This window comes from Streptomyces sp. VRA16 Mangrove soil, assembly GCF_017377775.1.
Lineage (GTDB): Bacteria > Actinomycetota > Actinomycetes > Streptomycetales > Streptomycetaceae > Streptomyces.
Window position 1 is genome coordinate 1 of record NZ_JAFVLN010000014.1, and the last position, 57671, is coordinate 57671.

General features: G+C 73.1%; 46 protein-coding genes and 1 pseudogene (1 of these 47 running past the window's edge). 22 read left to right on the forward strand and 25 right to left on the reverse strand.

Going from position 1 to position 57671, the window contains the following annotated elements:
- Positions 1–362: 362 nt before the first annotated feature.
- From J3486_RS30960 to kdpF, 6 genes are all read right to left on the reverse strand, one after another.
- Positions 363–2891 carry a sensor histidine kinase KdpD gene (locus J3486_RS30960; protein ID WP_207826309.1) on the reverse strand — a complete coding sequence of 843 codons (2529 nt, stop codon included), beginning with the start codon at positions 2889–2891 and terminating at the stop codon, positions 363–365.
- A gap of 7 nt (positions 2892–2898) precedes the next feature.
- Positions 2899–3591 (reverse strand): response regulator, encoded by a 693-nt coding sequence (locus J3486_RS30965; RefSeq protein WP_207826310.1) that lies wholly within the window; start codon positions 3589–3591, stop codon positions 2899–2901.
- Between the two features lie 64 nt (positions 3592–3655).
- Positions 3656–4309 (reverse strand): potassium-transporting ATPase subunit C, encoded by a 654-nt coding sequence (locus J3486_RS30970; protein WP_207826311.1) that lies wholly within the window; start codon positions 4307–4309, stop codon positions 3656–3658.
- A 5-nt stretch (positions 4310–4314) separates the two neighbouring features.
- Positions 4315–6414, reverse strand: a complete 2100-nt coding sequence (kdpB, locus tag J3486_RS30975) for a potassium-transporting ATPase subunit KdpB (protein ID WP_207826312.1) — start codon at positions 6412–6414, stop codon at positions 4315–4317.
- Positions 6415–6464: 50 nt separating this feature from the next.
- Complete coding sequence (kdpA, locus tag J3486_RS30980; protein WP_207826313.1) at positions 6465–8126, reverse strand: potassium-transporting ATPase subunit KdpA; 1662 nt, start codon at positions 8124–8126, stop codon at positions 6465–6467.
- A gap of 8 nt (positions 8127–8134) precedes the next feature.
- On the reverse strand, positions 8135–8224 hold the full coding sequence (gene kdpF / locus J3486_RS30985) for a K(+)-transporting ATPase subunit F (RefSeq protein ID WP_018533641.1): 90 nt from the start codon (positions 8222–8224) through the stop codon (positions 8135–8137).
- 353 nt (positions 8225–8577) lie between these two features.
- Between kdpF and J3486_RS30990 the strand changes: the two genes are divergently transcribed.
- Positions 8578–8763, forward strand: a complete 186-nt coding sequence (locus J3486_RS30990; protein WP_207826315.1) for a DUF5999 family protein — start codon at positions 8578–8580, stop codon at positions 8761–8763.
- Positions 8764–8790: 27 nt separating this feature from the next.
- Here J3486_RS30990 and J3486_RS30995 read toward each other — a convergent pair whose 3' ends face one another.
- The gene (locus tag J3486_RS30995; RefSeq protein ID WP_207826316.1) at positions 8791–10650 is read right to left on the reverse strand and encodes an APC family permease; all 1860 of its coding nucleotides are present in this window, start codon (positions 10648–10650) and stop codon (positions 8791–8793) included.
- Between the two features lie 255 nt (positions 10651–10905).
- Here J3486_RS30995 and J3486_RS31000 point away from each other — a divergent pair, with 255 nt between their 5' ends.
- Both J3486_RS31000 and J3486_RS31005 read left to right on the forward strand, forming a co-directional pair.
- The gene (locus tag J3486_RS31000; protein ID WP_229378898.1) at positions 10906–11415 is read left to right on the forward strand and encodes a hypothetical protein; all 510 of its coding nucleotides are present in this window, start codon (positions 10906–10908) and stop codon (positions 11413–11415) included.
- A 125-nt stretch (positions 11416–11540) separates the two neighbouring features.
- Positions 11541–13553, forward strand: coding sequence for an APC family permease (locus tag J3486_RS31005; protein ID WP_207826318.1), 2013 nt, complete (start codon positions 11541–11543; stop codon positions 13551–13553).
- Between the two features lie 6 nt (positions 13554–13559).
- Here the strand turns inward: J3486_RS31005 and J3486_RS31010 are convergent, their stop codons facing one another.
- Complete coding sequence (locus J3486_RS31010) at positions 13560–16061, reverse strand: ATP-binding protein (protein ID WP_207826320.1); 2502 nt, start codon at positions 16059–16061, stop codon at positions 13560–13562.
- 197 nt (positions 16062–16258) lie between these two features.
- Between J3486_RS31010 and J3486_RS31015 the strand changes: the two genes are divergently transcribed.
- Positions 16259–17836, forward strand: a complete 1578-nt coding sequence (locus J3486_RS31015) for a Na+/H+ antiporter (protein ID WP_207826322.1) — start codon at positions 16259–16261, stop codon at positions 17834–17836.
- Here the strand turns inward: J3486_RS31015 and J3486_RS31020 are convergent.
- Complete coding sequence (locus J3486_RS31020; RefSeq protein WP_207826324.1) at positions 17823–18731, reverse strand: alpha/beta fold hydrolase; 909 nt, start codon at positions 18729–18731, stop codon at positions 17823–17825. The genes J3486_RS31015 and J3486_RS31020 overlap by 14 nt on opposite strands.
- Before the next feature lie 88 nt (positions 18732–18819).
- Here J3486_RS31020 and J3486_RS31025 point away from each other — a divergent pair, with 88 nt between their 5' ends.
- Positions 18820–19368 carry a helix-turn-helix domain-containing protein gene (locus tag J3486_RS31025; protein ID WP_207826325.1) on the forward strand — a complete coding sequence of 183 codons (549 nt, stop codon included), beginning with the start codon at positions 18820–18822 and terminating at the stop codon, positions 19366–19368.
- A gap of 121 nt (positions 19369–19489) precedes the next feature.
- On the opposite strand, the gene J3486_RS31030 is transcribed toward J3486_RS31025, so the two are convergent.
- A complete protein-coding gene (locus J3486_RS31030) occupies positions 19490–19879 on the reverse strand; it encodes a hypothetical protein (RefSeq protein ID WP_207826327.1) in 390 nt (129 codons plus the stop codon).
- A gap of 96 nt (positions 19880–19975) precedes the next feature.
- Entirely contained in the window at positions 19976–20551 is a 576-nt protein-coding gene (locus J3486_RS31035; RefSeq protein WP_207826329.1) for a universal stress protein, read from the reverse strand.
- 382 nt (positions 20552–20933) lie between these two features.
- Here J3486_RS31035 and J3486_RS31040 point away from each other — a divergent pair, with 382 nt between their 5' ends.
- The 9 genes from J3486_RS31040 to J3486_RS31080 all read left to right on the forward strand — a co-directional run bounded on the left by J3486_RS31040 (position 20934) and on the right by J3486_RS31080 (position 37782).
- Complete coding sequence (locus tag J3486_RS31040; RefSeq protein ID WP_207826331.1) at positions 20934–21281, forward strand: SAV_915 family protein; 348 nt, start codon at positions 20934–20936, stop codon at positions 21279–21281.
- Positions 21282–21293: 12 nt separating this feature from the next.
- Positions 21294–22631, forward strand: a complete 1338-nt coding sequence (gene lysA, locus J3486_RS31045) for a diaminopimelate decarboxylase (protein WP_207826333.1) — start codon at positions 21294–21296, stop codon at positions 22629–22631.
- Positions 22632–22784: 153 nt separating this feature from the next.
- Positions 22785–24089, forward strand: a complete 1305-nt coding sequence (locus J3486_RS31050; RefSeq protein ID WP_207826334.1) for an MFS transporter — start codon at positions 22785–22787, stop codon at positions 24087–24089.
- Entirely contained in the window at positions 24034–27192 is a 3159-nt protein-coding gene (locus J3486_RS31055) for a type I polyketide synthase (protein ID WP_207826632.1), read from the forward strand. Before J3486_RS31050 ends, J3486_RS31055 begins: the two co-directional genes overlap by 56 nt.
- Positions 27189–32798, forward strand: coding sequence for a MupA/Atu3671 family FMN-dependent luciferase-like monooxygenase (locus tag J3486_RS31060; protein ID WP_207826335.1), 5610 nt, complete (start codon positions 27189–27191; stop codon positions 32796–32798). The genes J3486_RS31055 and J3486_RS31060 overlap by 4 nt, the downstream gene beginning before the upstream one ends.
- Positions 32795–34081, forward strand: coding sequence for a M18 family aminopeptidase (locus J3486_RS31065; RefSeq protein ID WP_207826336.1), 1287 nt, complete (start codon positions 32795–32797; stop codon positions 34079–34081). Before J3486_RS31060 ends, J3486_RS31065 begins: the two co-directional genes overlap by 4 nt.
- A gap of 7 nt (positions 34082–34088) precedes the next feature.
- Positions 34089–34856: a thioesterase II family protein gene (locus J3486_RS31070; protein ID WP_207826337.1), complete on the forward strand. Its 768-nt coding sequence runs from the start codon at positions 34089–34091 to the stop codon at positions 34854–34856.
- Positions 34856–36610 (forward strand): amino acid adenylation domain-containing protein, encoded by a 1755-nt coding sequence (locus J3486_RS31075; RefSeq protein WP_207826338.1) that lies wholly within the window; start codon positions 34856–34858, stop codon positions 36608–36610. The genes J3486_RS31070 and J3486_RS31075 overlap by 1 nt, the downstream gene beginning before the upstream one ends.
- Entirely contained in the window at positions 36607–37782 is a 1176-nt protein-coding gene (locus J3486_RS31080) for an argininosuccinate synthase-related protein (RefSeq protein ID WP_207826339.1), read from the forward strand. The genes J3486_RS31075 and J3486_RS31080 overlap by 4 nt, the downstream gene beginning before the upstream one ends.
- 10 nt (positions 37783–37792) lie before the next feature.
- Here J3486_RS31080 and J3486_RS44435 read toward each other — a convergent pair whose 3' ends face one another.
- Complete coding sequence (locus J3486_RS44435) at positions 37793–38212, reverse strand: hypothetical protein (RefSeq protein WP_229378953.1); 420 nt, start codon at positions 38210–38212, stop codon at positions 37793–37795.
- Between J3486_RS44435 and J3486_RS44440 the strand changes: the two are divergent.
- Positions 38211–38498 (forward strand): annotated as a pseudogene (locus tag J3486_RS44440) (IclR family transcriptional regulator C-terminal domain-containing protein); the annotation flags it as partial. The gene J3486_RS44435 and the pseudogene J3486_RS44440 sit on opposite strands and share 2 nt — an antisense overlap.
- Before the next feature lie 97 nt (positions 38499–38595).
- Here J3486_RS44440 and J3486_RS31090 read toward each other — a convergent pair.
- The 9 genes from J3486_RS31090 to J3486_RS31130 all read right to left on the reverse strand — a co-directional run bounded on the left by J3486_RS31090 (position 38596) and on the right by J3486_RS31130 (position 47619).
- The gene (locus J3486_RS31090; protein WP_207826634.1) at positions 38596–38859 is read right to left on the reverse strand and encodes a GlsB/YeaQ/YmgE family stress response membrane protein; all 264 of its coding nucleotides are present in this window, start codon (positions 38857–38859) and stop codon (positions 38596–38598) included.
- A 136-nt stretch (positions 38860–38995) separates the two neighbouring features.
- Positions 38996–40249, reverse strand: coding sequence for an MFS transporter (locus J3486_RS31095; protein ID WP_207826340.1), 1254 nt, complete (start codon positions 40247–40249; stop codon positions 38996–38998).
- Complete coding sequence (locus tag J3486_RS31100) at positions 40246–41352, reverse strand: PLP-dependent cysteine synthase family protein (protein ID WP_207826343.1); 1107 nt, start codon at positions 41350–41352, stop codon at positions 40246–40248. The genes J3486_RS31095 and J3486_RS31100 overlap by 4 nt, the downstream gene beginning before the upstream one ends.
- Positions 41353–41447: 95 nt before the next feature.
- Positions 41448–41888: a hypothetical protein gene (locus J3486_RS31105; protein WP_207826345.1), complete on the reverse strand. Its 441-nt coding sequence runs from the start codon at positions 41886–41888 to the stop codon at positions 41448–41450.
- Between the two features lie 72 nt (positions 41889–41960).
- Positions 41961–43532: an alpha-L-arabinofuranosidase B gene (locus J3486_RS31110; RefSeq protein WP_207826347.1), complete on the reverse strand. Its 1572-nt coding sequence runs from the start codon at positions 43530–43532 to the stop codon at positions 41961–41963.
- Between the two features lie 411 nt (positions 43533–43943).
- Complete coding sequence (locus J3486_RS31115) at positions 43944–44372, reverse strand: glutaredoxin domain-containing protein (RefSeq protein WP_207826348.1); 429 nt, start codon at positions 44370–44372, stop codon at positions 43944–43946.
- Positions 44373–44407: 35 nt separating this feature from the next.
- Positions 44408–45427 carry a hemolysin family protein gene (locus tag J3486_RS31120; RefSeq protein WP_207826350.1) on the reverse strand — a complete coding sequence of 340 codons (1020 nt, stop codon included), beginning with the start codon at positions 45425–45427 and terminating at the stop codon, positions 44408–44410.
- Complete coding sequence (locus J3486_RS31125) at positions 45424–46782, reverse strand: hemolysin family protein (RefSeq protein ID WP_207826352.1); 1359 nt, start codon at positions 46780–46782, stop codon at positions 45424–45426. Before J3486_RS31125 ends, J3486_RS31120 begins: the two co-directional genes overlap by 4 nt.
- 261 nt (positions 46783–47043) lie before the next feature.
- Entirely contained in the window at positions 47044–47619 is a 576-nt protein-coding gene (locus J3486_RS31130) for a TerD family protein (RefSeq protein ID WP_207826353.1), read from the reverse strand.
- A gap of 238 nt (positions 47620–47857) precedes the next feature.
- On the opposite strand from J3486_RS31130, the gene J3486_RS31135 reads away from it, so the two are divergent.
- Positions 47858–48247, forward strand: coding sequence for a BlaI/MecI/CopY family transcriptional regulator (locus J3486_RS31135; RefSeq protein WP_207826355.1), 390 nt, complete (start codon positions 47858–47860; stop codon positions 48245–48247).
- Between the two features lie 4 nt (positions 48248–48251).
- Complete coding sequence (locus J3486_RS31140; RefSeq protein ID WP_207826358.1) at positions 48252–49184, forward strand: M56 family metallopeptidase; 933 nt, start codon at positions 48252–48254, stop codon at positions 49182–49184.
- Positions 49185–49203: 19 nt separating this feature from the next.
- Here the strand turns inward: J3486_RS31140 and J3486_RS31145 are convergent, their stop codons facing one another.
- Together J3486_RS31145 and J3486_RS31150 are read right to left on the reverse strand one after the other, a co-directional pair.
- Positions 49204–50238, reverse strand: a complete 1035-nt coding sequence (locus J3486_RS31145; RefSeq protein ID WP_207826359.1) for a hemolysin family protein — start codon at positions 50236–50238, stop codon at positions 49204–49206.
- Positions 50235–51569, reverse strand: coding sequence for a hemolysin family protein (locus J3486_RS31150; protein WP_207826361.1), 1335 nt, complete (start codon positions 51567–51569; stop codon positions 50235–50237). Before J3486_RS31150 ends, J3486_RS31145 begins: the two co-directional genes overlap by 4 nt.
- Positions 51570–51940: 371 nt before the next feature.
- Between J3486_RS31150 and J3486_RS31155 the strand changes: the two genes are divergently transcribed.
- Together J3486_RS31155 and J3486_RS31160 are read left to right on the forward strand one after the other, a co-directional pair.
- The gene (locus tag J3486_RS31155; protein ID WP_207826363.1) at positions 51941–52909 is read left to right on the forward strand and encodes a sporulation protein; all 969 of its coding nucleotides are present in this window, start codon (positions 51941–51943) and stop codon (positions 52907–52909) included.
- Between the two features lie 2 nt (positions 52910–52911).
- Positions 52912–53121 carry a twin-arginine translocase TatA/TatE family subunit gene (locus tag J3486_RS31160; protein ID WP_207826365.1) on the forward strand — a complete coding sequence of 70 codons (210 nt, stop codon included), beginning with the start codon at positions 52912–52914 and terminating at the stop codon, positions 53119–53121.
- A gap of 208 nt (positions 53122–53329) precedes the next feature.
- On the opposite strand, the gene J3486_RS31165 is transcribed toward J3486_RS31160, so the two are convergent.
- A complete protein-coding gene (locus J3486_RS31165) occupies positions 53330–53890 on the reverse strand; it encodes a hemerythrin domain-containing protein (protein ID WP_207826367.1) in 561 nt (186 codons plus the stop codon).
- A gap of 307 nt (positions 53891–54197) precedes the next feature.
- Between J3486_RS31165 and J3486_RS31170 the strand changes: the two genes are divergently transcribed.
- The gene (locus J3486_RS31170; RefSeq protein WP_207826368.1) at positions 54198–54638 is read left to right on the forward strand and encodes a CBS domain-containing protein; all 441 of its coding nucleotides are present in this window, start codon (positions 54198–54200) and stop codon (positions 54636–54638) included.
- 249 nt (positions 54639–54887) lie between these two features.
- Positions 54888–55553: an HAD family hydrolase gene (locus tag J3486_RS31175; protein ID WP_207826369.1), complete on the forward strand. Its 666-nt coding sequence runs from the start codon at positions 54888–54890 to the stop codon at positions 55551–55553.
- A gap of 188 nt (positions 55554–55741) precedes the next feature.
- On the opposite strand, the gene J3486_RS31180 is transcribed toward J3486_RS31175, so the two are convergent.
- Positions 55742–56383 carry a chemotaxis protein CheB gene (locus tag J3486_RS31180; protein WP_307805004.1) on the reverse strand — a complete coding sequence of 214 codons (642 nt, stop codon included), beginning with the start codon at positions 56381–56383 and terminating at the stop codon, positions 55742–55744.
- 383 nt (positions 56384–56766) lie between these two features.
- On the opposite strand from J3486_RS31180, the gene J3486_RS31185 reads away from it, so the two are divergent.
- On the forward strand, positions 56767–57671 hold the 5' end (the start) of the coding sequence (locus J3486_RS31185) for an FAD-binding and (Fe-S)-binding domain-containing protein (protein ID WP_207826370.1). Its footprint extends 2137 nt past the window's final position; 905 of the gene's 3042 nt are visible here — the first part of the coding sequence; its start codon is at positions 56767–56769; its stop codon lies beyond the right edge, outside the window.

Below are 57671 nucleotides of genomic sequence, written 5' to 3' on the forward strand. Positions count from 1 at the left end.
GGGGGGGGGGGGTGGGGGGGGGGGGCGGGTTTGGGGGGGGGGGTCGGAGGGTGTGACGGGGGGGGGGGCCGTGGGCGGGGGCCTGCGGGGGCGCCTGCCCGGCGCTGGGGTGCCGCCTTGCCCACCCTGCCGCCCATGGCGGCAGATTGCCCAAGGCGGGCCGTGGCGGGGCGGCGGATTACCCAAGGCGGGCCGTGGCGGGGCGGCGGATTGCCCAAGGCGCCGTGACGGGCGGCGGCCGTGGCAAGGCGGGTGGGAGCGGGCGGCGGCGGGTTGCCCGAGCCTTTGGGGCTCGGGGCGGGTTGCCTCAGGTGGGGGGCGGGGCGGGTTGCCCGAGCCTTCGGGGGGTGGGGTGGGTTGAGTCAGGTGGGGGTTGTTTGGGGTTGTGCGGGGGTGCGGAGGGTCAGGACCATGGTGAGGCCGCCGCCGGGGGTGTCCTCTGCCGTGAGGGTGCCGCCCATCGCCTCCGCGAAGCCGCGGGCCACCGCGAGGCCGAGGCCGACCCCGGCGCCGCGCGGGGCGTCGCCGTAGCGCTGGAACGGGGCGAAGATGCGGTCCTTCGCCTCGTCGGGGACGCCGGGGCCGCGGTCCACGACGCGCAGTTCGACCCGGTCGCCATGGGCGCTCGCCGCGACCAGGACCGGGACACCGGGCGGGGTGTACTTCACGGCGTTCTCGACGACGTTGGCGACGGAGCGTTCGAGCAGTCCGGCGTCGGCGACGACCATCGGCAGTGTCTCGGGGATGTCGAGGTCGACGCTGAGTTCCGGGTCGGGGACGCCGACGAGCGCCATCGGGACCACCTCGTCGAGGTCGGTCTCCCTGATCAGGGGGGTGACCGTGCCGGTCTGGAGGCGCGACATGTCGAGCAGGTTGCCCACCAGGTGGTCGAGGCGGTCGGCGCCCTCCTCGATGGCCTCCAGGAGTTCGGCCCGGTCCTGAGGCGACCATTCCACGTCGTCCGCGCGCAGCGAGGACACCGATGCCTTGATGCCGGCGAGCGGGGTGCGCAGATCGTGCGAGACGGCGGCCAGCAGGGCGGTGCGCATCCGGTTGCCCTCGGCGAGTGAACGGGCCTGGTCCGCCTCGGACTTGAGGCGTTCGCGGTCGACGACGACCACGGCCTGGGCGGCGAAGGCGGCGAGTACGCGCCGGTCCTCCGCGGGCAGCACGCGGCCGGACAGGGCGAGCGCCATGTGGTCGCCGACCGGCATGTCGACGTCGGCGTCCTCGGGCCGTGCCACGACCGCCCGCGGTCCGACACTGCCCGCACACGTCCACGGCTCGGTGTCGCCCTCCCGCTCCAGGAGGGCGACGGACTCCATGGCGAACGTCTCCCGTACGCGCTCCAGGAGCGCCTCCAGACTGGTCTCGCCGCGCAGCACGCTGCCCGCGAGGAACGAGAGGATCTCCGACTCGGCGCGCAGCCGTGCGGCCTGGTGCGTGCGGCGTGCCGCCAGGTCCACCACGGAGGCGACCGATGCCGCGACGCCCAGGAAGATGGCGAGGGCGAGGATGTTCTCCGGGTCGGCGATGGTGAGTTCGTGAACCGGCGGGGTGAAGTACCAGTTGAGCAGGAGCGAGCCGAACGCGGCCGAGGCGAGCGCCGGGAGGAGGCCGCCGAGCAGGGCCGCGGCGACGGTCACCGACAGGAACAGCAGCATGTCGTTGGCGAGGCCGAGGTGCGGGGCGAGGCCGCTGAGCAGGAACGTGAGCAGGGCGGGCCCCGCGATGCCGGCGGCCCAGCCCCAGACCTTGCGGTCGCGGCCGAGGCCCTTGCCCGACGCGGTCACGAGACCGCGTCCGGTGCCCACCTCGTCGTGCGTGACGAGGTGGACGTCGAGGTCGGGCCCCGACTCGCGGGCCACCGTCGCGCCGACGCCGGGCCCGAACGCGGACTGCCAGGACTTGCGGCGCGAGACGCCGAGGACGATCTGGGTGGCGTTGACCCCGCGCGAGAAGTCGAGCAGCGCCGAGGGGACGTCGTCGCCGACGACGTGGTGGAAGGTGCCGCCCAGGTCCTCCGCGAGGGTGCGCTGGACGGCGAGTTCCTTGGGGGACGCGGCGGTGAGTCCGTCGCTGCGCGCGATGTACACGGCCAGTACTTCACCGCCGGCGCCCTTCTCGGCGAGCCGCGCGGCACGTCTGATCAACGTACGGCCTTCAGGGCCCCCGGTGAGTCCGACGACGATGCGTTCGCGTGAGCCCCAGATCTTCGAGACGCGGTGTTCGCTGCGGTACTCCTGGAGGTGTTCGTCGACCCGGTCGGCCAGCCAGAGCAGGGCCAACTCCCGTAGTGCGGTGAGGTTTCCGGGGCGGAAGTAGTTGGAAAGGGCCGCGTCGACCTTGTCCGGCTTGTAGATGTTGCCGTGCGCCATGCGGCGGCGCAGCGCCTGCGGGGACATGTCGACCAGCTCGATCTGGTCGGCGCGGCGGACGAACTCGTCGGGGACGGTCTCCTGCTGCCGGACGCCGGTGATCGACTCGACGACGTCGCCCAGGGACTCCAGGTGTTGGATGTTGACAGTCGACACGACGTCGATGCCCGCGGCGAGCAACTCCTCGACGTCCTGCCAGCGCTTGTGGTTGCGGGCGCCCGGGACGTTGGTGTGCGGGAGTTCGTCGACCATGGCGACGGCGGGGCGGCGGGCGACGACCGCGGCCACGTCCATCTCGGTGAACCGTGTTCCCCGGTAGTCGAGTTGCTGCCGTACGACCTGTTCGAGGCCGTGCAGCATCACCTCGGTGCGCGGCCTGTCGTGGTGCTCCACGAACGCGACCACGCAGTCGGTGCCGCGCTCGACGCGGCGGTGCGCCTCGGAGAGCATGGCGTAGGTCTTGCCGACGCCGGGTGCGCTGCCGAGATAGATCCTGAGTCTGCCGCGCGCCATCGCCTCTTCAGTTTCCCGGGTTCTCGAATCGGTAGCCCATGCCGGGCTCGGTGATCAGGTGGCGCGGATGGGAGGGGTCCGCTTCGAGCTTGCGCCGCAACTGGGCCATGTAGACCCGCAGATAGTTCGTCTTGCCGCTCTGCGAGGCCCCCCAGACCTCCTGGAGCAACTGCTTCTGGCTGACGAGCCGGCCCGGGTTGCAGACCAGGATCTCCAGCAGATGCCATTCGGTGGGGGTGAGCCGGATGTCGCGCCCGTCGCGCGTCGCCTTCTTCGCGACGAGGTCGAGGGTGAAGTCCCCGGTCTCCACCGTCAGTACGTCCGGGACGAGCGGTGCCGCATCGGTGCGGCGCACCGCCGCCCGCAGCCGGGCGAGCAGTTCGTCCATGCTGAACGGCTTGGTGACGTAGTCGTCGGCGCCCGCGTCGAGGGCGGCGACCTTCTCCTCGGAGGCGCTGCGGGCCGAGAGCACCATGATGGGAACCCGGCTCCAGCCGCGCAGCGCCTTGATGACGTCGACGCCGTCCATGTCGGGCAGGCCCAGATCGAGCACGATCACGTCCGGCCGGCGGGCGACGGCCAGCCGGAGCGCGGTGGCTCCGTCCGGTGCCGCGTCGACGCCGAAGTTGCGGGCCTGCATGGTGATGACCAGGGCACGGACGAGCTGAGGGTCGTCCTCCACCACCAGTACCCGCGTCATCCGCCCGTGCCTTCCCTGTTCCCGATGTCGGTGCGTGTGCCGTGCGCGTGTTGCGGTAACGCCATCAGCTCTTGCTGGTCAACTGCTGGAGCGCGATGTTGAGTTCGAGGACGTTGACCGTCGGCTCCCCCATGAATCCGAGGATCCGGCCCGAGGTGTGCTCGTCGACGAGCTTGCGCACCTGGGCGACGGAGAGGTGGTTCCGCTCAGCGACGCGGTGCACCTGGAGGTCGGCGTACTCCGGGGAGATGGCCGGGTCCAGGCCGGAGCCGGAGGAGGTGACGGCGTCGGCCGGGATCTCGGACGCCTCGACCTTGTACGTCGCCGTGGAGTTGTCCTTGATGACGGCGGCCTTGGCCTGCTTCACCTGCTTCACCAGTTCGGGGTTGTCCCCCGCGAGGTTGGTGGCGCCGGAAAGGATCAGTTTGTACTGCGTGTTGACGCTGTTGGTGCCCAGGCCGTTCTGCGGGCGGCCCTGGAACCACTTCAGGTCCGGCTTGCCGTTCTTGTCGGTGTAGGACTGGCCGATGAGGGACGAGCCGGCGACCTTGCCTGCGGAGTTCTTGATCTCCGAGCCGTTGGCCTTGTCGTGGAAGGCGGCCTGGGCGACGCCGGTCACCGCGAGCGGGTAGAGCACGCCGCAGACGACGGTGAGGAGGATGAGGGCCCGGAAGCCCGCCCAGAGCAACCGGCCGGTGTTTCCTACGGAGTTGTTCATGGCGATCAACCGATTCCGGGGATGAGAGAGATGAGCAGGTCGATGATCTTGATGCCGACGAAGGGGGCGATCAGACCGCCGAGGCCGTAGATCCCGAGGTTGCGGCGGAGCAGCTTGTCGGCGCTCACCGGCCGGTACTGGACGCCCTTCAGGGCGAGTGGGACCAGCGCGATGATGATCAGCGCGTTGAAGATGACCGCGGACAGGATCGCCGAGTTCGGCGACGTCAGGTGCATGACGTTGAGCTTGTTCAGGCCCGGGTAGACGGCCGCGAACAGCGCCGGGATGATCGCGAAGTACTTCGCGACGTCGTTGGCGATCGAGAAGGTGGTCAGCGCGCCACGGGTGATGAGGAGCTGCTTGCCGATCTCGACGATCTCGATGAGCTTGGTCGGGTTCGAGTCGAGGTCGACCATGTTGCCGGCCTCTTTGGCGGCCGACGTGCCCGTGTTCATCGCGACGCCGACGTCCGCCTGGGCCAGGGCCGGGGCGTCGTTGGTGCCGTCACCGGTCATCGCGACGAGCTTGCCTCCGGCCTGCTCCCTCTTGATGAGGGCCATCTTGTCCTCGGGCGTGGCCTCCGCGAGGAAGTCGTCGACGCCCGCCTCCTCGGCGATCGCCTTGGCCGTCAGCGGGTTGTCACCGGTGATCATGACGGTCTTGATGCCCATGCGGCGCAGTTCCTCGAACCGCTCACGCATGCCGTCCTTGACGACGTCCTTGAGGTGGATGACGCCCAGCACGCGGGCACCCTCCGCGTCCTCGACCGCGACGAGCAGCGGCGTGCCGCCCGCCTCGGAGATCCTGTCGGTCAGCTCGCGTGCGTCCTCGGCGACGTGGCCGCCCTGCTGCTCGACCCAGGCGATGACCGATCCGGTCGCGCCCTTGCGGATCTTGCGGCCGTCGACGTCCACGCCGGACATCCGGGTCTGCGCGGTGAACTCGATCCACTCGGCGCCGGTCAGCTCGCCCTGGTGGCGCTCCCGCAGGCCGTACTTCTCCTTGGCGAGGACGACGACCGAACGGCCTTCCGGGGTCTCGTCGGACAGGGACGAGAGCTGGGCGGCGTCGGCGACCTCGGCCTCGGTGGTGCCGCGGACCGGGACGAACTCGGCGGCCTGGCGGTTGCCGAGGGTGATGGTGCCGGTCTTGTCGAGGAGGAGGGTGGACACGTCGCCGGCGGCCTCGACGGCGCGGCCCGACATGGCGAGCACGTTGCGCTGCACCAGGCGGTCCATGCCCGCGATGCCGATGGCGGAGAGCAGGGCGCCGATGGTGGTCGGGATGAGACAGACCAGCAGCGCGACCAGGACGACCATGTTGAGGTGCTTGCCCGCGTAGTCCGCGAACGGCGGCAGCGTGGCGACGGCCAGCAGGAAGACGATGGTGAGGGACGCGAGGAGGATGTTCAGCGCGATCTCGTTGGGCGTCTTCTGCCGGGCGGCGCCCTCGACCAGGTTGATCATGCGGTCGATGAACGTCTCGCCGGGCTTCGTCGTGATCTTGATGACGATGCGGTCGGAGAGCACCTTCGTACCGCCGGTGACGGCCGAGCGGTCACCGCCGGACTCGCGGATGACGGGGGCGGACTCGCCGGTGATCGCGGACTCGTCGACGGAGGCGACGCCCTCGACGACGTCACCGTCGCCGGGGATGATGTCGCCGGCCTCGCAGACCACGAGGTCGCCGACCTTCAGCTCCGTACCGGGGACCTGCTCCTCCGCGGAGCCGGCGAGCCGGCGAGCCACGGTGTCCGTCTTGGCCTTGCGGAGCGTGTCGGCCTGGGCCTTGCCGCGGCCCTCGGCGACGGCCTCCGCCAGGTTCGCGAAGATCACCGTCAGCCAGAGCCAGGCGCTGATGGCCCAGCCGAACCAGTCGGAGGGGTCCTTGAAGGAGAACACCGTCGTCAGGACCGAGCCGACCAGCACCACGAACATCACGGGCGACTTGACCATGATCCGCGGGTCGAGCTTGCGGCAGGCGTCGGGGACCGACTTGATCAGCTGCTTCGGGTCGAAGAGACCCGCGCCGACCTTGCCCTCCTCGGGCCGGTGGCCGGTGGGCACGTCCGCGTGGGGCGCCCGGGTGGGAGTGACTGTGGACATGCTGCCCTCTGGATTCTGCGCCTTCTGCGTCTTCTGGGTTCCGGCGGTCATCACGCGAGCCCTTCGGCGAGCGGGCCGAGCGCGAGCGCCGGGAAGTAGGTGAGGCCGGTGACGATCAGCACCGTGCCGACCAGCAGGCCCGTGAACAGGGGCTTGTTGGTGCGCAGGGTGCCCGCGGTGGCGGGGATCGGCTTCTGCTCGGCCAGCGAACCGGCGAGCGCGAGCACGAACACCATCGGCAGGAAGCGGCCGAGCAGCATCGCGAGTCCGATCGTGGTGTTGAACCACTGGGTGTCGGCACCGAGTCCGGCGAAGGCGGAGCCGTTGTTGTTGGCGCCCGACGTGTACGCGTAGAGGACTTCGGAGAAGCCGTGCGCGCCGGGGTTCAGCATCGAGTGCGGCGGGGTCGGCAGCGCCATCGCGGCGGCCGTGAAGATCAGCACGAGCGCCGGCGTGATGAGGATGTAGCAGGCGGCGAACTTGATCTCGCGGCTGCCGATCTTCTTGCCGAGGTACTCGGGTGTGCGGCCGACCATCAGACCGGCGATGAACACCGCGATGATCGCCATGATCAGCATGCCGTAGAGGCCGGAGCCGACGCCGCCGGGGGCGATCTCGCCGAGCTGCATGCCGAGCATCGTGATGCCGCCGCCGAGCCCGGTGAAGGACGAGTGGAAGGAGTCCACCGCGCCGGTCGAGGTGAGCGTCGTGGAGACCGCGAAGATCGACGAGCCGCCGATGCCGAAGCGGGTCTCCTTGCCCTCCATGGCGCCGCCCGCGGCCTGGAACGCCGGGCCGTGGTGGGCGAACTCGGTCCACATCATCAGGGCGATGAAGCCGACCCAGATCGTCGCCATCGTGGCGAGGATCGCGTACCCCTGCTTGACCGAGCCGACCATCTTGCCGAACGTGCGGGTCAGCGCGAACGGGATGAGCAGGATCAGGAAGATCTCGAAGAGGTTCGTGAACCCGTTGGGGTTCTCGAAGGGGTGGGCCGAGTTGGCGTTGAAGTAGCCGCCGCCGTTGGTGCCCAGCTCCTTGATGGCTTCCTGGGAGGCGACGGCGCCGCCGTTCCACTGCTGCGAGCCGCCCATGAACTGGCCGACGGAGTGGATGCCGGAGAAGTTCTGGATGGCGCCGCAGGCGACCAGGACGATCGCGCCGATCACGGAGATCGGGATCAGGATGCGGACGACACCGCGGACCAGGTCGGCCCAGAAGTTGCCGAGCTCACCGGTGCGCGAGCGGGCGAAGCCGCGGACCAGGGCGACGGCCACGGCGATCCCCACGGCCGCCGAGACGAAGTTCTGCACCGCGAGCCCGGCGGTCTGCACGACGTGGCCCATGGCCTGCTCGCCGTAGTACGACTGCCAGTTGGTGTTGGAGACGAAGGACGCGGCCGTGTTGAACGCCTGGTCCGGGTCGATCGACTTGAAGCCGAGGGAGCCCGGCAGGCTCCCCTGTATGCGCTGCAGCAGGTACAGGAACAGGACGCTGACGGCGGAGAAGGCGAGGACGCCACGCAGGTACGCGGTCCAGCGCATCTCCGCGTTCGGGTTGGCGCCGATGCCCCTGTAGATCCACTTCTCGACCCGCAGGTGCTTCTCGGAGGAGTAGACCCTGGCCATGTGGTCGCCGAGGGGACGGTAGGCGAGGGCCAGCGCCGCGATCAGGGCGAGGAGCTGGAGCACGCCGGCAAGTACGGGGCTCATATCTGTGCTCAGAACCTCTCCGGGTAGATGAGGGCGAGGACGAGATAGCCCAGCAGGGCGACGGCCACGACGAGGCCGACGATGTTCTCGGCGGTCACAGCCTGGTCACCCCCTTGGCGACGAGTGCCACCAGCGCGAAGACCGCGATCGTGGTGACGACGAAGGCCACGTCGGCCATCGTGAGCTCCTGGATGAGTTCGGAAATGGTGCGGACGCTTAGAGGAAACCCCCGGTCATGGCCGGTTTCGGTCCCTGTTGACGGCTCCCTTACGCGGGCGCACGCGCCTTTGACGCGTCCCTTACGCGGGTCTGCGCGGCCGCTGCGGCCGGGCTCTGTCCGGGCTCTGTCCACGCTCTGTCCCGGGGCTGTCACACTCCTCGCCGGGCTCTGGTCGGCGGGGCGCGGCGCGCGCATCGTCGTAGCAGAGGACAGCTCACCCGGAGGTACGCCATGTGTGACCACAGCCCCGTGTGCACGAGCCCCGACCACGTCGTCGCCGCCCACCCCGAGCAGGGCTGGAGCCTGCGCTGCGACGGCACGATCGTCTTCGACGACACCGGCGAGCTGCGGCCCGACGGGCGGGTCGTGGGCCCGCACCCGTCGTACCTGGTGGACCGGCTCGCCGTCGCCGCGTGAACCGTCGTGCGAACAGCGGCCGCGTGATCAGCCGAGCCTGAACCGCAGCCGGCAGATCACCGCGTCGGTGTCCCGGCGCACGGCGTGGGCGACGACGGCGCCCCGCTGGTTCTGCAGGAGCCGTTGCCAGGCACGGCCCGGCTCGGCCTCCGGGATCAGGACCGTGACGCGGGTCCCCGGGTCGGCGGCGGCGGCCGCACGCACGTACGCGGCGACGGGTCTGCCGAGGGTGCGCCGCTCGGACGGGCCCTGAGAGAGGGTGATCAGCTCGACCCCGGGGTTCCACAGGGCCCAGTCGCGGGTCAGGGCCTCGGTCCTGGCCCGGTCCTCCGGGTCGAGGTGGCAGACGGTGACGGCGCGCACCTCGTCGCCCAGCGCGTTGGCGGCGGTCAGCGCCTCGCTGGTGAGGCGGGAGATCCCGGCGACCGGAACGATGACCAACGACCGTGTGCGGCAGGGGACTTCGGGGATGCGGCCGAGTTCCAGGCGGTCGCCGATCCGGGCGTAGGCGCGGTGCACGGCCTCGAAGGCGAGCACGAGCAGCGGCAGCGCGACCACGACGAGCCAGGCGCCGTCGTGGAACTTGGTGGCGGTGACGACGACCGCGCTCACCCCGGTGAGCAGCGCGCCGGAGCCGTTGAGCAGCGCCTTGCCGAAGGAGCGGGGCACGGTGCGCCAGTGCAGCACCATGCCGACCTGGGCGATCGTGAAGCCGACGAAGACACCGACGGCGAAGAGCGGTACGAGCGTGTTGGTGTCGCCGCCGGAGACGATCAGCAGGACCGCGGAGACCGCGGCGAGGGCGAGCACCCCGTGCCGGTGGACCTGGCGGTCGGCCTTCAGGGCGAAGACGTGCGGCAGGTAATTGTCGCGGGCGAGCAGTTCGAGCAGGACGGGCAGGCCGCCGAAGGACGTGTTCGCGGAGAGGGCCAGCAGGACCATCGTGGCGAACTGGACGACGTAGAAGGCCCAGTTGTGGCCGAGCGAGGCGTCCGCGAGCTGGGCGAGGACGGTGACGCCCTCGACCGGCTGCAGGTGGAAGCGGGAGATCAGGACGGAGAGCCCGATCAGCATCACGCCGAGCACGGCGCCGAGGGCGACCTCGGCGTGCTGGGCGCGTCGGGCGCGCGGGGCGCGGAAGGACGGCACCGCGTTGGCGATGGCCTCCACGCCGGTCAGCGCGGAGCAGCCGGAGGCGAAGGCCTTCAGCAGGAGCAGGGCGCCTACGGTGGTCGCGTGGTCGGCGAGTGCGGAGGCGTGACCATGGGCGGCTGCCGTGGAGACGGGCGCCGAGCGGAACAGGCCGACGACGATCAGCACCAGGATCGAGGCGACGAAGACGGCCGTCGGCACGATGAAGGCGCGGGCCGAGTCGACGATGCCGCGCAGGTTCACCGCCGTGATCAGGACGAGCACGGCGAGGCAGATCCACAGCCGGTCGCCGTACAGCTCGGGGAAGGCCGAGGTCAGGGCCGCGACGCCCGCGGTGACGGCGACGGCCACGTTCAGTACGTAGTCCAGGACGAGGGACGCCGCCGCGACCAGGCTCGTCCGGGCGCCGAGGTGCGCCCGCGCCACGGCGTAGGAGCCGCCGCCGTCCGGGAACGCGGCGATGACCTGCCGGTAGGAGGCGACGAGGACGGCGAGCAGGGCCGCGATGGCAAGGGTCACCGGGAGGGTGAGGCCGAGGCCGTGGGCGCCGGCCGCCGCGAGGACCAGGACGATGGCCTCCGGCCCGTAGGCGACGGAGGCCATCGCGTCCAGGGAGAGGGCGGCGAGGCCGGTCACGGCGGTGAGGCGGTGTCTGTCGCTCGCCTCCGCGTGGGGATCCGGGGGTTCCTCGGTGGTGGGGGTGGTCGAGTCGGGGGCCGATAGGTGAGTGGTCATGTGGGGCCTGTTCGCCGTGGGTGGTGTTCTTGTCCGGCGGGTGCCGGTCGGTCGGGTTGGTCGCGTCCGATCAGGTTCTGACCCGATTCCCGGCGCCGGATCGTGTCCTTGCGGGTTCTTCGCACTCGACGGGCGGACCCTGACGCGATGTTGACGGCCGGGTGGATCCCGCCGCGTCAAGAAGACGTAGTGAGTTGCGTTCGGAGGCCGTCAAGGGCGCTGACGGCAGGGTCCGTGGTGCCTACCGTCAACGGCATGTCAGAGACCTTCGGCGCCCGGGACGAGCACTGGTCCGGGGAGGCGCGCAGCGCTGTGGGATACGGGGTCGGTCTGGTCGTGCTGCTGCTCGGCATCGACACGCTCTCCGGTGAACTGGCGCTGTGGCGCTCCGCTTTGTGGCTGCTGCTCGGGGGCGTGTTCGCCCTCGTGCTGCTGCCCGCGCGGGTGAGCGCGACCGCGGACCGGCTCACCACGCAAGGACTGTGGCGCGGGCACACGGTGCGCACGGACCGGCTGGTGTCGGTGCGCTGTCTGGACGGTGTCGCCCACCGTCTCGTGCTCCGTGACGAACTGGGCGGCCGGGTGGAGATCGACCCGCAGGTCCTGGTGGCCAATCCCCCGCTGTGGCGGCTGCTCGACGACGGGGCCCGGGTGTCCGTGGAGCGCGGATTGCTGCTGTGCGGCGGGACCGCGCTACGGCGCCTCGCGCGACAGGTGGACGAGGAGCTGGCGCGGACCGTCTTCCAGGTGTCGGGGCTGCGCTGAGCCTGCCCCCGTCGACGGACTTTTCGCCGCAACTCCCGACAATTTCAAAGACCCTGACGGTTTCTTGACGGCTGTGGCCCGGGCGGCCCGTCGTCGCCGGGGGCTCACCGACCTACGCTCACGCCGTGTTCACCAAGACCGAGTTGCTCAAGCGACTGGTGATCGGCCGGGCGCTGCGCAGCGAGGAGCTGCACGAGACGCTCCTGCCGAAGCGAATCGCCCTGCCGATCTTCGCCTCCGACCCGCTGTCGTCGGTGGCGTACGCGACGCAGGAGATCCTCCTCGTCCTGACCGTGGGCGGCCTCGCCTTCCTGCACTTCACGCCGTGGATCGCGGCCGCCGTGGTGGCCCTGATGACCGTCGTCGTGCTGTCGTACCGGCAGGTCGTGCACGCGTACCCGAGCGGCGGCGGCTCGTACGAGGTGGTGTCGACGAACCTGGGCGCCTCCGCGGGTCTGGTGGTCGCGGCGTCGCTGCTCGTGGACTACGTGATGACCGTGGCGGTCTCCGTGGCCTCGGGTGTCGACAACATCATCTCGGCGCTGCCCGCCCTGAATCCGTACCGGGTGCTGCTCGCGCTCGGCTTCGTGGCGCTGCTCGCCGCGATGAACCTGCGGGGCGTGCGCGAGTCGGGCCGGGCCTTCGCCGCCCCGACCTATCTGTTCGTCGGCGGCGTCCTCATCATGATCGCGACGGGTCTCGTGCGGTACGCGCTCGGGGACGCGCCGGTCGCCGAGAGCGCCAGGTACGGGATCACGCCCGAGCCGGGGCAGTCGCATCTGGCGGGCCTCGCGCTCGTGATGCTGGTCCTGCGCGCCTTCTCACAGGGCTGTACCGCGCTCACCGGGGTGGAGGCGATCTCGAACGGCGTTCCCGCGTTCCGCAAGCCCAAGTCGAAGAACGCGGCGACGACGATGGCCGCGATGGGCATCATCGCGGTCGTCATGTTCGTCGGCGTCACCGCGCTCGCACTGCTGTCGAAGGTCCATGTCACCGACGATTCCTGCCGGTTGACGGGGTTGAGCGGCAGCTGCGCCGACCACACGCAGCGCACCGTGATCGCCCAGGTGGCGGCGGCGGTGTTCGGCGGCGAGCAGAGCTTCGGTTTCTTCTTCATCCAGGCGGCGACGGCGCTCGTGCTGGTCCTGGCGGCCAACACCGCGTTCAACGGGTTCCCGCTCCTGGCGTCGATCCTGTCCCAACACCGGTATCTGCCAAGGCAGTTGCACAACCGCGGGGACCGGCTGGCGTTCTCCAACGGCATCCTGGCGCTGGCGATCGTGGCCGGGTTGCTCCTGTGGGGCTACAAGGCCGATGTCACCAGCCTCATCCACCTCTACATCCTGGGCGTGTTCACCTCGTTCACGCTGTCGCAGCTGGGCATGGTGCGGCACTGGAACCGTGAGCTGCGGGTGGAGCGCGATCCCGCGGTGCGGCGCCGGTACCACTCGGCGCGGACGGTGAACGGGCTCGGCGCCTGCGTCACCGGGCTCGTGCTCGTCATCGTGCTCGCCACCAAGTTCACCCAGGGCGCCTGGCTCGCGGTGCTCGCGGCGACCGTGCTCTGGCTGATGATGCGGGCCATCCGCAGGCACTACGACACCACGGCGGCGGAGCTCGCGGTGTCCGACCCGCGCGAGGAACTCGTCGCCCCTTCACGAGTGTTGGGCATCGTGCTCGTCTCGACGCTGCACAAGCCGACGCTGCGCGCCCTCGCGTACGCGAAGGCCACGCGCCCCGACGAACTGGAGGCGCTGACCGTCTCCGTCGAACGCGGCGAGGCGGTGCGGCTGAGCGAGGAGTGGGAGACGTACGGGATCGAGGTGCCGCTCAAGGTCATCGACTCGCCGTACCGGGAGGTGACCCGGCCGGTCGTGGAGTACGTCCGTTCGGTGCACCGGGACAGTCCGCGCGACATCGTCACCGTGTTCATCCCCGAGTACGTCGTCGGGCACTGGTGGGAGAACCTGCTGCACAACCAGTCGGCGCTGTGGCTGAAGAGCCGGCTGCTGTTCACGCCGGGCGTGATGGTGACGAGCGTGCCCTGGCAGCTGACGTCGGCGGCCCGCGCCGACCGGCCCGCGGTGCGCGCGCCCGGTTCGGTGCGGCGTGGGGAGCCGTCCCAGCCCCGCAGGTAACGGCGGTCAGGCGGGGCCGGCCGTCTGCCGGTGCGCCGGGGCGAAGGGCAGCGACAGCACCATGGTCAGGCCGCCGCCCGGGGTGTCCTCCGGGGTGAGCGTCCCTGCCATCGCCTCGGTCAGGCCGCGGGAGAGGGCGAGGCCCAGGCCGAGCCCGGTGGTGTTGTCGGTGTCGCCGAGGCGCTGGAACGGTTCGAAGAGACGGTCGCGGGCGTCGGGCGCGATGCCGGGGCCGCGGTCGACGACCCGGATCTCGACCCGGCCCGCGAGGGCGCTGGCGGTGACGGCGACCTTGCGCCCCTGCGGGGTGTGCCGGGCGGCGTTGCCCATCAGGTTGGCGAGGACGCGTTCCAGCAGGGGCGGGTCGGCGAGGACGGGCGGCACCTGCTGGAGGTCGCCGGTCTCGACGGCGGGCCCGCCGGGCGGCAGCGAGTCGAGCGCGGCGGGCAGCACCTCCTCCAGCGCGGTGGCCCGCAGGGCGAGGCTGACGGCGCCGGCCTCCAGGCGGGCCATGTCGAGGAGGTTCTCCACGAGCCGGTTCAGCTTGGCCATGGACTCGTCGGCGGTGGCGAGGAGTTCGGCCCGGTCGCCGTCGGAGAACTCCACGTCGGCGCTGCGCAGCGAGGTGACGGCGGCCCAGCCGGCGGCGAGCGGCGTCCGCAGATCGTGGCCGACGGCGCGCAGCAGCGCGGTCCGCATCCGGTCGGCGGCCCTGACCGGCTCCACCTCGGCGGCGGCCTCGGCGAGCCGGGCCCGCTCCACGGCGGCACCGACGTGCGCGGCGAACGCGGCGAGGACGCGCCGCTCGGAGGCGGGCAATTCCCGCCCATGAAGGATCAGCTGGCGCCCGGGACCGGCGTCCACGGCGGTCAGGAAGGAGCCGGTGGCCGCGGGCCCCGTCTCCACCAGCTCCGCCGCCTCCGCCCCGAACGCCTCCCGGGTCCGTTCCAGGAGGGCCGGGATCGTCGCGCCGCCCCGCACGATCGTTCCTGCCAGGGACGACATCGTTTCGGCCTCCGCGGTGGCGCGGGCGGCGCGGCGGGAGAGGCGCAGGGAGCGGTCGACGACGGCCGCGACGGTGGCGGCGACGACCGCGAAGACGGCGACCGCTATCACCGCGTTGGGGTCGGTCAGTGTGAAGTGGCCGATGGGCGGGATGAACCAGTAGTTGAGGAGCAGCGACGCGGTGACCGACGCGACGACCGCGCAGGCGACTCCCCCGATGCAGGCCACGCCCACCACGGCGAGCAGGAAGAGCAGCGCCGTGCTGGTGAGGTCGAGGTGGGCGCGGGCTCCGTCCAGGTCGAGGAGGAGGGTCAGCGCGACGGGCAGCAGCAGCCCGGCGACCGGGCCCGCGACCCGGCGCGGCCTCGACAACGTACGCCTGCGCGACGGCAGCAGCGTGCCGCGGCCCGCCCGTTCGTGGGTCACCGTGTGGACGTCGATGTCTCCGGAGAGTGCGACGACGGTCTCGCCGGTGCCGCGCCCGGTGAGGAACCGCTCCAGCCTGCGGCGGCGGCTGGTGCCGAGGACGAGCTGCGTGGCGTTCTCGGCCCGCGCGAACTCCACCAGGGCGCTCGCCACATGGTCGCCGACGACGGAGTGGTAGCTGCCGCCGAGGTCTTCGACGAGACGGCGCTGCCGGGCGAGCGAGGCGTGCGAGGTGCCGGCGGCGAGTCCGTCGCTGCGGGCGATGTGCACGGCGAGCAGGTCGCCGCCCGCGGCCCGGTCGGCGATGCGGGCCGCACGCCGGATCAGGGTGTCGCCCTCGGGCCCGCCGGTCAGCGCGACGACCACCCGCTCGCGGGTCTCCCAGACCCCGCCGATGCGGTGCTCCGAGCGGTACGCGACCAGCGCCTCGTCGACCCGGTCGGCGACCCAGAGCAGCGCCAACTGCCGCAGGGCGGTGAGGTTTCCGGGACGGAAGTAGTTGGCGAGGGCGGCGTCGACCTTCTCGGGGGCGTAGACATTGCCGTGGGCCATGCGGCGGCGCAGCCCCTCGGGCGGCAGGTCGACGAGCTCGATCTGGTCGGCGCGGCGCACGACCTCGTCGGGGACGGTCTCGGCCTGCGGCACCTCGGTGATCTTCTCGACGACGTCGTTGAGGGAGGCGAGGTGCTGGATGTTGACGGCGGTCACGACGTCGATCCCGGCGGCCAGCAGCTCCTCGACGTCCTGCCAGCGCTTGCGGTGGCGGCCGTCTCCGGGCACGTTCGTGTGCGCGAGTTCGTCGACGACGGCGACGTCGGGGCGCCGGGCGAGCAGCGCGGTGACGTCGAACTCGGTGAAGTGCCCGCCCCGGTACGTGCACGGGGTGCGCGGCAGTTGTTCGAGACCGTCGAGCATGGCTTCGGTGTGCGGCCGCCCGTGGCACTCGGCGACCCCGACGACGACATCGACACCGCGCCGGGCCCTGCGCCGCGCCTCGTCCAGCATCCGGTACGTCTTGCCGACGCCCGGGGCGGCCCCCAGGTAGACCTTCAGGCGGCCTCGCCGCACCTCGCTCATGTCTCCAAAGAAAGCAACGCGGGACCGGATCGGTCCCGTGTCCTGTCGCATCCTTGGCGGCTCCTTGGCGGGCACCGCGGGCCGATTGACACTGCCTTGACGGGCGGTCGCCCGATAGGGTGAAGGCGGTGTGCCGGGAAGTCTGGTCGGCGAGGGGCCGTGGTGGCCCGATTTCGGCTGAAGGCTCGGGGGCAGGCATGCGCGGCGTCGGTACCGTCCTGGCACTGGTGGTCCTCGCCACGGTCGTGGCGACGTTCGCCCGCCGCTGGCGCATTCCCGCGCCGTCCCTGCTGGTGGTGGCGGGTCTGCTGGTCGCGCTGACACCGGGCGCCCCGGACATCGAGATCAGTCCGGAGCTGATCGCCCTGGTCGTCCTGCCGCCGCTGCTCCACGCGTCCGCCGAGGAGCTCTCCTGGCGCGAACTGCGGCTGGTGTGGAAGCCGGTGGGCATCCTCGCGATCGGGCTCGTGCTCGCCTCGGCGGCGGCGGTCGGCGCGGTGGCGTCCCTGATCACCCCGCTGTCGTGGCCGATGGCGCTGGTGCTCGGCGCGGTCCTGGCGTCCACCGACCCGGTGGCGGTCACGGCGCTCGGCCGGCGCCTCGCGCTGCCGCCGAAGGTGCAGGTCCTCGTCCAGGCGGAGAGCCTGTTCAACGACGCGACGTCGCTCGTCCTGTTCCGCGTCGCGGTGGGCGTCGCCGCGGCGTCCGCGGCGGCCGGGGCCGGCTCGGCCGTCGGGGAGTTCGCGGTGCTCGCGGGCGGCGGGACCGTGGCGGGAGCGGCCCTCGCCGGCGTCGTCACGCTCATCAGACGGCGCACCGAGGACCCCGTCCTGGAGACGGTGACGGCGCTGGTGACGCCGTACGCGGCGTACGTCCTCGCGGAGGCGGTGCACACGTCGGGGGTGACCTCGGTGGTCGTGGCGGGGGTGGTCCTCGGCTCCGGGGCCGACCGGCTCACCAACGCACCCATAAGGCTCCAACTGCACGCGGTCTACGGCACGTTGGTCTTCCTGCTGGAGTCCGTGGTCTTCAGTCTGATCGGTCTCGCGCTGCCCTCTCAGGTGCGCGCGCTGCCCGACGGCGACCGCGCCTGGCCGCTGTACGCGCTCGCCCTGGCGGCCACCGTCGTCGGTGTCCGGCTGCTGTGGCTCGCGCCGCTGTCGGCGGTGGTGCAGCGCCGGGTCGGCATCGCCCGGATGAGCTGGCGGGTGCCGGTGGTCCTCACGTGGGCGGGCACCCGTGGCGTGATGCCGCTGGCGGCCGCCCTGTCCGTCCCGGTGACGGCCGCCGACGGCAGCCCGCTCGCGCACCGCCCGCTGGTCCTCGTCCTGACGACGTCGGTGGTCGTGGTGACGCTGGTGGTGCAGGGTTTCACCCTCGCCCCGGTCGTCCGCCGTTCGGGCATCGCCCTGGAGCCCGACCACACGGAGCGCGAGGAGGCCGGTGCCCGCTGCAGCCTGGCCCGCGCGGGCATCCGCAGGCTCGACGAGATGGCCGACGTGGAGGCGGCGCCCGACGTCGTGGTCGACCGGCTGCGCCGGGCACTGGCCGCGCGCCTGGAGTCGGCGCAGGAACGCCTGGGCGACGCCGACAGCGACGGCGGCCCGGCACCCGACTCGTCCGATCTGGTCTACCGCCGGCTGCGCCGCGACCTCATCACCGTGGAGGCGGCCGAACTGCGCCGCCTGTACGACGAGCACCGCATCAGCGACACCACGCGGCGCCGGCTTCAGCGCTCGCTGGACCTGGAGGAGGCGCGGCTCACGGGTGCGTGACCGCGCGCAGCAGGTCGTCGAGGGCGTCCAGGACGGCGTCGGGCCGCTCGGTGTGCAGCCAGCCGTGCCCGGCGTCGTCCAGGACGTGGTGGGTGCCGCGCGGGGACTCCGCGGCGAGTTCGGCGTGCAGGGTGCGCTTGGCCTCGGCGACCTCGCCGAGCAGTGCGGCGGGCCACAGCGCGGCCTGGGTGGGGTCGTCGCCCGCGGCGGTGAGCACGGTGAGCGGGACGTCCGGGGTGGCGGGGGCGGCCCGCAGTTCGCCGGCGACCTGCTCGTAGAGGTTCTCGCTCTCGCGGCCCGCGGTGCGGTAGGTGGCGAGGTGCCGGTCGGCGAGCGGGCCGCGTACGGCATCGGGCCAGGCGGCGAAGTGGACCAGCAACTGCGCGTGGGCGGCGGCCAGTTGGGCCTCGGTGGGCTCGGTCTGCTGCTGTCGGTCCAGTTGCGCCGTCATGGCGTCGAGGTGGTCGCGGGCCGCCTGCGGCACCCGGCGCCACAGGTCCTCGTGGAACGGGTCGAGGAGCAGCAGTCCCGCGACCTCGGCGGGGTGCAGGCGCGCGTAGTGGCGGGCGTAGGCGCCGCCGAGCGAGTGGCCGACGAGCAGGTACGGGCCCGGCACACCGGCCTCCCGCAGCAGTACGCGCAGTTCGCCGACGACCTCGGCCGCGGTGCGCGGCAGCGCGTCGGCGCCCTCGCTCCAGCCCGTGCCCGCGCGGTCGTGGAGCACGCTCGTGGTGCGCTCGGCGATGCGCTCGTGGAGGCCCAGATAGTCGAGGCTCATCATCCCGGCCCCGGCGAGGACCACGACGGGCGGGCCGCCGGAGCCGGAGCGGTACAGCATCAACTGCCGCCCGTCGACGGCGACATGGCGGCCGAGCGGCGGCTGCGGCACGGGCATGGAGTCCCCCTGACTCTGCTCGCATCTCGCGCGAGCACTCTCACGTTCTCAACTTTGAGAAAGGTATCAGCCATGAGATCGTACGCCTATGGACACGGTCGATCTCCTCCTCCACCCGGTGCGGATGCGCCTGGTGCACGCCCTGTCCGGTGACCGGACCCTCACCACGTCGCAGCTGTGCGCGCTGCTGCCCGACGTGTCGAAGGCGACGGTGTACCGGCACGTCGGCGTGCTCGCCGACGCCGGACTGCTCGACGTCGCGGACGAGCAGCGGGTGCGCGGCGCCGTGGAGCGCACCTACCGGCTGCGCAGGGAGCGGGCGGTGGTCGACGGGGAGGCCGCGGCCCGGGTGACGCCCGACGAGCACCGGCGGATCTTCGCGGTGGCGACGGCGACGCTGCTCGCCGAGTTCGGCGCGTACCTGGACCGGGAGGACGCCGATCCGGTGGCCGACCAGGTCGGCTACCGGCAGCACGCGATCTGGCTGAGCCCGGCCGAACGGGCGGAGCTGATCGAGGAGTTGCGGGCCGTGCTGGTCCGCCGCATCGGCAACGCGCCCGCCCCGGACCGGGTACGCCACGTCATCAGCCCGATCCTGTTCCCGACGGCGGAGCCGCCCGCTGGCGGAACTCCTTGAGCCGCGGCCGCGAGCAGCAGACCGCACGCGCCGGGGAGCGCGCCGGTGAGTTCGGCGCGGCCGGCGCTCACGGACGCGGTGAAGTGGGCCCGGTTGATGGCGGTGACCTGGTCCAGGGCCTTCATCCAGGCCAGGAAGTGGGCGTGGGACGTGCCCGGTCGCCAGCCCATGCAGAACTCGGCGGCCTCCCGGCGCCGTCCGCACCTCGAAGCCCGTACAGCTTCTGGGCCTTGGCGAAGAAGCGGTCCTCGTACGAGGTGCGCCGCTCCTTGTCCAGGAGGTAGCGGCTCTCGTCGGCGTTGGCGTCGTACGCGATCGCGCGGGCCCGCGCCAGGGCGACGACCGAGTCGAACGCGTCGCGGCGGGCCCCGCGCAGCTGCGCGGAGTCCGCGGCCAGTGCCTGGGCGCCGACGGTCACGGCGAGCAGGGCGCAGAGGGTCGCGGCGAGCAGCCCGGGGTTGAGGACGCGCCGGAAGCGGCGGGCGACGTACCACTGGAGCCGGACGAGCACGACGCGACCGGCGACGCGACAGCGGGCGCGGGTACGGGGACCCCGGAGCGACGAGCGGCCTGAACCGCGCGCGCTCGCACCATATGTGATGGCACGTCAGGAGGCGGCGGGGCCCGCCGTCTCCTCCGCGAAGCTGCGGGTGTCCAGGCGCAGCCGCCACAGGTTGCGCCGGTGGGCCGCCGCGAGGTCGGCCTCCAGTGGGGAGGGCGGCACGGCGAGTACCGGGCAGCCGGCGTGGGCCAGGCAGTAGCGGCTCACCGAGGGCCGCAGCACCCGGTGCAGCGTGCCCCGGTGTCCGGCGCCCACCACGAGGAGGTCGTCCTCCCGGTCGGCGGTCTCCACCAGGACGCGGCCCGGGTGCCCCTGGGCCAGCAGCGCGCGCAGCACGACCCCGGCGCCGTCGGGGAACACCTCGCCGAGGGTGGTGAGCAGGGTGCCGCGGGCGAGCTCCTGCCAGTCCTGCGCGGGGAGTGCGACGGCCGGGGCGCGGCGGGCGCACAGGACGCTGCCGGGGGCCTGCCAGGCGAGCACGGGCCACAGTTCGGCGCCCCGGTGGCGGGCCTCGGCGGCGGCCCGGCGCAGGGCCGTGCGGCTGCCCGACTCCCCGTTCACGCCGACGACGACACGGGGTGCCCGGGCGGCGGCGGCCGCATCGGAAGGGACACCGGACATCGCTTCTCCCCCTGTCATGTCGACCGCCTTCCCGTGAACGCCCCGCCGACAGCCCGCCGGAGGGCGCGGAGCCCGGGGCCCCGCCGTCCATCCCATCCCCACCGGCCGGGCCCGTACCAGCCCGGGCGGCAGTTCTTGGCGCGGCTCTGACGAGGGACGGGTCCGTGCGGCGCGCGCACCGTCACCATCGCGTCAGCGTCACCACGTTCCACGTCAACATCCCGTCAGGTGCGTTCCCGGCGCCCGGGTGAGCGGGCATAGCGTCCTGGACGGGTCCCGGCCGGCCGTTCCTCGGCCGGGGCCCGGACCACCGCGTACCCCCAACTGCCGTTCCCAGGCCGGGGGGTGCGCCCGAGACGCCGGATCCTCCAGGAGGCATCCCATGACCGAACCCCTGTACTGCGAAGACCCGGAACCCGCTGATCGGTTCCCGGCCGGACCTCTCTACGTGCCCGTCCGGCCGGGCCCGCTCGGGCACGCCGCCCGGCTCTTCCGCACCCCGCTCGGCGACCGTACGGCCGTCGGCTTCACCTCCGAGCGGGCGCTGGCCGGGACGCTCGGCCCCGGCCAGCCGTGGATCCGGCTGGCCGAGCCCGCCCTGCGCGCCCTCGCGGCGCCGCTCGGGGCCGCCCGCGTGACCGTGGACCCGCAGCTCACCGCGCGGGCCCCGGGGCGGCACGCCCCGGTCCCGCGCCCGGCGTCCGGCGCGCTGTCGCACCGGATCGGCTGAGGGGGCACCACGATGACCACCACGCACGCCTCCCCGGCGCCGGCCGTCGGCGCGGAAGACCTGTCGGTGTGGCCCGCCTCCGCCGCCGAGCCGCGCCCCGGCGAGCTGTCCGTCGGCGCGGTGGCCCTCTCCGCGGTCGCGGAACGCTTCGGCACCCCCGTGTACGTGCTCGACGAGGGCGAGGTCCGCCGCCGCTGCCGGAGCTACCGGGCGCTCTTCCCCGAGGCCGAGATCCACTACGCGGCCAAGGCGTTCCTGTGCCGGGCGATAGCCCGCTGGATGGACGAGGAGGGCCTCGGCCTCGACGTCTGCTCCGCCGGTGAGCTGGAACTCGCCGTCGCCGCCGGGTTCCCCGCCCACCGCATCGTCCTGCACGGCAACGCCAAGACGCCGCACGATCTGCACGAGGCGCTGCGGTACGGCGTCGGGCGCATCGTCATCGACAGCCCCTCCGAGATCGCCCGGCTCGCCGCGGCCGTCGGGCCGCAGGGCCGCCAGCGGGTGATGGTCCGTGTCGTGCCCGGGATCAGCGCGGGCGGCCACGACAAGATCCGCACCGGCACCGAGGACCAGAAGTTTGGCCTGTCCGTCTCCGACGGCTACGCGCAGCACGCCATCGCCCGGATCCTCGACCAGCCGCAGCTGGAACTGACCGGACTGCACTGCCACCTGGGTTCGCAGATCACCGACGTCAAGCCGTTCCTGTCGGCGGTGCGCCGGATGGTCGGCCTGATGGCGCGGCTGCACGAGCAGCACGGCCTGCTGCTGCCCGAACTCGATCTCGGCGGCGGGCACGGCGTCGCCTACCGGCCGGGCGAACCGGCCCTCGACCTGCATCGGCTCGCGCGCCGGGTGCGGGCCGAACTGTCCGAGGCGTGCGCGGCGGCCGGACTGCCCGTGCCCCGCCTGATCATCGAGCCGGGCCGCGCCATCGCGGGCCCGTCCGGCGTCGCGCTCTACCGCGTCGTCTCCGTCAAGCGGACCGGCGGCCGGACCTTCGTCGCCGTCGACGGCGGCATGAGCGACAACCCCAGGCCCGCGCTCTACGGGGTGCGGTACGCGCCACGTCTGGTGGGCCGGGCGGGCAGCGCGGCCCGGACGCCGATGACGGTGGTGGGCCGGCACTGCGAGGCCGGCGACGTGGTCGCCGCCGACGCCCCGCTGCCCGACGACCTCCGGGCCGGCGATCTGCTCGCCGTGCCCGTCGCCGGGGCGTACCACCTGTCGATGGCCTCCGACTACAACATGGTCGGCCGGCCGCCGGTGGCCGCCGTCCGCGACGGCCGCGCCCGGCTGCTCGTGCGCCGCGAGTCCCTGGAGGACCTGCGGGGCCGCGACGTGGGCCTGTAGGTACGAAGGCCGCACGAAGAACCGGGTGTACGGCTTCGGCAAAGTTCCATGATCTTCCTGCGAAAGGAGGAGCGTCCCGCCTAGGGTGCGGAGCGTTCGATTTATCGCTCACTCATTCGTATCCGAACGCGCCCGCCCGTAAAGGAACCCCCCATGAAGGAACGCCGGTACCGCATCCTGGTGACCGGTTACGCGATCTCCTCCTACGGCACATATCTGAACCTGGTCGCGCTCAACCTGTACGTGTACGCCGTCACGGACCGGGCGCTCGCGGTCGGTGTGTTCATGGCGGTGCGGCTCGCCGCCGGGTTCCTCGCGGGGCTCGGGGCCGCCGCGCTGCTCGCCAGGTGGGCGGCGAAGCCGGTGATGTTCTGGGCCAACGTGCTCCAGGCGGCCGCGCTGGTGCTGCTGGTCTGCGCGCCGGACGGGATGCGCACGGCGGCCCTGTTCCTGGTCTCGGCGGTGGTCGGCGCGGCAGGCACGTTCTTCATGGTCGCCTTCCGCAGTTCGATCCCGGACATGGTGGACGAGGGGCGGACCACGTGGGCCAACTCCCTGATGGTCAGCGGCCGTTCGATGGCGATGGTCGTCGGGTTCGCGTCGTCGGGCGTCGTGGTGTCGCTGCTCGGGTACACGGCCGCGTTCCTCGTCGACATGGCGACCTTCCTGGTCTGCGCGGGAACGGTGGCGCTGCTGCCGCTCGCCGCGCGGGCCGGGACGGAACGGGGAGGGGCACAGGAAGGGAAGCGGGAGAGCGCTCCCGGCAAGGCGGCCGGGCGGCGCTCGCCGGGCGCGCTGGCCGCGCTCGCGACCGCTCCCGTCATCGCCCTGATGGTCGCGCTGCGCGGCATCGACGCGCTCGGCTCGTCCTCGCACAACGCGGCGCTCCCGGTCTACTCGACCCAGTCGAACGCCGACCGGCCCGCCGTGTTCGTCAGTGTCTTCTGGTGCGTGTGGGCGCTGGGCAACGTCCTGGTGCAGCAGGTGCTCCAGCGCTGGGTGAAGCGCGACGGGCGTTCGGTCGGAGCGCTCGGTTTCGGCCTCGGCACGATCGCCATGTCGGGAACGTTCATCCTGGCGTTCGCCGGGTTCCCGTGGGCGGCGACGGTCGTGATCGCGCTGCTCGCGGGTGCGGCGGACGGGGTCACCGAGGTCTCGTACAGCTCGCACCTGCAGACGCTCCCCGCGGGCCTGCGCACGCACGCCTTCGGCCTGTCGGCGACGGTGGAGAACCTCGGTTTCGGTGTCGGCATGATCGCGGTCTCGGCCGCTCTGGACGCGTTCTCGCCGCTGTCGGTGGTGGGGGTCGCGCACGGGGTGGCGATCGTGGTGGCCGTGGTGTTCGTGGCGCAGGTGCTGCGGCAGCGGCGTACCGCGTCCGTCGAGGTGCCGGGAGGTGACGATGCGGGACCGGCGCGTGGCGGTCGTCGGGATGGCGCTGAGGTTTCCGGGAGCTGACACCCCGGACGCGTACTGGCGGGACATCGCGGCGGGCGTGACCCACGTACGCCGGTTCACGGACGCCGAGTTCGCCGCCGCCGGGGTGCCTCAGGCGGCGTACAAGGATCCGGAGTTCGGCGGGGCGAGCGCGCTGCTGCACGGCATCGACGGGTTCGACGCCGCGTTCTTCGGCATGAGCGGACGCGAGGCGACGGTCACCGATCCGCAGCAGCGGCTGTTCCTGGAGTGCGCGTGGCACGCCCTGGAGGACGCCGGGTACGCGGGCACGGCCGCCCGCGTCGGGGTGTACGCGAGCATCGGCTACCGCCTGTACTCGCTGCACAGCTATCTCGCCCGGAACATCGGCACCTCCGTGCCCGCCGACGACTGGACCGCCGTGAAACAGGTCCAGGTCGGCAACTACCCCGACTTCACCGCGAACCGGGCCGCGTTCCGGCTCGGCCTGAACGGTCCCGCGGTCAATGTGGCGACGGCCTGCTCCAGCGCGCTCGTCTCCGTGCACCTGGCCTGTCAGGCGCTGTACGCGGGCGACGCGGACCTCATGCTGGTCGGCTCGGCGGCGCTGCATCTGCCGCAGATCACCGGGCACCGCCATGTGCGGGGTTCGACGATCTCGCCGACCGGGGCGGTGCGGGCCTTCGACGCGGCGGCGGACGGCACCGTCGGCGGCAACGGCGTGGCCGCCGTGCTGCTCAAGCCCCTGGAGAAGGCGCTCGCCGACGGGGACACCGTGCACGCCGTGATCCTCGGCTCGGCGGTCACCAACGACGGCGCGGACAAGAGCGGCTTCGCGGCGCCCGGGGTGGCCGGGCAGCGGGAAGCGGTGCTCGGCGCGCTGGCCGCGGCGGACGTGCCGGCCGAGTCGGTGCGGTATCTGGAGGCACACGGCACGGGCACGTTCAAGGGCGATCCGATCGAGTTCGCGGCGCTGACCGAGGCGTTCCGGCGGCACACCGACCGGGCCGGGTTCTGCGCCCTCGGCTCGACGAAGCCCGCGATCGGGCATCTGGACAGCGCGGCGGGGCTCGCCGGGCTGATCAAGGCGATCCTGGTACTGCGGCACGGTGTGGTGCCGCCACTCGTCAACTTCACCCGCCCCAATCCCCGACTGGGCGTCGAGGAGAGCCCGTTCACGCTGCCGCGCCGGGCCACGCCCTGGCCACGGGACGCCGACGGGCCGCGGCGCGCGGGCGTCCACTCGATCGGCATGGGCGGCACGAACGCCCACGTGATCCTGGAACAGGCCCCGCCCGCTCCGGCCCGGACGCCGTCCGCGCCGCCGCCTCCCCTGCTGCCGCTGTCGGCGCGGGACCCGAAGGCGCTGGCGGCGACCGCCCGCGCCGTCCGCGACACCCTCGTACGCGCATCAGGAACGGGCCCCGAGCCCGCCGACCTGCTGACGACGACCGCGCTCGGACGCCGCCACCACGCGCACCGCCTCGTCGTGACCGCACCCGGCACCGAGGGCCTGGTCGCGGGGCTCGACGCGTTCCTCGCGGGACGGCCCGACCCGTCCGCGTTCCGTACGGGCGTGGTCGAGGGGTCCGCCGCGCCGGTGTTCCTCTTCAGCGGGCAGGGCGGCGCCGTGCCGGGGATGGCGGGGGCGCTCGCCGAGCGGTTCCCGGTGGTCGCCGAGACGCTGCGGGCCTGCGCCGCGGTCCACCGGCGGGTCACGGGGGACCCAGGGAAGACGGACTTCACGGAGCGCCTGGTCGCGGGCGCGGGCCCCGGCCGGTGGGACACGGCGTTCGCGCAGCCCGCGCTGTTCGCGTTCCAGGTCGCGCAGGTCCGGCTGTGGGAGTCGTTCGGGGTGCGGCCCGGGGCCGTCGGCGGGCACAGCGTCGGGGAGTACGCGGCGCTCTGCGCGGCCGGTGCGCTGTCCCTGGAGGACGGGATGCGGCTGCTGTGCCGCAGGGGCCGGCTCATGCAGGACACCGGGCCGGGGGCGATGCTGGCCGTCTTCGCCCCGTACGAGCGGGTGCGGGCGCTGCTCGACGAGGCCGGGCCCGGGCTCGAACTCGCCGTGCTGAACGGGCCCGCCCACCATGTCGTCGCCGGGCGCCCCGAAGCGGTCGAGGCGGCCCGGGCGCTGCTGGCGGATGTGCCGTGCGAGCCGCTGCCCGTCGACCGGGCGTTCCACACGGCCCTGCTCGACCCGATGCTCGACAAGCTGCGCGAGGCCGCAGCGGACGTCGACCTGCGCCCGGTGGACACCGAGTTCGTGTCGGGCCTCGACGGCACCGTGCACCCGCCGGGCTGGCGCCCCGACCCCGCGTACCTGGTCCGGCAGGCCCGCCGCCCCGCCGACTTCCACGCCATGCTGCGCGCGCTCGCCGGCCGGGACGTGCTGGTGGAGCTGGGGCCCGGCGCCCCGCTCACCGGGATGGCCCGCCGGGCGCTGCCAGATGTGCCGTGTCTGCCGACGCAGGGCCGGGCCCCCGGCGTCGCCGGCGTGTGGCAGGCCGTGGCCGGTCTGCACTGCGCCGGCGTGCCCGTCGACTGGGCGGCGCTCACCGCCGGCAGCGGCGGACGCCGGATCCCGCTGCCCGCCTATCCCTTCCAGCACCGCCCCTACTGGACGGGCCCCGCACCCGCACCCGAACCCCCTGTGGAGGACGCAGTGACCGATCGGCCCGAGGACCTGGCCGTGCTCGACCGCGTACGCGAGCTGACCGCCCACCATCTCGGCTTCTCGACGGACGAGGTGGCGCCCACGCAGACCTATGTGGGCCTCGGCGCCGACTCCCTGCAACTCATCGGCATGCTGCGGCAGTTGGAGGCCGAGTTCGACGTGCGGATCGCCATCCGGGAGATCCTGGAGGAAGCGGGAACCCCGGAGCTGACGGCCCGCCTCATAGCCGAGCGGCGTGAGCGGCCGCTGCCGGTGCCCGAGGCCCAGGTGATCACCCCCGCCAAGGAGCCCGCCCCGCAGCCGCCGCAGACGCCGCAGACGCCGACGGAGTTCGCCACCCGCGCCGAGATCGCCGAACTGACGCGCCAGATCAACCTGTTGGCCGAGACGCAGGCGGCGATGCTCACCCAGCTGTCGGAGGCGGTGGCCCTGCTCGGCGGCGAGCGCGCCGGCCGCGCCGCCCGATGACGACGACCGCGGCGGACCGCGCCGCACAGCTGTCGCAGGCCCTGACGGACCAACTGGCCCGCACCAGGGCGCTGCTGGAAGGGGAGGACGCGGGCACCGAACCCGCGGACCGGCGGACCGCGACGGCCGGGCCTGCCGTGCACGGACCCCGCGTGATCGTCCCCGAGAACTCCGGCATGGCGGGCGACGGGGCCGACGAGCGGCAACGCGCCCACGCCGCCGACCTGGCCCGCAGGCTCACCGAACGCACCGCGAAGTCGAAGGAGTTGACCCAGCGGCAGCGTTCCGTGCTGGCCGACAGCCGGGCCGTCGTCGGGTTCCGGCGGGCGACGAAGGAGACGCTGTATCCGCTGGCGGCGCGTTCGGCGCGGGGCGCGGGCCTGGTCGACATCGACGGCAACGCGTACACCGACATCACGATGGGCTTCGGCGCGCTGCTCCTCGGGCACGAGCCGGAGTGCGTGACCGAGGCGGTGCGGGCGCATCTCGGCGACGGGCTGCGGTTCGGGCCGCGCGCGGTCGAGGCGGGCGAGGTCGCCGAGCTGCTCGCCGGTCTGACCGGCATGGAGCGGGTGGCGTTCGCGAACTCGGGCACCGAGGCGAACTCGGCCGCGATCCGGCTCGCCCGCGCCGCGACCGGCCGCGACCGCGTCGTCATGTTCCGCGGCTCGTACCACGGACACGTCGACTCGGTGCTGGGCCGGCCAGGGCCCGACGGCGGCCGGGCCGTGCCGGTCTCGCGCGGCATCCCAGCGAGCGCCGTCGCCGATCTGCTGGTCCTGGAGTACGGCAGCCAGGAGGCCCTGGACACCATCGACGCGCTCGGCGACACCATCGCCACCGTCGTCGTGGAGCCCGTCCAGTGCCGCAACCCCGGCCTGCGTCCCGTCGCATTCCTGCGCGCGCTGCGGGAGTTGACGCGCAGGCGCGGCATCGTGCTGCTCTTCGACGAGATGCTGACGGGCCTGCGCCCGCATCCGCGCGGCGCCCAGCACCACTTCGGCGTGGTCCCGGACCTGGCCACGTACGGCAAGGCGCTCGGCAGCGGATTCCCCGTCGGGGCGATCGCGGGCCGCGCCGACATCCTGGACGGGGTCGACGGCGGCTTCTGGCGCTACGGCGACGACAGCCGCCCGGAGGCCGAGACCACCTTCTTCGGCGGCACGTACTTGCAGCATCCGCTGTCCATGGCCGCCGCCAAGGCCGTGCTCACGCATCTGACGGCGGAGGGCCCCGGGCTCCAGGAGCGGCTCAACGCCCGGACGGACGCGCTCGCCACCGACCTCAACGCCTTCTTCCGCGACGAGGAGTTCCCGCTGGAGCTGGCCCACTTCGGGTCCATGTTCCGGTTCACGCACCGCGCCGACATGGAGCTGCTCTACCAGCATCTGCTGCTGCGCGGCATCTACGTGTGGGAGTGGCGCAGCTTCTATCTGTCCACGGCGCACACGGACGACGACGTGGAGCGGATCTCGGAGGCGGTGAAGGACTCCCTGCGGGAGCTGCGCGCGGACGGCGGTTTCTTCCCGGAGCGGCGCCACAGGCCGAGCAGTGCGCCCGCGCGGCCCGAACAGCCGCGCCCCGCACCGGACTTCGGCATCTACTTCTTCGGCGACTACCCGGAGGACGAGAGCACGGAAGACGAGAGCACGGAGGGCGAGGGCGCCGAGGGCGCCGCCGACCCGTACGACCGGATCGTGGAGACCGCACGTTTCGCCGACGAGCACGGCTTCAGCTCGCTGTGGGTCCCCGAGCGGCACTTCCACTCCTTCGGCGGGCTCTTCCCTAACCCGGCCGTGCTCGCCTCGGCGCTGGCCCGGGAGACGCAGCGGATCAGGATCAACGCGGGTTCCGTCGTGCTGCCGCTGCACGACCCGGTGCGGATCGCCGAGGAGTGGGCGGTCGTGGACCGGCTCTCCGGCGGCCGGGTCGGGCTGGGCTGCGCCACCGGCTGGCACGCGCAGGACTTCGCGCTGCACCCGGAGCGGTTCGCCCGGCGCAAGGACATCGCCTTCGAACATCTCGACGCGGTACGGGAGTTGTGGCGCGGGGGCAGCGTGCGCCGCGAGTCGGGCGACGGCCGCCCGATCGACGTGACGACGCATCCGCGGCCCGTGCAGGAGGCGCCGCCGATGTTCCTGGCGACGTCGGGGCGGAAGGAGTCGTACGAGGAGGCGGCCCGCCGCGACCTCGGTGTCGTCACCAACCTGATGAACCAGACCGTCGCCGAACTGGCCGCGAACATCGCCCACTACCGGGCCGCCCGCGCCCGGCACGGCCTGGACCCGGACGCGGGCCGCGTCACCGTCCTGCTGCACACGTATCTCACCGACGACCACGCCACCGCGCGGGCGCAGGCCCGCGAGCCGATGACCCGGTATCTGCGCTCCTCGCTGCAGATGCGGTCCGCGGCCGGCGCCGTCGCGACGGGCGAGCGGGACGTGGCGGAGGCGAGCGAGGCGGACCTGGAGTACCTGTTCCTGCGGGCCTACGACCGGTACTGCGACGAGCGGGCGCTGATCGGTACGCCCGAGACGTGCGCCCCGGTCGTGGCGGCGCTGCGCGCGGCGGGCGTCGACGAGATCGCCGCGCTGGTCGACTTCGGGATGCCCGCGGAGCTGATGCGCTCCGGCCTCGACCACCTGGCCGCGCTGCGGGAGGCGACGGCCGCCGCGGACGTGACCGCGCCCGCGACCGCCGCCCAGCGCCGGCTCTGGCTCGCCGCTCAGCTGGTCGGCGACCCGGCCGCGTACAACGAGGTGCAGGCCGTGCGGCTGCGCGGCCCCCTCGACGTACCGGCCCTGACCGCCGCCGTCGACGCCCTCGTGGCCCGGCACCCGGGCCTGCGCACGGTGTTCCGCGCGGGCGGCGCCGACGGACTGCTCCAGCAGGTCGTACGGGCCGGGCTGCGTGCCCCCGTGGAGGTGACGGACGCACGGGACCTCCAGGACCCGGAGGCGGCGATCGCGGCCGCCCTGCGCGAGGCCAGCACCCGCCCCTTCGACCTCGCCGAGGGCCCGCTGTTCGCGCCGCGCCTGCTCGTGCTGGCCGACGACGACCACGTGCTCCTGCTCGGCCTGCACCATCTGATCACCGACGGGCACTCGGCACGGCTGCTCGCCGACGACCTCCAGGAGCTGTACACGGCGCGGGTGGAGGGGCGCGCGCCGCGTTTCGCCGACCCGGCGGGCACGACCGTCGGAGCCCGTGAACTCCCGGCCCAGGTAACCGACTTGGAGTGGTGGCTGAAGCGGCTCGATCCGCTGCCGCCGCTGCTCGCCCCGCCCACCGACCGGCCGCGCGGCCGCCGGGTCTCCGGGCACGGCGCGGCGGCCGAGGTCGCCCTCGACGCGGCGCGCACGGCCGGGGTGCAGGAGTGGAGCGGGCGGCAGGGCGTCACCCTGTTCGCGACACTGCTCACCGCCTGGCAGCTGGTGCTGCGCGAGCGCACGGGCCTGGACGAGTTCGTGATGGGTTCGACGTTCGGGCGGCGCGCGCCCGGGGCCGCGCACACGGTCGGCTTCCACGCGGCGGTGCTGCCGCTGCGCGCGGAGCTGACCGACGCGATGACGGTGACCGAGGCCGTACGGGCCACGCGAGACGCCCTGTTCGATGCCGAGCGGCATCAACAGGTCGATCTGGACGCGCTGTTGACGCGGCTGCATCCCGATCCGGGGCATCCGCGTCCGCTGGTCACCGTCTCCGCCGACCTGGACACCGCGCCGCTCACCCGGATCGCGCTGCCGGGCCTGACCGCGGGTGATGTCGCGGGCGGCACCACGTCCTCGCCCCTCGAACTCGCCCTCATGGCCGTGCGCACCGCGTCCGGCCTGCGACTGCGCGTCCGCTACGACGCCGACCTCTTCGACGGGGCGACGGTGCGCGGCTACCTCGCCGATCTCGAACGGGTGCTGTGCGCCATGGTCGAGGACGGCGTGCGGACCGTTCGGGAGACCCGGCCCGCACCGGCCGCCGCCCACGGGGGCGCGCCCGAGGCGCTGCGGGCCGTCTGGCAGTCGGTGCTGGGGGTCGACGAGCTGCCCGACGACGCCAACTTCTTCGATCTGGGCGGCAATTCGATCACGGCGATCCGGCTCGTGAACCGGGTGCGGGAGGAGCTGCGCGCCGAGATCGCGCTCGCGGACTTCTTCGCCGACGCGACGCTGTCGGCGATGGCCCGCCAACTCGCCCCTCAGGAAACGGAGTCGGAGCCCGACACCGCGTCGGGGCCGGGCGAGGAGGTCGTGGACCGCGCGCCCGTCAGCCCGCAGCAGGACCGGATGATCGCCGCCCACCACGCCTTCCCGCAGGCCCAGGTGTGGAACGTGCCGACGCGCGTACGGCTCAGGGGCGCGCTCGACACGGACGCCCTGCGCACCGCCCTCGCCGGTCTGATCGAACGTCACCACGCGCTGCGCACTCGGTTCGTGCGGGACGCCGAAGGGGCCTGGCGGCAGGAGGTGCTGCCCGCGCCGCCCCCGGCCCTGCGGATCGACGACCTGTCGCGGCTCGGCCCGGAGAAGGCGGGCGAGCGGGCGGAGGCGATCTGCCGGCGGATGGCCGCCCAGCCGTTCGACCTGGCCGAGCCGACGGTGCCGCGCTCACGCCTGATCAAGGTGGCGGACGACAGCTGGGTGCTGATGTTCGTGCTGCACCACGCCAGCGCCGACGGCTGGTCCCACTCGGTGCTCATGTCGGAGCTCGCCGAGCTGTACACGGCCGCGGCGGCGGGCCGGGCACCGCGGCTCGCGCCACCGTCCGCGCAGGCACCCGACTACGCGCGCGAGCAGATATCCGCGCACGACCCGGCCGACGAGGAGCGGCGCGCCGCGTTCTGCGCCGCCTACCTGGACGGCGTGCCGTGCCGCCTGGACACGCCCACGGACCGGCCGCGCCCCGAGACGCTCAGCGGCGACGGCGGCACCGTGCGCGGCACCGTGAGCGCCGAAGTCCGCGCCCGCATGGAGGAGTTGGCGGCGTCGGTGCACCAGACGCCGTTCGCGGTCGCCGCCGCCGCGCTGGGCGTGCACCTGGCGCGGATCTCGGGCGAGCGGGACGTGCTGCTCGCCGTCCCGTACGCCAACCGCGAGGGCACGGCCGCCGAAGCACTGGTGGCGATGGTGTCGACGTCGGTGATGGTGCGGGTCAGGGTCGAGCCGGGCGAGTCGTTCGCCGAGCTCGTCGCCCGGATCGGCGCCGAGGCGCTCGCCGTGATGGCGAACGTGCTGCCGACCTCCCGCATCATGCAGGCGATGCGGGACGCGGGCGCCACCGAGGTGCCCGACCGGGTGCCGAACGTGCTCGCCTTCCAGAACTACCCGGACACCGACATCGAGCTTCCCGGGCTCGACGTCGAGGTCGAGGACCTGGCGCCGCCCGTCGCCCGCGCCGAGCTGGTCTTCGGGCTCTCGCCGCGCCGCGACCCGGCGCTCGGCCTGCGCACCTTCCTGGAGTACTCGGCCGACCTGTGGAACGACACCACGGCCGGGGAACTCCTGTCCTCCTACGTCGCGTTGCTCGGGGAGCTGTGCGCGCACCCCGGGCGTCCCGTCGCGGCGACGCTCGAACACCCTCACCCCTTGCCCCAGGAGGCGGACACCGTATGACCCTGCCCACTCAGGCCGAACACGTCGAGGACCTGCTCGCCTTCCTGCGGGAGAGCCCGTCGCCGTACCACGCGGTGGCGTCGGCGGTGCGGCGCCTGGAGAAGGCCGGCTTCACCGAGCTGACCGGCACCGAGGAGTGGACGGGCCACAGCGGCGGCCGCTACCTCACCAAGGGCGGCGCCCTGCTCGCCTGGTACGTGCCCGAGGGGACGCCCGCGCACGCCCCGTTCCGCATCATGGGCGCGCACACCGACTCCCCCAACCTGCGGGTGAAGCCGACCCCGGACACCGGCAGGGCGGGCTGGCGGCAGGTCGCCGTGGAGATCTACGGCGGCGTCCCGCTCAACACCTGGCTCGACCGGGACCTCGGCATCTCGGGTCGTCTCACGCTGCGCGACGGCACCCGGACGCTCGTGCACATCGACGAACCGCTGCTGCGAGTACCGCAGTTGGCGATCCACCTGGACCGGACGGTGAACGAAGGGCTCAACCTGGACCGGCAGCGGCAGACGCAGCCGATCTGGTCGCTCGGCGACACGCAGCGCGGCGCGCTGCTCGGCCGGGTCGCGCACGAGGCCGGGCTCGACGCGGCCGACGTGCTCGGCTGGGACCTGATGCTGCACGACGTGCAGCCGCCCGGACTCCTGGGCGCGCACCGGGAGTTCGTGGTGTCGTCGCGCCTGGACAACCTGGTGTCGGTGCACGCGGGTGTCACCGCGCTGCTCGCCGCCGCCACGACGGCGGCCCCCGACCGGGTGCCGGTGCTCGCCGCGTTCGACCACGAGGAGATCGGCAGCGGTTCCGAGACCGGCGCCCAGGGACCGCTCCTGGAGCGGGTGCTGCACCGTTCGGTGGCGGCGCGCGGCGGCAGCGGCGAGGACTGGGAGCGGGCGCTCGCGGGCGGCCTGTGCGTCTCCGCCGACATGTCCCACGCGGTCCACCCGAACTTCACTGACCGGCACGACCCCGACAACCACCCGCTGCCGAACGACGGCCCGGTGGTGAAGGTGAACGTGAACCAGCGGTACGCCACCGAGGGCACCGGCTACGCCGCGTGGGCCGCCGCCTGCGAGCGCGCGGACGTGCCGTGGCAGCGGTTCGTGTCGAACAACGCGATGCCGTGCGGCACGTCGATCGGCCCGATCACGGCGGCCAGGCTCGGCGTGACGACGGTCGACGTGGGCGTGCCCGGCCTGTCGATGCACTCCGCGCGCGAGCTGGTCGGCGCCGACGACCCGGGCCATCTGACGCGTGCGCTCGCCGAGTTCGTGTCGGCCGGGTGAGGCGGCGATGCCGGTGAGGACGTACGCGCTCAAGGGCGCGGACCCGCGGGAGGCGGCGTGGCGGGTGCTGCTCGTGCCGCACGCGGGCGCGGGCGCGGCGGCCGGGGCGGCGTTCGCGTCGCACGCCCCGGCCGACTGGGCGGTGGCGACGGCGCGCCTTCCGGGGCGCGAGTCGCGGGTGCGGGAACCCGTGGGCGGGCTGCCGGGGTTGACGGCGGACGTCGTCGCGACGGCCCGCGCGCTGCCGGGCACGGCGCCGCTGCTCGTGGTCGGTGTCTGCTCGGGCGCGGTGCTCGCCCTGGAGGCCGTACGGGCGTTGCAGCGCGACGGCGACGTGCCGGTGGCCGGGTTCGTGGCGGTGTCGCAGTGGGCGGTCACCGAGCGGCCGGACCCGGGTCGCCGGCTGCTGCGCGACACGGACGACCGGGCTCACGTCCTGGACATCCTGCGGGAGTTCGGCGGGGTGCCCGAGGCGCTGGCGGCGAACGAGGAGATGCTCGCGCTGCTGCTGCCGTCGATCGTGGCGGACATGCGGGCGGTCGAGGAGTACAGCTCGTCGCCCGACCCGCGCCTGGAGTGCCCGCTCCTGACGGTGTTCGGCGACGAGGACCCGCTGTGCCCGCAGGAGCGCACCGAGGACTGGGAGCTGTTCGCCACCCGCACCCGGACGGTGTGGCTGCCCGGCGGGCACATGCTGCTCACCGACGAGCCGGCGCTCCTCGCGGACGCCGTCGCGGGGAGCCTGGACCACTTCACGGAAGGCGTGCCCGCGTGATGCGCATCGACGCCCTGCTCCTGGAGCGCTGGGACCGCGACCCGGCGCTTCCCGCCCTGATATCGGGTGAAACCGTCGTCACCATGGGCGAGTTGAAGTCCCGTGTGCTGCGCTGCGCCGCCGCGCTGCGCGCCCGCGGGGTCGGCCCCGGCGACCGGGTCGTGGTCCACCACGAGCGGTCGGTGGAGTTCTTCGTGGCGCTGCTCGGCGCGGCGTTCGCGGGCGCCGCGCACGCCGCGCTCGACCCCGCCGACCCGCAGGACCGGGTCCGGGCGACGACCGAGGACTGCGCCCCGCGCCTCGTCCTCACCAGCGCGTCGCTGCGGGACCGCTTCGCGGGCCTCGCCGACGTGCTCACGCCCGAGGAGTGCGCGGCGCACCCGGCCGACCCGGCCCCGGCCCTCGACGCGTCGCCCGGCGACCCGGTGGTGATCATCTACACCTCGGGCTCGACGGGCCGCCCCAAGGCCGCCCTGATCAGCCACGACGCGCTCGCCTCACGCATCGACGCCCTCCAGTCCACGCACCGCATGGACGAGCACGACCGGATGATCCACCACACGGCGTGCAGTTTCGACATGTACCTCAGCGAGACGTACTGGCCGCTGCTGGCCGGGGCCACGGTCATCGTCGCGGAACCGGGCCGCCAGCGCGACGCCGACTACCTGGCCGCCCTCATTCACGACCACGCCGTCACCACCTTCTACTGCGTCGTCTCGCTGCTCGACCTGTTCCTGCTGGCCCGTCCGCAGAGCGAGCGCTACGACGGCATCCGCCAGGTCCTCACCGGCGGCGAACCGCTCAGCCCCGACCTGGTGGCCCGCTTCCACGCCCGCTCCACGGCGTCGCTGACGAATCTGTACGGGCCCAGCGAGTGCACGATCTACTGCACGTACTGGATCTGCCCGCGCGACCCTGATCCGGCGGCGGTGCTGATCGGCGGCCCGGTCCTCGGCACCGAGCTGCGGATCCTCGACGCGGCGGGCACGCCGGTGGCGGAGGGCGAGCCCGGCGAGCTGTACATCGGCGGCGCGGGGCTCGGCCTCGGGTATCTGCACCGGCCCGAGCTGACCGCGGACCGCTTCGTGACGACGCCGTACGGGCGGCTGTACCGCTCCGGCGATCTGGTGCGGGTGGCCGGTCCCGACGGCGCCCTGGAGTTCCTGGGCCGCGTCGACCGGCAGGTGAAGATCCGCGGCATCCGCATCGAACCGGCCGAGATCGAGGCGACGGCGGTCGGCTGCGCGGGGGTCCGGCAGGCGGCGGTCGTGGCGTACGGGACGGGTGCGGACAAGGCGCTCGCCGCGTTCGTGGTGCCCGAGGACGGCGTGCCCGTGCCGGACGGTCTCGGCGCCACGGTCCGCGAGAGCCTGCGCGCCCGGCTCCCCCACTACATGGTGCCGCGCACGGTCGAGGTGCTTGACGCCCTCCCGCTGACCGCGAACGGCAAGCTGGACCGGGCGCTCCTGGAGAAGCGGGCGGCGTCGGCACCGGCGCCGCGCCCCGCGGCCCCCGCAGGACCCGACCTCGCGTCGCTGGTGCTCGCCGTCTGGCGCGAGGTGCTGGCCGTCGACGAGATCGCCGACGACGACGACTTCTTCGACCTGGGCGGCGACTCGTTCAAGGTCGTCGAGGTCGTGGAGGCGCTGCGCGCCCGGCTCGCCCTCGACATCCCGCTCTCCGCGCTGCTGCACGAGCCGACACCGGAGTCGTTCACGCGGGAGCTGCGCACACTGCGGGAGGCTGGACGTTGAGCGCCGAACCCACGCCCCGGATCCGCTCCTTCGCGGACCTCGCCGGACCCGGCATCGACCGGCACCGCCCGGTGGTCACCCTGTTCAGCGGCGGCCTGGACAGCACGTACCTGCTGCACCGGCTCGCCGAGGCCGGCTTCACCGACGTGCACGCCTTCAGCGCCGACCTCGGCGCGGGCGAGGACGCCGACGAGCTGCGCCACACCACGGAACAACTGGGCGTGCGGCTGCATCTGGTGGACGCCCGGCAGACCTTCGCCGACGCGTTCGTCCGCCCGGCGATCGCCGCGCAGGCCGTCTACCTGGACACGCACCCGGTCAGCTCGTCCCTGAGCCGCCCGCTGATCGCCCGCCTCGCCCTGGATCTCGCCGAGGAGCTCGACGCGGCGGCGGTCGTCCACACGGCGAACCCGTCCCAGAACACCCTGCGCCGCCTCAACGGGGCCCTGCGTCTGCTCGACTGCCGTGTCGCGTACGGCAGTCCGTACGATCTCGAACCCGTCGACCGGGCCCGCAAGACCCGCGAGCTGGAGGCGGTCGGCCTGCCGCACCTGAGCAAGCGGGTGGCGAGCGTCGACGCGAACCTGTGGTGCCGCGAGTTCGAGTCAGGGGTCCTCGACGACCCGGAGGAGCACACGGTCCCCGAGCACCTGTACACATGGACGGCCCGCCGCGCCGAACCCCCCGCCGACGAGACCGTGGAGATCACCTTCACGCGGGGCACCCCCACGGCCCTGGACGGCGCCCCGCTCCCCCTCACCACGCTGATCGACACGCTCAACCGCAGGGCGGGCGCGCACGGCATCGGCCGCTACAGCGGTCTTGAGCATCTGCCCGGCGGCCACAAGGTCCTCGAACTGCGGGAGATGCCCGCGGCGGCCCTCCTCCTGAAGACCTACCGCCATCTGGAGACGGCGACCCTCGCCGCCGAGACGGTCCGCGAGAAGATGCACCTCGAACAGCTCTGGGTGCGCGAGGCCCTTGAGGGCCGCTGGTACGGCGAACTCCGCACCGCCTGCGACGCTTTCATCGCCGGTTGCGCCGCCCGTGTCACCGGCACCGTGCGCTGGCACCTGTCCCGGGGCGGGGCGCAGACGCGGGCGATCAGGGCCGAGGAGCCGTTGTACGTACGCGACCGGGAGGAGTGGGAGCGGACGCGTCAGGCGCGCTGAGGACCGGCCGTCAGCCGGCCTCCCCGGTGGTCTCCTGCTCCCACTTGTCCCGCCGCACGTAGGGCAGGCCCTCCTGGACGACGTCGCCGGTGCGGGCGAAGGCGGCGTCGAGCTCGTCGGGCGTGCCCCGGTCCGCCTCGCCGGCCGGCCAGCACCTCGGGCGCCTCGAACACGGCGGCCTGGTCTGGGAGTTCGCCGCCGCGCAGGACGAGGACCGGGTGTACCGGGCCGGCCCGGTGCTCGAACTCGCCGCGCACTCGCAGTCGTGGGTCTCCCGGCCGCGCGCGGCGGCGCTGCCGCATCCGCACCGCGGGGTGGACCTGCTGGACGAGACGGCGAACGTCACGGTCCGCACCGGCGACACGGCCCGCTTCATCGCGAGCGTCGCGGGCCGCCGCCGGGCGCTGCGGGTCGGCCTGCGCGAGGGCATGGCCTTCCCCGCGCACCGCACCACGTCGGGCCCGCTGCTCCTCGCCGAACTCTCCGACGGGGACCTGGAGAAGGTGTACGCGCCCGAGTGCCACCCGGACCGCCCGGCGGAGCGCCCCGACCTGCCCGCGCCGCGCAGAGAACCGCGCCGCCTGCGCCGCAACGGCTTCGCCGTGCACCGGGAGCGCCCGGAACGCGGCCTGGCGGCCGTCGGCGTCCCGGTCCGCGCCCCCGACGGCACAGCCCTGGCCGGTCTCTCGGTCTCGATGCCCACGGTCCGCTACGGCCCGGACCGCCTCCAGCCCCTGGTGACGGCCCTGAACGCGACGGCGCGGGCCCTGGAGACGGACCTGGCGGAGCAGCTCCGAAGGTGCCTGGTGCCCGTCAGCGCCGCCCCTTCACCCGCTCCACCCCGACGACCCCGAGCGCCGCGAGGCCGATCTGGATGGCCAGTTCGGTCCAGTCGACGCCCGGAGTGTCCGCCACGTCGAAGGCGCCGGCGACGGCCGTGCCGGCGAGCGCGGCGACGATGCCGACCAGGAGCGTCCACCCGATGCCGATGCGCTGGCGCCCGGGGATCACCAGGCGGCCCAGGATGCCGATGACGATGCCGATCACGATCGCGGTGAAGATGCCGGAGATCTCCATGCCGTACGCCTCCCGTCGCTGCCCCGTCCCTCCCGTAACCGTGCGGCCACGGGACCTCGGCACGGTTGCCGGGTGACGGGTGCCCCGCTGTGCAGGACGCAGTCCGCCGGGGGCGGGTTGAGCGGACGAACCCCGGCTATACGCCGACCAGTTGGCGCTCCTCCCGGGCGGTCAGGCGCCCGCCGCGGGCCAGCGCGGCGACCGCCGCCGCGCACCCGAGACCGGTCGCGGCCAGGGCGCCCCAGGCCGGCCACAGCGCCCCGTTCCGTACGGCGAAGTCCCACAGGGCGCCGGTGGCGAGGTTGCCGAGGGTGATGCCGAGCCCGGACACGGTGTTGTAGAGCCCGTAGTGCGTGGCGACCAGCCGGCCCCCGGACAGGGAGACGACGGTGTCCATCTCGAAGGGGTAGACGACGGCGCTCCCCGCGGCCAGCAGCACCACGGCGGCGACGAGCGCGACGACGACGGCCGCCGGGGCGCCGGGCGGGACGAGCGCCAGGGGCACGAAGGCCAGGCCCATCACGGCGAGCCCGCGCACCAGCGCCTGGGCCGGTTCCCAGCGCCGCTTCGCCCAGCCGGTGAGCCGCAGCTGACCGGCCACGGCGACGGCCGCCGACACGACGAAGAGCCCGCTGGTCGCCCAGGTACCGCGCTCCCCCAGCGCCCGGCCCGCGGCGAGCGGCAGCGCCAGATAGACCTGGAACGTCAGCACGTACGAGCCGATCATGGCGACGGCGAAGAGCAGGAAGGGCCGGTTGCCGACGACCGTGCGCCACTGCGCGAGGACACCGGCCTCCCGGCCCTCCGTCGGTTCCCCGTGGCGCGCGGGCAGCGCCCGCCACTGCAGCACGGTGAGCGCCGCGAAGACGGCGGCGGCCACGGCGCACACGAGCCGGAAGTCGGCGGCCAGCAGGGCGAGTCCGACCAGCGGGCCGAGCAGCATGCCCGCCTGGTAGTGGACGTTGAAGGTCGCGAAGGCGTCGACGCGCCGCTCCCCCGACTCCGCGGCGAGATAGGCGCGCACGGCCGGGTTGAACAGGGCCCCCGCGAACCCGGTGGCCGCGGAAGCGGCGATCAGCGCGGGCAGGTTGTCGACCCCGCCGAGCAGCCCGAACCCGACGGTGCGCAGCAGACAGCCCGCCATGATCGGGGCTTTGTAGCCGAACCGGTCGGCGAGGGTGCCGCCGATGAGGAACATGCCCTGCTGGGAGAAGTTCCGTACGCCGAGGACGAGCCCGACCGCCCAGGCGGCGAGGCCGAGCGTCCCGGCGAGATGGGCGGCCAGGTAGGGCATGAGCATGTAGAAGGCCAGATTGATGGCGAACTGATTGACCATCAGGAGCTGGACAGGTCCGGAGAAGGAGCGCGTCCGGCGCCACACGGTCCTCATCGGCCGGCCCCCGTCAGCAGCTCCGCGCCGGGGGCGAGCGGGTCGGTGACCCGGGTGCACCTGGTCCAGCGCGTGACGACGCGCTCGGCGGGGTGGGCGATCTCGTCGGGGTCGTCGGCGGGCGCCCGCCCGAGCAGCCCGTGCTCCGCGCAGTAGGCGTCGTCGAAGACCGTACCGACGTACCGCTGCGGCCCGTCGGGGAAGACGGTGACGATCCGGTCGCCCGCGGGCCGGGTGCGGGCCAGCCAGCGGGCGACGAGCGCGACGGCCCCGACGCTCCAGCCGCCGGTGGCGTAGTGGTGCCGGGCGAGGCGACGGGCCGCCCAGACGGCTTCGGGGGCGGCCACCCAGTGGACCTCGTCGAAGAGGGCGTGCGCGACGTTGCGCGGGTGGATGCTGCTGCCGAGCCCGCGCATCAGACGGGTGGCGGCGGGCTGCCCGAAGATGGTCGACCCGGTGGCGTCGACGCCGACGACCCGCAGCGCGGGGAACCGGCGGCGCAGCACGGAGGCGATGCCCGCCGAGTGCCCGCCGGTGCCGACGGAGACGACGAGGGTGTCGATCCGGCCGAGCTGGGCGAGGAGTTCGCGGGCGAGCGGGGCGTACGCGGCGACGTTGTCGGGGTTGTCGTACTGGTCGGGGCACCAGGCGCCGGGATGCGCGGCGAGCAGTTCGGCGACGCGCCGCCTGCGGGCCTCCTGCCAGCCGCCCGTGGGGTGCGGGGTCCCGACGTGCTCGACGTCCGCACCGTACGCGGCGAGCAGCCCGGCCATCAGGGGTTCCATGCCGGGATCGGTGACGACGGTGACCGGATGCCCGTACGTCGCTCCGGCCAGGGCGAGTCCGAGGCCGAGGGTGCCGGAGGTGGACTCGACGACGCGGGCGCCGGGCGTCAGCCGCCCGCGCTCCCGTGCGGCCCGCACCATGTGCAGGGCGGCGCGGTCCTTGATGCCGCCGGGGTTGTGCCCTTCGAGCTTGGCCCAGAAGCCGCGCCCTTCGGCGGTGAAGGGTGCGCCGATCCACAACAGGGGGGTGTCGCCGACGAGTCCGGCCGGGGTGTGCAGTCGGGGCCGGACGCGGGCGGCGTCGTGCTGGTGGTTCATGTCGTGTGTCTCCTGCGGCCGCGGCGCCGGTCGTGGCGCCCGGCCGGTGCGTGACGGAACGGGGGCGGGCGGGGAGCGGGACCGCTCCGGCCCCCTCAGGTCCGCCACACCCCGAGCCGGGCCCGCTCCCGCTGGGAACACCACGCCGTGTGCGGCCGCTCGTCGTCGGCCCGCTCCCGCACCGGCACGGCGGCCGGGAGGTGGCCGAGGGCGGACGGCGCGATCTGCGTGGCGTCGGCCTGCGTACGGTCCCGGGGTGGCTGTGCGGTCGGCTGGTCCATGCCCCAGCAGTGCGTGTCGCCGCCCTCGGCGGGGCGCGAGACGGGCCCGGACGCGCCGCGCACGGGGGCGGTGGCGGTGGAGGCGGCGATGGGCGCGGAGGCGGCCGCCACGACGGTGTCCGTGCGCCCGGCCCCGTCCGGGACCGGGCCGTGGGCGCAGCCCAGCAGATGCACCAGGACGGCGAGCAGCACGACGACGGCCGCCCCGGGCCATGGCCCGGGGCGGCCGCGCGGTCCTGCCGGCAAGGTCCTCATCAGGACGGACAGTAATCGAGCAGGCACATAAAGTGCACGTGAGGTCGAGTGGGCATCGGCCCGGCAGGGGCCTCACGCCCAGGGGGCGGTCACGACCCAGCTCGTGTCGTCGGACCAGGAGGTGGCGCTGTCCCAGCTGTGGGAGCCGCCGTCCGACGCGGCGTAGGCGGCGTAGTTGTAGTGGCGGACGAAGTCACCGGGGTAGTTGGCCGAACGCAGCGACACGCCTTGCCCGTTGTGCCCGGCCTGCGGACAGAACGTGGCGTCGAGCCGGGACAGGGCGCTGTTGTCGATGGTGTCGACCCGTAGCCGGAAGTCGTAGTGGCGCAGGTACTTCCCGGGCAGGTCGGCGGACTCGAAGGAGACGCACGAGGCGTCGCCGAGGCCCGCGTGCACGATCCAGGTGGCGGCGGACTTGGCGGCCGTCGAGCTGGACGACGAGGTCGCGGCGAGGGCGGCGTCGGCGTCGGCGGTGTTGTGCGTGAGGTAGTCGCTGGTGCAGCAGGAGGTGGTGGCGCGCAGCGAGATCCGGGAGCCGGCGGCGGGGGCGCCCGGCACCGCGGCGGCGGTGTAGCCGACCGAGGCGATGTTGGCCTGGACGGCGTTCTCGGTGGCGTCGGTCGGATAGCCGGACGTCATGACGCCCTCGTAGAAGGTGCCGGCGGAGCTGTTGCTGTTGTCGCCGCCGATGCCGAGGATGATGGCCCCTTCCTTCTTCATCGGGTTGTACCCGGAGACGTTCGGCCGGGCGCCGTCGTAGTACGTGGACAGGCCGCCCGACCGGGCGTTGCCGCCGCGGATCGCCCAGTGGTTGGGCCCGCCCTTCACGATGGCGGTCTGGAAGCGGTTGCTGACGCTGGGGTCGCCCGCGTTGTAGCCGGCGTTGACCCCGGAGAAGAGGCCGTTCTCCAGGTCGGCCATGACCCAGGGGCCGTTGCCCGAGCCGTAGCCCCAGACCTTGATGTTGCCGAAGTAGATGGCCTCCATCGTGCCGTTGCCGTTGTCCCGGCTGTTGGTCTCGGCGTTGCCGTAGTCGAAACAGCAGCCGCCGTTGTAGTGGGTGCCGTCGAGGACCGCGTACATGCCTTCGGGGTTGTCGCCGGTCGCGATGCCGTTGGTGCTGTTGTCGCGGTAGCCGGTACCGGGGGCGACGAAGACGCCGTACGCCTTGTGGCCGCCGACGGTGACGGGTGCGGCGGAGGCTTCCGCGAGGTTGTCGTAGCCGCCCGCCGCGGGCCCCGAGAACCCTCCGGGCGGTGCCTGCGTGAGGTGGTTGCCGCGGCCGGACTGGTCGTAGAGCACGGTGATCAGGCAGCTCGTCCCGGCGCAGAAGGAGTCCTGCGCGGCGGCGTCGGCGTACCCGCCCGCAGCGAGCGTGCCGATGTCCCGCTTCGCCCCGTCCGAGGCGCGTGCGACCTGGTAAAGACGGCCGCTGTACGCGGAGTACAGGGCGCGGGTGGTGCTGTGCGCGGCGACACAGGGGGTGCCGCCCGAGGCGTACAGGTCGCAGGGCAGCGAGCCGGCGGCCGCGGCTCTGTCACCTGCGGACAGCTGCCCACCGAGCAGGGCGGCGACCAGGGCCGACACGAGCGCCAGCAGGGCGAGCAGCCTGGGCCGCCGTAAACGAACCGGTCTCACGGACATGGGGGTCTCCTGAGGGACGGACGATATGACACACACAGGCAGGTCATGCACATGACACATCCGGAATGAGCTATCCGGCATCACACATCCGGAATCGCACATCCGTGATCACACTTCAGGACACGTGACGACCCATCATGTTCGACATCACGAATGGTAGTCGCAATGACGGACGAGGCTTGATGATAGGAAGCCCCACAGGAGTGTCAACGGTTTGCGCACGGGCGGCTCGGGGCGCGGTGCGGCCCCGCACTCAGCGGCGGATCACCAGGGCACCACACCGTGCCGGTCACGGAAGGTCGCACCGACGGCTCCCCGCCCCCGGGTCCGGGTCTGCTGTCCACACCGTGACACGGCCGGGCCGGTCGCCCGAAACCCTCGGCCCCGTACGGAACGCCGCCCGCTCGACCTTCACCGAAGGCGCGCCCGCACCCACGCCGGATCGGGATTCGTGCGCGCACGGCCCGCCAAGACGACCGTCGGCACGGTCTCGTCACCGTGGTTGACCGCCCGCACCGCCGCCGCGGCGGCCGGATCGCGCCAGATGTCGACCCAGTGGGCCCGGCGGGCATGGCGGCCGAGGCGGAACCGCAGGCGCAGGCAGTACGTGCAGCCCGGCCGCCAGTAGACGATCGGCCGCCCGTCGGCCGCGCTGCGGCGCTCGGCGTCCGACGCGCTGATCGAGCGGGGGAAGACCAGGGGCGAGTGCGCGGCAGCGAGCACCGCGAACACCAGCAGCTCGCCCCCGGCAAGGGCTCCGTGCCCCTGCAGGGTCAGCCCCGCCGCGACGATTGCGCCGCAGAGCACGAGCAGCGTCGGAAGGGTCCAGGCACGCGTCATGGTGCGGCAGGCTACCGGTGGCGCCGGTCCCGCTCTCAGCCGGCCCGCGGGTGGGTGAGCCTGGCCAGCAGGTCGTCCAGGGCGACCAGGCCGGTGAGCCGGCCGCTGTCGTCGGCCACGACGGCGAGGGAGGCGCGGCGGGCGCGCAGTTGCTCGATGGCGTGTCCCGCGGTGTCGGTCTCCAGCAGCTCCGGTACGGGGCGGGCCAGTTCACGGGCGGTGACCCGGCGTCCGCGGGCCCGGGCGATCAGGGCGTCGCGGGCGTGCACCGAGCCGACGACCAGGGCTCCGTCCCGTACGAGAAGCCGGCTGCGGTCGGCGGAAGCGGCCGTGGCGAGGACGGTGTCGAGGTCCGCCCCGGCCGGCACGGCGGTGATCCGCGCCGCCGGCACCTGGAGTTCGCCGACGGGCGTGAGCGGTTCGACCAGCGAACTTGTGATCAGCTCGGAGTCGTCCTTACTGATCAGGCCGAGGCGCTCCGACTCGGCGACGAGGTGGGTGAGCCGTTCACGGTCGTGGACCTCGGTGAGCTCGTCGCGCGGGGTGACCCGGCACAGCCGTACCAGCGCGTTGCTCGCCCTGTTCAGCACTCCGATGATCGGGCGGACGGCCCTGACCAGCGCGCGGAACGGCGGCGCGAGCAGCATCGCCGAGCGCTCCGGATGGGCGATCGCCCAGGACTTGGGGGCCATCTCCCCGACGACCATGTGCAGGAAGACGATCACGATCATGGCGACGGCGAACGAGATCCCGTAGCTGAGGCCGCCGGGCAGGCCCCAGCTGTGCAGCAGCGGGTCGAGCGCGTGGGAGACGGCGGGCTTGGAGATCGAGCCGAGACCCAAGGTGCAGATGGTGATGCCCAGTTGGGCGCCCGCGAGCATCAGGGACAGCTCCCGCATGCCGGCCAGGGCGGCCTTGGCCCCGCGCTGCCCGTGCGCGGCCGCCTTCTCCAGCCGGTGCCGTTTGGCGGCGACCAGCGCGAACTCGGCGGCCACGAAGAAGCCGCTGCCGATCAGGAGGAGAACCGTGACGAAGAGGGCCATGGGGAAGCTCATGAGCGGGCCTCCTTCCCGGGCTCGGGCGTGGCGGTCGCGGGCGGTCTGCGGGCCAGGTGGACGCGCTCGGGGACGTGCCGGTCGAGCGAGCGGACCTCGATGACGGCCCGGTCGCCGTCGGCCAGGTCGAGGACGAGACGGTCCCCGATCGCGGGGAAGCGGCCCAGGCGGTCCACGATCAGGCCGGCCACGGTCGCGTAGTCCTCGTCCGCGGGCAGCTCGACACCGGTGGCGTCCGCGATCTCGTCGAGGCGGCGCCCGGCGTCGACCAGCCAGCCCGCACCGTCCGCGTCCGGGGTCGCCGGCGGCATCTCCCGGTCACTCTCGTCGGCGATGTCTCCCACCAGTTCCTCGGCGATGTCCTCGTACGTGACGACCCCGGCCACGCCGCCGTGCTCGTCGAGGACGACCGCGAACTCGTCGCCCGCCTCCCGCATCCGGTCGACGGCGTACGGCAGCCGCAGCGTGTCGGGCAGCAGCAGCGGCCTGCGGGCGAGGCCGGCGGCCGTGGTGGTCCCGTACCCGGCCTGCTCGAGCCGCAGCAGGTCGCGGACGCCGAGGACACCGGTGATGTCGTCGGGGTGGTCGCCCAGCACGGGGTAGCTGGAGTGGCCGTGGACGGCGATCAGCTCGATCGCCTCGGCGGCCGTGGCGTCCTTGCGGACGAAGACGGCGTCGGCGCGCGGCACCATCACCTCGTCCAGCGTGCGCTCGTTGAACTCCAGCGCGTGGTCGAGGAGTTCGGCCGTCTCACGGGACAGCTCGCCCTGCTGACGGGACTCGCCGATGAGGTGGCTCAGCTCCTCCAGGGTGGCGCCGTGGTGGAGCTCCTCGACCGGCTCGATGCCGACCTTGCGCAGCAGCCGGTTCGCGGCGCCGTCGAAGAGGTGCACGACCGGCCCGACCACCTTGAGATACACGACGGTGGAGCCGGCCAGCGCCTTGGCGAGGCGCTCGGGGACGGCGAGGGCGAGGTTCTTGGGCGCCAGTTCACCGAGCACCATCTGCACGACGGTGGCCAGGACGAACGCCAGGATCAGCGCGACGGTGGTGACGGCCGCGTCCGGCAGCCCGATCCCGGACAGGGCCGGGCGCAGCAGCGCCGAGACGGACGGCTCCGCGAGGAAGCCCACGACAAGGCCGGTGACCGTGATGCCGAGCTGGGCGCCCGACAGCATGAAGGACAGCCGCTCCAGCACGGTGAGCGCCTTGGCCGCCTTCTTGTCGCCCGCCTCCGCCTGCCGCGCCAGGGCCAGCCGGTCCACCGCGACGTACGCGAACTCCTGGGCGACGAAGTATCCGGTGCCCGCCGTCAGCACGAGGACCGCCAGCAGGCCGAGCACGGCACCGAGCACCTCACACCACCCCGCCGTGTGCCGTGCTCACGCCGGGCCGGTGCGGGGCCCGGCGGGGTGGTCGGGGACTGTGTCCCGCGGGGTCCGTCGATCTGGCGGACAACCGGTCACTCCTTCGCGCTTTACTTCCTCTTTGCCTTCACGGAGAGAACGGACGCCGCCGTTCCGGTGTTCCCGCCCACTGTCCGACGCCGCTGTGCGACGCGCCACTCGGCCCCGGACCCCCGGAATCGCGGAGGGGGAGGAGGAAGGCGGCCCCGGTCAGACGTTCACGCCGAAGTCCTGCGCGATGCCCCGCAGACCCGAGGCGTACCCCTGGCCGACCGCGCGGAACTTCCACTCGGCGCCGTGCCGGTACAGCTCCCCGAAGACCATCGCCGTCTCGGTGGAGGCGTCCTCGGAGAGGTCGTAGCGGGCGAGCTCGGCACCGCCCGCCTGGTTCACGACGCGGATGAAGGCGTTGCGGACCTGGCCGAAGCTCTGGCCGCGCGACTCGGCGTCGTGGATCGAGACCGGGAAGACGATCTTGTCGATCTCGGCGGGCACGGCCGCCAGGTCCACCTTGACGCTCTCGTCGTCACCCTCGCCCTCACCGGTGAGGTTGTCGCCGGTGTGCTCGACCGAGCCGTCGGGGCTGGTGAGGTTGTTGTAGAAGATGAAGTGGCGGTCCGAGACGACCCTGCCGTCGGCGCCGCACAGCAGGGCCGAGGCGTCCAGGTCGTAGTCCGCGCCGGTGGTGGTGCGCACGTCCCAGCCCAGACCGACCACGACGGCGGTCAGCCCCGGGGCCTCTTTGCTCAGCGAGACGTTGCCGCCCTTGGACAGCGATACACCCATGGCAGATCCCTTCTCCGTCGCGGCCGCCCGGACGGCGGGCCGCTTGGCCGATGCGAGCACGGAACGCTGCCCGCGCAGTGAATCTACAGTCTTGTAGAAGTTACGGTCGACAGTCTTGTAGAAGGTACGGTCGACCCGCGGGTCCGCCGGGGCCCGCCCTGCGACGACAGTGATATGAGTGGACGTCCGTGATGCCTCCGCGCCGGCGCGAGGCTCTGAACCCACCGGGAGGCGCAGCGTGCCGGAGTCCCGTCGTCGAGACCGTCGGCGCGCCCAAGGCGAGCTGGAGGCCCAGGTGCTGTCCGCGCTGTGCTCGGCGGACGGCCCGGTGACCGCCGGGTGGGTCCGCGACCGGGTCGGCGAGGATCTCGCGTACACGACGGTGATGACGATCCTGGCCCGGCTGCACGCCAAGAACGCGGTCGCCCGGCGCCGCGAGGGCCGGTCGTTCGTGTGGACGCCCGTGGCGGACGAGGCCGGGCTCGCCGCCCTGAAGATGCGCAAGGTGCTCGACGCCGGGCCGGACCGCGAGGCGGTCCTGGCCAGCTTCCTCACGGCCCTGCCGGAGGACGACGAGCGGGTGCTGCGCGATCTGCTGCGCCGCGCCGACGAGGAAACGGCCGGCTGACCCCATGGGCGTCTTCGTCTTCCTCCCGCTGGTCCTGCCGCTGACGGCGTGGCCGGTGGCCCGGCTCGCCGCCCAGCGGCTCCATCCGCGTACGGCGACCCGGCTGCTCACAGGGGTCGCGGCCGTCATGGCCGTGTGCAGCACCCTGTGTCTGGGGCTGCTGATGGTCGTCGGCACGGCGCAACTGCCGGGCAATCCGCTGCCGGACGGCTGGTCGGACCCCGAGGTGCGGGCCGCCGTCCCCGAGGACGAGATCGCGGGCAAGGCCGCGATCCCCGCCCTGCTCGCCGTCGTCGTGGTCGGTGCGCGCACGCTGTGGCGGCACTTCGCGCTGCGCCGCCGCGCCCACGCGGCGCTCGCCGGACTGCCGCCCACCCAGGTCGCCGTGCTGCCCGACGCGCAGCCGTACGCCTACGCCCTGCCGGGCGGCGCGCGGGGCCGGGTGGTGGTGAGCACCGCGCTCCTCGACGGGCTGAGCGGCGCGGAGCGGCGGGCCGTGTTCGCGCACGAGCGCGCCCACCTCGCGGCCCGCCACCACCGTCATCTGCTGACCGTCCGGCTGGCCGCCCGGGCCAACCCCTTTCTGCGGCCGCTGAGTTCGGCCGTCGCCTACACCGCAGAGCGCTGGGCCGACGAGGACGCAGCGACACGGGTCGGCGACCGCAAGGTGGTCGCGCGGGCCATCGGCAAGGTGGCCCTGGCCGGTGGCGCGCTGCGCGAGCCGGCCTTCGCCGCCCTCGCGGCGCCGGGCCCGGTGCCCCGCCGGGTCATGGCCCTGCTGGCCCCGCCGCCCGCCGCGCCCGTCCGGCGGGCGGTCTTCACCACGGTGGGGCTCTCCGTCTGGACGGCGGGCGCGGGCGCCGCGCTCTCCGCCCTGGCGTCGGCGAACTCGGCGTTCACCCTGGCCCTCACCCTGCACGCGGCCACGCCCTTGTGAGCGGGGGCCGGGGCCGTCGTCATCCGGCCGCGGCGGCCGGCGCGGCCGGGCCCACGAGTTCGGAGAGCACGTCCTCCATCGTGACGAAGCCGATGACGGTCCCCTTGTCCCCGGTGACCGCCGCCAGATGACCGCCCTGGGCGCGCAGCGCGGTGAGGGTGTCGTCCAGCGGGGTGTCGAGGCGGACCCGGGTCAGCGGGTGCAGCGCGGCGCGCGGGAAGGGCCGGTCGCGGTCGGCCGCGCCGAGGGTGTCCTTGATGTGGAGGTAGCCGAGGAGCGAGGTGCCGTCGGCCGCCGTCACCGGAAAGCGCGAGAATCCGGCACCCGCGGCGGCCCGCTCCAGCTCGGCCGGGGTGGTCGCCTCCGTGACCGTACGCATCCTCCGCGCGGGCACGACGATCTCGCCGACCGGCCGGCTGCCCAGTTCCAGCGCGTCGCGCAGCCGTTCGCCGTCGGCGGGTGAGAGCAGGCCCGCCTCGCTGGAGTCGAGCACCATGCGGGCGAGCTGGTCGTCCGTGAAGACGGACTCGACCTCGTCCTTCGGCTCCACCTTCAGCAGCCGCAGCAGCGTGTTGGCGAAGGCGTTGATGCCGAAGACGACCGGCTTGAGGGCGCGGGTGAGGGCGACCAGCGGCGGGCCGAGCAGCAGGGCGGTGCGCACGGGCGCGGCGAGCGCGATGTTCTTCGGCACCATCTCACCGAAGAGCATGTGCGCGTACGTCGCCACGGCCAGCGCGATCACGAACGAGACCGGGTGGACCAGCGCGTGCGGCATGTGCACGGCCTCGAACGCGGGCTCCAGCAGATGGGCGATGGCGGGCTCCGCGACGGCGCCGAGCACCAACGACGAGACGGTGATGCCGAGTTGGGCGGTCGCGAGCATCGCCGAGAGGTGTTCGAGGGCCCACAGGGTGGCGCGGGCCCGCTTGTCGCCCTCCTGGGCCCGCGGCTCGATCTGGCTGCGGCGCACGGAGATCAGGGAGAACTCCCCGCCGACGAAGAAGGCGTTGGTGAGGAGGGTCAGCGCGCCGATGGCGAGTTGCAGCACGGTCATCGGGCGTCCTCCAGCAGCTCATGGCCCTCGGTCACGGGCGCGGTGATGCGGATCCGGTCCGCACGGTGGTGGTCGACGTCGAGCACCACGAGTTCCCAGCCGCCCAGGTCGAGGGTGTCGCCCCGGACCGGAATGCGGGCGAGCCGGGTGGCGACGAGTCCGGCCACGGTCTCGTACGGCCCCTCGGGCGCGGTCAGTCCTGTCTCCGCGAGCTGGTCGATGCGGACGCCGCCGTCGGCCTCCCAGACGCCGCGGCCGTCCCCGGCCGCGGGAGCGGGCTGCAGATCGGGGGTCTCCACCGGGTCGTGCTCGTCCCGCACCTCGCCGACGACCTCCTCCACGATGTCCTCCACGGTCGCCACACCCGCCGTGCCGCCGTACTCGTCGATGACGACGGCCATGGTGCGGGTCTCCCGCAGCCGCTCCAGGAGCCGGTCGGCGGGCAGGCTGTCGGGCACCAGCAGCGGCGCGGTCGCCAGGCCGGTGACCGGGGTCAGCCGGCGCTTGTCCGGTTCCAGGGCGAGCACGTCACGGATGTGGACGGTGCCGATGACGTCGTCGAGGCTATCGCGGTAGACGGGGAAGCGGGACAGGCCCGTGGCGTGCGTCAGGTTCGCGGCGTCGGCGGCCGTCGCGTGCGCCTCAAGGGCCTGTACGTCGACGCGCGGCGTCATGACGTTCTCGGCGGTCAGCTCGCTCAAGTGCAGCGTGCGGACGAACAGTTCGGCCGAGTCCGCCTCCAGGGCGCCCTCGGCGGCGGAGTGCCGGGCGAGCGCGACGAGCTCCTCCGGACTGCGGGCCGACGCCAGCTCCTCGGCGGGCTCCAGGCCGAAGCGGCGCACGAAGCGATTGGCCGTGTTGTTCAGATGCCGGATGAACGGGCCGAAGGCGGCGGTGAAGCCGCGCTGCGGACCGGCCACGGCCTTCGCGACCGCCACCGGCCGGGAGATCGCCCAGTTCTTCGGCACCAGTTCGCCGACCACCATGAGGATCACCGTGGACAGCGCGACGCCGAGCACGGAGGCCACGGACGAGGCGGCACCGCCCAGGCCGATCGCCGCCAGCGGTCCGCGCAACAGCGCGGCCAGCGACGGCTCGGCGAGCATGCCGATCACCAACGAGGTGACCGTGATGCCGAGTTGAGCCCCGGAGAGCTGGAACGTGAGGCCGCGTACGGCCTTCAGCGCGCCGCCGGCGCCCCGCTCCCCCGCGTCCGCCGCCCGCTCCAGATCCGCGCGCTCGACGGTGGTCAAGGAGAACTCGGCGGCGACGAACAAGGCGCAGGCCAGCGTCAGGAGCAGGGCCGACAGCAGCAACAGCACCTCGGTCACCGGTCCACCCCCTCGAACGCGCTCGGGCCGGCGGTGGTCGGTCGACTACTGGGAGGCTCACCCATCGCGGGCTGTGGCTCCTTCTCGTTCGGAGGATCGGGGGATCCTGAGGGTCAGCCGGGGACGAGGCCCCGTACAGCAAGGGTAAAAGCACAGTAAAATGCGCTCGTCAAGAGGGTGCGAGGCCGCCCCGGACGACACCTTTCGGACTTTCCCGCACCGGCGGCACGGTCCGGCCCACGCGACCCCTACGCCCCGCCTATGCTTCTACACGACTGTAGAACGCAGATGTCCGGCCCCGTGTTCCCGGGCGTCCGCACGCCCCTCCTCACCCTCGTACGCACCCAGCACATAAGGGAGTGAACGCCTCGATGGTGTTCAAACGACTGCTCGGCTCGCTCGGCGTGGGCGGCCCCACCGTCGACACCGTCCTCGCGCCCGGGGCGACCGCACCCGGGTCCGCGCTCTCCGGCCGGGTCCGCCTCCAGGGCGGCAGCGGCGACTACGACATCGACCACATCACCCTCGAACTCGTCGCCCGCGTCGAGACGGAGGCCGATGGGCACGGGGCGGGGGAGAGCCAGGGCGTCGTGGCCTTCGATCGGTTCGTGGTCGGCGGCGGCTTCCGGCTCGCCGCGGGCACGGAGCACAGCGTGCCGTTCTCGGTGACGCTGCCGTGGGAGACCCCGATCACCGAGCTGCACGGGCAGGGCCTCGGCATCGTCCTCGGTGTGCGCACCGAACTCGCCGTCGCCGGCGCCAGGGACAAGGGCGACCTCGATCCCCTCGCGGTGGGCCCGCTCCCGGCGCAGGAGGCGATCCTCGAAGCCTTCGGCCGACTCGGCTTCGGCTTCAAGTCCGCCGACCTCGAACACGGGCGGATCGGCGGCACCGGCCAGCAACTCCCCTTCTACCAGGAGATCGAGCTGACTCCGCCGCCCCGGTACGCCCACGCGCTCGACGAGATCGAACTGACCTTCCTCGCCACACCGGGCGGCATGGAGGTCGTCCTGGAGGCCGACCGGCGCGGCGGCCCCTTCGCCGAGGGCCACGACGCACTCACCCGCTTCACGGTCGCCCACGACGGCATCCACCACCAGGACTGGACCACGCTCGCCGACGGCTGGATCGCCCAACTGGCCGAGCACCGCCCGGCGTTGCACCACTATGCGGACCATGGCGGCGGCGACCACCACCGCTCCGGCCCCGGCCTGGGCACCGCCGTCGCGGTCGGCGCCGCCGGGCTCGCCGTCGGTGTGGTCGGCGGCATGGTCGCCGCCGAGGTCGTCGACGAGGTGGGCGACTTCTTCGAGGGCGACGACGAGGACGGCGAGGACTGACCATGTTCGGACTCAGCGAGATCGCGGTCGTCCTGATCGTCATCGCCGTCGTGGTGGGCATCAAGAAGCTGCCCGAACTGACCCGCAGCGCAGGCAAGTCGGCCCGCATCCTCAAGGCCGAGGCCAAGGCTCTCAAGGAGGACGGGACCGGCACCCCGCCCCGTGTCATCCCGGGCGAGACGACGACACGGGACGAGCACCCGAAGCCGTAAGGACGGGGGTGGCCTCGGGGGTCAGGCACTGTGTGCGTCACGCGCGCTGTGTGCGTCACGCGCGCTGCGTGCGCTGTGTGCGTCACGTGCGCGGCTCTGACGCACGCCGTCGACTATGCGCCGGCCGGACTGCTCCGGCCGGCGCATCGTGTGCGGGCGCGTGCGGCTCGGCGCTGCAAGCGGTGAAGGTCGGGCTGGGCCAGTGCGTTCACCGGCCGCGGCCGGTGAGGTGGTCACGCACCCGGTCGACCAGACCCGTGCCGGGAGCGAGCAGTTTGTTGCCCGGCGGTGTGCTGGGGGCGTGCGGGTGCGGGCGGGTGGGGGCGGTCTTCTTCGCCGAGCGGATCTTGTCGCCCAGGTCGAGGAGCTCCTGGTCGTTGCAGCTCTCCCGCAGGCAGGGGAAGAGGTTGTTCTCCTCGTCCCGTACGTGCTCGCTCACCTCGGCCTGCAAGGTCGCGACCAGTTCGTCGAACGTCTCGGCGTCCGGCGGGAGTTGCTCGATCCGCTTGAGGATCTTCTCCACCTCCGCATGGTCCTTGATCTCGCGGTCCGCCAGTGCGTCACCCCCCGGTACATGGCGGCGTACGGCGGGGTAGAGGTGTTCTTCCTCCGCCACCGAGTGCCGCACCAGCTCGATGGTGAACTCGTCGGCGATCCGCTTGCGCTCCTTGCTGCCCGGGACGGACTTGTCGAACCGAGCGAACATCTCCTCCACCTCGCGGTGGTCGGTGACGAGTTCCGTGATGCCGTTGTCGCGGGCATCTGACATGGTGCACCTCCTCAGAACGGGGACCGGTACGAGCCGGGACGGCGGTGTGTACCGCCCTGCTCGCGCCGGGTGCCCTGTGCCGACCGTGCGACACCCGTGACCGGCGCCGACACTCCGCATCGAAAGTCACATGGTTGAAGGGTGCGGATCGGGTACCCGGACCGCGCCTCTCCGCTGCAACACGTTGCGGCAGTCCGGCGGGCCTCAGGTGCGCGGGGTGTTCACCGGCCCGCCGGGCTCAGACGGCACAACGCACACGCCGCACGACGAATCGCCGTGGCGCCGCACCCAGGACGGAGCACCGCTCATGCCGCATCTCGTAGGAGACCTGATGACGTCGAACGTGACGTCGGTCGACCCGGCAACTCCTCTGACCCAAACCGCGCAGCTGATGCGCGACAAGGACATCGGCACCGTCCTGGTCTGCGAGGGGGACCGGCTGCTCGGCCTGGTCACCGACCGGGACATCGCCCTGCGCGTCGTCGCCGACGGGGCCGACCCGAGCGTCATCGACGCCGGCACGGTGTGCACCCCGGATCCCGTCTGCGTGGGACCCGAAGAGGAAGCGGACCACGCGGTGGCCCTCATGCGGCGGCATGCGGTGCGTCGCCTGCCCGTCGTCAGCGACGGGCGAGCCCTCGGCGTGATCACCATCGGCGACCTCGCCCGCGAGCGCGACCCGGGGTCCGCACTCGCGGACATCAGCAGGGCCGCACCCAGTCCGGGGCAAGGAGCCGTCTGGCCGTGAGCGGCGGCGCACGCCGGGAAGGGAGTCCGGGAGCCCCGGTCCCCCGCGACCTCGCCCCATGGCGGTGTGCTCCACGGCCTTGTCGTGGGTGACGCCGTGCGGTGCTCCTCGCGTGGCAGCCATGAGGAGGCCACACCAAAATGGCTCCAGAAGCGCCGGGAAATCCGGAGCCGGACCGGCGAGTCCGCCCATCGGACCGAAGTGATCGCCCTGGCCGGCCCACCCCGTATCAGCGCAAGGAGGCACACCGTGAGCACGGTCGCCGCCGTCTTCGACGTGGACGGCACCCTCGTGGACACAAATCACCTGCACGCAGTGTGCTGGTGGGAGGCGTTGCGTCAGGCAGGGCACCGCGTGTCCATGACCTCGGTGCACGGCGCCATCGGACTCGGCTCCACGGACCTGCTTGAGCACCTGCTGGGCCGAAACCGAAACCGGGACGAGGACTCCGCCATCAGCGCCGGCCACCAAGCCCTGTACGGCACATGGCACGAGCGCCTCACTCCCTTCGACGGAGCCCGCGCCCTCCTGCAGCGACTGCACGCGGACGGCTGGCCCGTCGTGCTGGCCACCTCGGCGAGCGGCCCCGAACTCAAGGCCCTCAAAGCGGCCATCGACGCGGACGAGGCGATCGCCGCAACAGCGAGCGCCGACGACGTGGACTCGGGCAAACCGGCGCCCGACCCGGTCCAGCACGCCCTGGATCTGGTGGGCGCCCAGGCCGACGGCAGCGTCTTTGTGGGCGACTCGGTCTGGGACATGCGGGCGGGACGGCGCGCGGGCGCCCACCCCATCGCCGTACTGAGTGGCGGCGTGTGCCGCGCCGAGCTCACGGACGCAGGAGCCGCGGAGGTGTACCGGGACACGGCCGACTTGCTGAAGAACCTCGACGCCGGCGCGCTCCGCCGGCGCTGAGCCGCCACGGGCCCGTCCGCGCGCACCGGCGCAGAGGGGGCGCAGTCACGTGCTCGGAACGACAGACGGCGGCCCCAGGTCGAGGAGGTCCTGATCCGTTGCCGAGCCGCACTCTCCGGATCGGCTACGCGGGCCGGGTTCGACAGCGCGCGATGAGGCGCATTCCGGTCGTGCCTGGCCCGCCGGATTCACTCGTCCCGTGCCGGCGGGCACGACGCCGTGCGGCCGGGCCTGTCCTCCTGGACGAGCCGGGAGATCGCTGGCCCGAGCGCTGCGAGGGGCAGAACGAAGTCGACCAGCCCCGTCCTGATCGCGGCCCTCGGCATGCCCTGGAAGTCCGCGGTTTCCGGGTCTTGCACGAGGACTGTGCCACCGTGTGCCTTGACCGCTTCCACCCCCTTGGCGCCGTCGCCGTCCGCGCCGGTGAGCACGCAGCCGATCACCCCGGACTTGTGTGCCTGAGCCGCCGACTCGAAGAGCGGATCCGCGGCCGGACGGGCGGAGTTCACCCGGTCCTCGGTGGTGAGTGACAGCATCCCGTCCTCGCGCACGCACAGGTGCCGGTCAGGTGGTGCGATGTAGACCGTACCGGCCTCTGGGTGCTCGCCGTCTTCCGCGAGCTTGACCCTGAGCGTCGTGGACCGCGACAGGATCGCCACCAGGTACGTCTCGCGCGAGCGGCGGAGATGCTGGGCAACCAGCACCGGCACGGGCAGATCGGGGTCCAGCGCGCCCAACAGCACCCCCAGGCCCTGGACACCTCCCGCAGAGGAAGCGACGAGCACGGCCGCCCACGGGCCGGAGCGGTCGTTCTGATCGTGTGCCTGCACCTGTGCAGGTTAACGCGGATCCCGGGACGGACTGCGAGGTGCGCCTCGCCCGCAGGATGAAGTGGGCGGGCCCGGGGTCCAGGAGTGCGCGGAGTGGTCCGCCGCGGGTGCCGGCCCGCGCGAGCGCCCGTGTCGCGCGGGGCAACACGGTGCCAGGTCGCGGAGGTTTTGGGCCGGAGCTCACTTGTCGGGGGTTCATTGCGCCGAAAGCGGGTTTCGTTCCCCGGGCTGAGGCTAGTCGGCCCTCACGGCCCGGATGGACAGGACGCCGGGGTGGTGGGGCGCCCTGGTCGCTGGATTGCAGCTGCGGGGCGGCACGACAGAGGGGTGAATGAGGCCATGGGAACGTCACCAGGATCAGGCACCACAGCGGGGGACGCGGGGTGAAGCGTTCTGCCACGGGCGTTTCCCCGCTGGAGCGCACCCTGCGGGAGCTGGTCGACGGCGAGGTGCGCTTCGACTCCGGGAGCCGCGGCGCGTATGCCACGGACGGCTCCAACTACCGGCAGGTGCCCATCGGCGTGGTGGTGCCCCGTTCGGTCGAAGCCGGCGCTCAGGCGGTCTCCGTCTGTGCGCGGTTCGCCGCCCCGGTTCTCTCCCGGGGCGGCGGGACGAGTCTGGGTGGCCAGTGCACCAACACCGCCGTCGTCATCGACTGGACGAAGCACTGCAACCAGCTGCTCTCCGTCGACGCCGAGGCGCGGACCTGCGTGGTGGAGCCGGGACTGGTGCTCGACGAGCTGAACCGACAACTCGGCCACCACGGGCTGCAGTTCGGCCCCAAGCCGGCCACGCACAGCCACTGCACGCTCGGCGGGATGATCGGCAACAACTCGTGCGGGGCCTCGGCGCAGGCGTACGGCAAGACGGTCGACCAGGTGCGGCGCCTGGAGGTGCTGACCTACGACGGCGCCCGCAGGTGGGTGGGCCGCACAACGGACGCTGAATACGACGCGATCCTCGCCGAAGGCGGGCGGAGCGCGGAGCTGTACCGCGGCATGCGCGAGCTCATCCACAGCCGCCTGGGCGAGGTACGGCAGGGCTTCCCGCGCATTCCCCGCCGCGTATCGGGCTACAACCTGGACGCGCTGCTCCCGGAGAACGGCTTCGATGTCGCGAGGGCGCTGGTCGGCAGCGAGGGAACCCTCGCCACTGTGCTTCGTGCCGAGTTGGACCTGGTGCCCGTTCCGGCGGCGCAGTCGATGCTGGTCCTGGGCTACAGCGACATCTGTACGGCCGCCGACGACGTACCGCGGCTGCTCGCGCACAGCAAGCCCGCCCAGTTGGA

What these genes read in the sequence shown, in the direction of transcription:
- J3486_RS31040 (WP_207826331.1), top strand. Translation starts at nt 20,934, where the DNA reads ATGACCGAACCCCTGTACTGCGAAGACCCGGAACCCGCTGATCGGTTC.
- kdpA (WP_207826313.1), bottom strand. Translation starts at nt 8,126, where the DNA reads ATGAGCCCCGTACTTGCCGGCGTGCTCCAGCTCCTCGCCCTGATCGCG.
- J3486_RS31170 (WP_207826368.1), top strand. Translation starts at nt 54,198, where the DNA reads ATGCCGCATCTCGTAGGAGACCTGATGACGTCGAACGTGACGTCGGTC.
- J3486_RS31000 (WP_229378898.1), top strand. Translation starts at nt 10,906, where the DNA reads ATGTCAGAGACCTTCGGCGCCCGGGACGAGCACTGGTCCGGGGAGGCG.
- J3486_RS30970 (WP_207826311.1), bottom strand. Translation starts at nt 4,309, where the DNA reads ATGAACAACTCCGTAGGAAACACCGGCCGGTTGCTCTGGGCGGGCTTC.
- J3486_RS30990 (WP_207826315.1), top strand. Translation starts at nt 8,578, where the DNA reads ATGTGTGACCACAGCCCCGTGTGCACGAGCCCCGACCACGTCGTCGCC.
- J3486_RS31100 (WP_207826343.1), bottom strand. Translation starts at nt 41,352, where the DNA reads ATGAACCACCAGCACGACGCCGCCCGCGTCCGGCCCCGACTGCACACC.
- J3486_RS31115 (WP_207826348.1), bottom strand. Translation starts at nt 44,372, where the DNA reads ATGACGCGTGCCTGGACCCTTCCGACGCTGCTCGTGCTCTGCGGCGCA.
- J3486_RS31090 (WP_207826634.1), bottom strand. Translation starts at nt 38,859, where the DNA reads ATGGAGATCTCCGGCATCTTCACCGCGATCGTGATCGGCATCGTCATC.
- J3486_RS31110 (WP_207826347.1), bottom strand. Translation starts at nt 43,532, where the DNA reads ATGTCCGTGAGACCGGTTCGTTTACGGCGGCCCAGGCTGCTCGCCCTG.
- J3486_RS31035 (WP_207826329.1), bottom strand. Translation starts at nt 20,551, where the DNA reads ATGTCCGGTGTCCCTTCCGATGCGGCCGCCGCCGCCCGGGCACCCCGT.
- J3486_RS31025 (WP_207826325.1), top strand. Translation starts at nt 18,820, where the DNA reads ATGGACACGGTCGATCTCCTCCTCCACCCGGTGCGGATGCGCCTGGTG.
- J3486_RS31075 (WP_207826338.1), top strand. Translation starts at nt 34,856, where the DNA reads ATGCGCATCGACGCCCTGCTCCTGGAGCGCTGGGACCGCGACCCGGCG.
- J3486_RS31050 (WP_207826334.1), top strand. Translation starts at nt 22,785, where the DNA reads ATGAAGGAACGCCGGTACCGCATCCTGGTGACCGGTTACGCGATCTCC.
- kdpB (WP_207826312.1), bottom strand. Translation starts at nt 6,414, where the DNA reads ATGTCCACAGTCACTCCCACCCGGGCGCCCCACGCGGACGTGCCCACC.
- J3486_RS31160 (WP_207826365.1), top strand. Translation starts at nt 52,912, where the DNA reads ATGTTCGGACTCAGCGAGATCGCGGTCGTCCTGATCGTCATCGCCGTC.
- J3486_RS31095 (WP_207826340.1), bottom strand. Translation starts at nt 40,249, where the DNA reads ATGAGGACCGTGTGGCGCCGGACGCGCTCCTTCTCCGGACCTGTCCAG.
- J3486_RS31070 (WP_207826337.1), top strand. Translation starts at nt 34,089, where the DNA reads ATGCCGGTGAGGACGTACGCGCTCAAGGGCGCGGACCCGCGGGAGGCG.
- J3486_RS31145 (WP_207826359.1), bottom strand. Translation starts at nt 50,238, where the DNA reads ATGACCGTGCTGCAACTCGCCATCGGCGCGCTGACCCTCCTCACCAAC.
- J3486_RS31165 (WP_207826367.1), bottom strand. Translation starts at nt 53,890, where the DNA reads ATGTCAGATGCCCGCGACAACGGCATCACGGAACTCGTCACCGACCAC.
- J3486_RS31065 (WP_207826336.1), top strand. Translation starts at nt 32,795, where the DNA reads ATGACCCTGCCCACTCAGGCCGAACACGTCGAGGACCTGCTCGCCTTC.
- J3486_RS31060 (WP_207826335.1), top strand. Translation starts at nt 27,189, where the DNA reads ATGACGACGACCGCGGCGGACCGCGCCGCACAGCTGTCGCAGGCCCTG.
- J3486_RS31120 (WP_207826350.1), bottom strand. Translation starts at nt 45,427, where the DNA reads ATGAGCTTCCCCATGGCCCTCTTCGTCACGGTTCTCCTCCTGATCGGC.
- J3486_RS31015 (WP_207826322.1), top strand. Translation starts at nt 16,259, where the DNA reads ATGCGCGGCGTCGGTACCGTCCTGGCACTGGTGGTCCTCGCCACGGTC.
- J3486_RS31010 (WP_207826320.1), bottom strand. Translation starts at nt 16,061, where the DNA reads ATGAGCGAGGTGCGGCGAGGCCGCCTGAAGGTCTACCTGGGGGCCGCC.
- lysA (WP_207826333.1), top strand. Translation starts at nt 21,294, where the DNA reads ATGACCACCACGCACGCCTCCCCGGCGCCGGCCGTCGGCGCGGAAGAC.
- J3486_RS30960 (WP_207826309.1), bottom strand. Translation starts at nt 2,891, where the DNA reads ATGGCGCGCGGCAGACTCAGGATCTATCTCGGCAGCGCACCCGGCGTC.
- J3486_RS31155 (WP_207826363.1), top strand. Translation starts at nt 51,941, where the DNA reads ATGGTGTTCAAACGACTGCTCGGCTCGCTCGGCGTGGGCGGCCCCACC.
- J3486_RS31140 (WP_207826358.1), top strand. Translation starts at nt 48,252, where the DNA reads ATGGGCGTCTTCGTCTTCCTCCCGCTGGTCCTGCCGCTGACGGCGTGG.
- J3486_RS31055 (WP_207826632.1), top strand. Translation starts at nt 24,034, where the DNA reads ATGCGGGACCGGCGCGTGGCGGTCGTCGGGATGGCGCTGAGGTTTCCG.
- J3486_RS31105 (WP_207826345.1), bottom strand. Translation starts at nt 41,888, where the DNA reads ATGAGGACCTTGCCGGCAGGACCGCGCGGCCGCCCCGGGCCATGGCCC.
- J3486_RS31020 (WP_207826324.1), bottom strand. Translation starts at nt 18,731, where the DNA reads ATGCCCGTGCCGCAGCCGCCGCTCGGCCGCCATGTCGCCGTCGACGGG.
- J3486_RS44435 (WP_229378953.1), bottom strand. Translation starts at nt 38,212, where the DNA reads ATGCCCTCGCGCAGGCCGACCCGCAGCGCCCGGCGGCGGCCCGCGACG.
- J3486_RS31130 (WP_207826353.1), bottom strand. Translation starts at nt 47,619, where the DNA reads ATGGGTGTATCGCTGTCCAAGGGCGGCAACGTCTCGCTGAGCAAAGAG.
- J3486_RS30965 (WP_207826310.1), bottom strand. Translation starts at nt 3,591, where the DNA reads ATGACGCGGGTACTGGTGGTGGAGGACGACCCTCAGCTCGTCCGTGCC.
- J3486_RS30995 (WP_207826316.1), bottom strand. Translation starts at nt 10,650, where the DNA reads ATGACCACTCACCTATCGGCCCCCGACTCGACCACCCCCACCACCGAG.